Raw genomic sequence first — 55709 nt, forward strand, 5'->3', positions numbered from 1 at the left:
GCCGCTGACAACCACTGACGAACGGGACCGACCGCCATGGATATCGAACTGCTGTACTTCGACGGCTGCCCGAACTGGCAGCTCGCCCGCGACCGCCTCGCCGAGGCCCTGGCCGCAACCGGCAACGCCGGCACCCCGATCCGGCTGCGCCGTATCGAGACCCCGGAGGCTGCTGAGCGCGCCGCCTTCGCGGGCTCCCCGACGATCCGCATCGACGGGATCGACCCGTTCGGTCCCACCGAGGGTGTCGGGTTGACCTGCCGCGTCTACCGCACCGCCGACGGACCCGGCGGCGCCCCGAGCACCGCGGAGCTGATCGACGTGCTCCGCCGGGTCGAAGGTCGGCAGGGCTGAGCCGGTGTCGGGCTTGACCTTCGAGTCGACTCGAAGGTTTACCGTCGAGGAGTGAGCACGATGCTGATCTCCCAGTTCGCCGAACACACCGGTGTCCCGGCCACCACCTTGCGGTTCTACGAATCCGCAGGACTGGTCCCGGCGGGGCGCACCGACAGTGGATATCGCGTCTACGGAGATCGGGATGTCGACCGCGTTGCGTTCATCCAGGCGGCCAAGCACGTGGGACTCCCCTTGGGTGAGATCCGCGAACTACTGGCGGTGTGGGAGCACGATCCCTGCGCCGAGGTCCGTGCGCAGCTACGCCCGAAGATGGCCGCTCGCCTGGACGAGGCCGCCACCCGGACCGCGGAACTCGCCGCCTTCACCGACACGCTTCGGCATGCTCTTGCCCAGCTCGACGACCTGCCTGATCGCGCCGAGCCGTGCGATGCCGGCTGCGGATTCCTTGCGCCGCAGCCCCGCACCCAGGTCGTCGACCCTCCTTTCGCTGCGCCTGGCGCGGCGATCACCGTGCCGGCCGACCCGCCGATTGCCTGCTCCCTCGACGCCGCCGACCACGGGGAACGTGTGCACCGGTGGCAGCAGGTACTCGTCGACGTTGTCCGCGAACCCGGTCCGGCGGATGTGCGACTGCGCCTGCCCATCGACCGAGTCGGTGCACTCGCCGAACTCGCCGCCGCCGAGCAGCACTGCTGCCCGTTCTACGAATTCGACCTGCATCTGCGCGGTACCGAAGTGATCCTCGACGTGGGGGCACCGGCAGCGGCTGCAGAAATGGTGCGCGCGTTGTTCGGCGACGGCACGAGCGCCCCACCTGCTCGCTGACCACCGGTCCCACATCCCTGGCTTTCACAGCCGGTCCCCACTGCTGCCTCGCTCGACCCGCCTCGAAAGGCCTCTACCAGCGCATGTCCGCGACCCAGTGGCTCGAACGCCACCAGATCCTCGTCTACCTCGGTGCCCTGGTGACCGGCGCCGTCGTGGGACTGACCCTGCCGGATTCCTCGTCGGTGTTCGAAGCGAGCATCTACCCGCTGCTCGGGGCACTGCTCTACGCCACCTTCCTGCAGGTGCCGTTCACCACACTGGCCGAGGCCGTCCGCGACCGCCGGTTCCTCACCGCGGCCCTGGTTCTCAATTTCGTCGTCGTCCCGCTCGTCGTCGCCGCCCTGACGTTGGTGGTGACATTCCCGCAGGCCGTGCTGCTGGGCATCCTGCTGACCCTGCTCACGCCCTGCATCGACTACGTCATCGTGTTCTCCGGTCTCGCCGGAGGTGACAGCAGGCGACTGCTTGCCGCCTCACCGCTGCTGATGTTCGCCCAGATGGCGGCACTGCCGCTGCTGTTGTGGCTGTTCATGGGATCAGAGCTCACCGATATCGTCGACGTCGCACCGTTCCTCGAGGCGTTTCTCATCCTGATCGTCGCACCGCTCGCCCTGGCGTGGGTCACGCAGGCCCTGGCTGCACGGCGCCGTGTCGGTGTCGTGCTCACCACCGCGTTCACCGCGGCGATGGTTCCACTGATGGCCGGAACCCTGTTCGACGTCGTGGCTGGTCAGATCCCGAAAATTCGCGACGAACTCCACCACGTCGGCACGGTCATCCCCGTCTACGCCGCCTTCTTGATTCTCATGGCCGGACTCGGATTCATCGCGGCACGAGTGTTCCGGTTCGACGTCGGCCGCTCACGTGCGTTGATCTTCAGTGGTGCCACCCGCAATTCGCTCGTGGTACTTCCGCTCGCGCTCGCCTTACCGGCCGGCTATGCCCTGACCCCCGTCATCGTCGTCACGCAAACCCTGGTCGAGCTCGTCGGCATGGTCCTCTACGTCCGGCTCGTGCCACGCATGGTTCCCGACACACCGACAGCATCTCTGCCGTGAGGCATCGCTCGCACTGTCGATGATCAGGTCATCGACAGTGCGGGGACGCTGATGCGCGGGCGACGTTTGGAACGAGCTCGGCGATCAGCGCCTCGACCTGGGCCTTGATCTCGTCGCGGATCGGCCGCACCGCCTCGACCCCTTGCCCGGCCGGGTCCTCGAGCACCCAGTCCCGGTAGGACTTGCCCGGGAATGCCGGGCAGGTGTCGCCGCACCCCATGGTGATCACCACATCGGAGGCCTGCACTGCGTCGACGGTGAGGATCTTCGGATTCTGCGTGGAGATATCGATCCCCACCTCGGCCATCGCCTCGACCGCAGCGGGGTTGACCTGCGCGGCCGGAGCGGAGCCGGCGGAGCGGACCTCGATCCGATCCCCGGCCAGGGCGGTGAGGAACCCGGCGGCCATCTGGGAACGGCCGGCGTTGTGCACGCACACGAACAGCACCGACGGCGTGCGATCGGTGGCGGAGTGGGTGGTCATGAAGTGGAACGTCCTTTCGTAGAGGAAGGTCAGGCAGAGACAAGATCAGACAGAGACAGCGCCGAGCTCGGTCAGCAGGACACGGACCCGGGCATCGATGTCGTCGCGGATGCCGCGCACCGCCTCGAGCGACTCGTCTTCCGGGTCGAGCAGCGACCAATCGAGGTAGCGCTTGCCCGGATACACCGCGCAGGCGTCACCGCAGCCCATGGTGACCACCACGTCCGCGGCCGCCACCACATCATCAGTGAGCGGTTTGGGGTATTCGGCGCCGAGATCGAGCCCGATCTCGGCCATCGCCTCGACGACAACGGGATGGATCGACGATGCGGGCGCCGATCCGGCGGAGCGCACATGCACGCGTCCGACGCCGTGGTGGGCGAGCAACGCCGCCGCCATCTGGGAGCGGCCGCTGTTGCGCACGCACACGAACAGCACCTCCGGTACGTCCTTGGTGATCGCACCGTCGGCTTGTGCCAGCGCGGTGAGGCGTTCGCCGGCGAACCGGGTGGCCAGGGCGGTCAGGTGCGTGTGGATCTTGGCGGTGCGGCGCAGCGCAGCGTACGACTCGAACACCATCCGTTCCACGGTCTGCGGGGAGAACACCCCGGCGTACTTGTCGGCGAGGTGCTCGGCGGAACGCTGCAGCACCGCCTGAGGCATGAGCAGTTCCGGTTGTGCGGGGTGTGAAGACATCGGTCGCCTCCTGGCGTATCGACTTTTACTGCACAGCAGGGGTATTTGAACTCTTGAAACGCTTGCGCAGCGCCAACGAGACATAGATGAGGGCGACGAGGATCGGCACTTCGATCAGCGGACCGACGACACCGGCCAGAGCTTGACCCGAGGTGACACCGAAGGTGCCGATCGCCACGGCAATAGCGAGTTCGAAGTTGTTGCCCGCAGCGGTGAACGCCAAGGTGGTCGTGCGCTCGTAACCCAGACCGATCGCGGCGCCGAACAGGAACCCACCGCCCCACATGAGGACGAAATAGGCGAGCAGCGGCAACGCGATCCGCACGACGTCCCACGGCTGCGACGTGATCTGCTCGCCCTGGAGCGCGAACAGGAGCACGATCGTGAACAGCAACCCGTACAGCGCCCACGGTCCGATCTTCGGCAGGAATGTGTCTTCGTACCAGTCACGGCCCTTGGCCTTTTCACCGAAGTGCCGGGTCAGGAAACCGGCGACGAGCGGGATGCCGAGGAAGATCAACACCGATTTGGCGATCTGCCACGGGGAGACGTCGAAAGCGGTCTGCTCGAGTCCGAGCCATCCCGGCAGCACCGAGAGATAGAACCAGCCGAGGACGGCGAACATGATCACCTGGAACACCGAGTTGATCGCGACCAGCACCGCGGCGGCTTCGCGGTCGCCGCACGCGAGGTCGTTCCAGATGATGACCATCGCAATGCAGCGTGCGAGGCCGACGATGATCAGACCCGTACGGTACTCGGGCAGATCCGGCAGCAGCAACCACGCAAGGGCGAACATCAGCGCCGGGCCGAGTACCCAGTTCAGAATCAACGACGAGATCAGCAGTTTGCGGTCGCCGGTGACGGTGTCGAGACGGTCGTAGCGCACCTTCGCGAGCACCGGATACATCATGATCAGCAGACCGAGGGCGATCGGCAGCGAGATGTTGTCGATCTCGAGGACGCTCAGAGCGTCGCCGAGCCCGGGGATCATCCGGCCGAGCAGCAGGCCGACGACCATGGAGATGCCGATCCACACGGCCAGGAAGCGGTCGAGGGTCGACATTTTTCCTGCCACAGAACGGTTTTCGGTGGTGGTGGTCACGAAACGGTCTCCTGATGAGGTTCGGCCGGGGTGCACGCACAGGTCGATCCGGGTAGCACCCCCGATTCGGTGGCCAGCACTGCGGACAACTGCTCGAGCGCGGCAGGGATCACCCGGTAGTACACCCAGGTGCCGCGGCGTTCGCAGTCGAGCAGTCCGGCTTCGCGCAGCACCTTGAGGTGGTGCGAGATGGTGGGCTGGGACAGGTCGAAGGCGGGACTGATGTCGCACACGCAACTCTCGCCGCCCTGGTGGCTGGCGATCATGCTGAGCATGCGCAGGCGCACCGGATCGCCGAGGGCCTTGAACATGCGGGCCAGGTCGCCGGCCCAATCGGAGGTCAGGGGCTCACGCGAGAGTGGAGGGCAGCACAGCTCGGCCTCGCTCGACAGCTGATTCGACATGCGTCTATATTGACGTGGATCTATTCAGTCGTCAATCCGAGCGCCTCGGAAAGGACCATCCTCGTGCCCACTGCTTCGATGCTGTTCGTATGCGTGAAGAACGGCGGCAAATCCCAGATGGCCGCTGCCCTCATGCGCCGGGCCGCAGGCGACCGGATCGTCGTCCACTCCGCCGGCACCACGCCCGGATCGTCCCTCAACGCACTGTCGGTGCAGGTCCTCAAGGAAATCGGGGCTCACCTCGACGGTGAGTACCCCAAGCCGATCGATCCGCAATTACTGTCCGAGGTCGACCTTGTGGTCACCCTCGGCGATGAGGCTCACCTCGACGCGCCTGCCGGCGTGGTGGTGGAGAGCTGGGACATCGACGAGCCGTCCGAGCGCGGCGTCGACGGCATCGAGCGGATGCGTCTGGTCCGCGGCGACATCGCCACCCGCGTCGACGAACTCGCCACCCGGCTACTCGACGCGACCCGCTGAGCACCTACCCCAACCAGGAGCAGAACACCATGAGCACGATCGCAGTCTTCGAACCGGCCCTGTGCTGCAACACCGGCGTGTGCGGCGAGGACCTCGACCAGAACCTGGTCACCTTCACCGCCGACATGGCCGCGCTGACCGAGCAGGGCGCCACCATCACCCGCCACAACCTGGCCAACGACCCGCTCTCGTTCGCGCACAACGAGACCGTCACAACGTTCCTCGAACTCGCCGGATCGGACGGTCTTCCGCTCGTACTCGTCGACGACGTCACCGTAGCTACCGGGCGTTACCCGACCCGCACCGAGCTCGCCACGTGGGCCGACCTCGAGGTTCCCGCCGCAGCGCCGTCCGGGGTGACCATGCTCGGGCTCGCCGACGACAACGACTCGTGCTGCACACCGGACGAGTCCACCTGCTGCTGACCACCCAGATCCGCACCCGCCCGCCGATACCGTCCGACGAGGAGTACCTGCTTCCATGGCTACCGCCGACCCGACGTTTTTGACCGACCCGCCCCGGTTCGTGTTCTTCACCGGCAAAGGCGGGGTCGGCAAGACCTCCATTGCGTGCGCGTCGGCGCTGCGCCTGGCCCGAGCCGGCAAGAGGGTGCTGCTGGTCTCGACCGACCCGACCTCGAACGTCGGGCAGGTCTTCGGTCTGAGCATCGGCAACACCATCACCGAGGTCCCCGCGGCGCCGGGGCTCTCAGCGCTCGAGATCGACCCCGAGCAGGCCGCCGCCGCCTACCGTGAACGCATCGTCGGCCCCGTCCGCGGGTTGCTGCCCGACGCGGAGATCGCGTCGATCACCGAACAGTTGTCCGGCTCGTGCACCACCGAAGTGGCCTCGTTCGACGAATTCACCTCGCTGCTCGCCGATCCCGACGAGCGGGTCGCCGGGTTCGATCACGTGCTGTTCGACACCGCCCCCACCGGCCACACCATCCGGCTGCTGCAGCTGCCCGGCAACTGGACCGAATTCCTCGACAACGGTAAGGGCGACGCCTCCTGTCTCGGGCCACTCGCCGGGCTCGACAAGCAGAAAGCCATGTACGCCGGTGCGGTCGAGGCGCTGTCGGATCCCGAGCGCACCCGCCTGGTGCTCGTCGCCCGCGCCAACCGCGCCGCCCTCGCCGAAATCGCCCGTACCCACGACGAACTCACCGCGATCGGCATGACGAGACAGCATGTGGTCGTCAACGGCGTGCTGCCCACCCCCGTCGACGACACCGATCCGCTGGCGACTGCCGTGTACCACCGCGAACAGGCAGCGCTGGCCACCGTGCCCGATACGATCGCCGGCCTGCCCACCGATTTGATCGAACTCAAAGCGGTGAACATGGTCGGTCTCGATGCCGTGAGCAGCCTGTTCGACGCCGCTTCACCCCCGACCGCCGCGGCCGAGACCGACCTCGTCGCGATTGCCGAGATTGCCGAGGCACCGTTGGCGGATCTGATCGATGCGATCGAGGCCGACGGGCATGGTTTGGTGATGTGTATGGGCAAGGGCGGGGTCGGTAAGACCACCGTCGCCGCCGCGATCGCGGTCGCTCTGGTCCAGCGCGGTCATGACGTGCACCTGACCACCACCGACCCCGCCGCGCATCTGACCGAGACTCTCGCCGGGGAACTCGACCACCTCGAGGTCTCCCGCATCGACCCGCACGAGGCCAGTGAGACCTACCGCAACCGGGTCCTGGCCGCCAAGGGCGCCGGACTCGACGACGCCGGTCGCGCCACCCTCGCCGAAGACCTACTCTCCCCGTGCACCGAAGAAGTCGCAGTGTTCCAGGCGTTTTCCAAGGTCATCCACGAATCACGCCGCAAGTTCGTCGTCATCGACACCGCCCCCACCGGCCACACCCTGCTGCTGCTCGACGCGACCGGCTCGTATCACCGCGAGATCGCCCGGCAGATGGGCGACGGTGCGCAGTTCACCACCCCGCTGATGCGGCTGCAGGACCCGGCACAGACCAAGATTGTGCTGGTCACGCTCGCCGAGACCACCCCGGTGCTCGAGGCCGCCGGTCTGCAGGACGATCTGCGACGCGCCGGTATCGCACCGTGGGCGTGGGTGATCAACAACTCCCTGGCCGCAGCGGAGCCCACCGCACCGCTGCTCCGCCGGCGGGCCGTAGCCGAACTCGAGCAGATCGACAAGGTCCGGGGTGAGCTTGCCGACCGGTACGCGGTGATTCCGCTATCCACCACCGAACCCGTCGGAATCACCGCGGTGGGATCCTTGGCCGAACTGCGTCCGGAACCGTCGCCGGTGCAGTAGCTACCTGTAGAGGATTCAGCGGAACTTCTCCCGCGGAAGTCCGTCCACAGGTCTACCCAGAATCGGGAGCTACTCGCCGCTCGAGTATTGAAACTCGATGCTGCGACGATGTATCGGACATTATCGCCCACCCTGCCGCCTGAATACCCGTGGAGAAGAACTGTGCCGACTGTCCTTGCGTCCGACACCACCGATCTTGTGTCCGCGGTGGGTGCGGCTGTCGGTGGTGGTGCGACGGTCGTGGCCGCAGCGGCGGCGGTCGCCGCAGCTTTCGTGGCTGTTCGCACGTTGCGGGCGACGAAGCGTGACAGTCGGGACCGATCACGGCCGATGGTCGGTGCTGAATTGGTGATCGATCCTCAACTATCTGCTCGGACGGCGTCTCTGGTCGTACGCAACTTCGGACCCTCGGTGGCGTACAACGTCAAGGTCGAATTCGACCCACCACTGGCTGAGCAACCTACCCACAGCGGCCAGCCGAGCATCATCGCATTCCTCCTCAAGCGCTACGCCGACCCCATCCCCGCCTTCATGCCCGGTAACGAACTGTCCAACATCTATTTCATCGGCAAAGAGGACCCGGACGACCCCGACCGGTCCATCCGCAACGATGAACAGATCCCCGATCGAGTCACCGTGACCATCACCTACGGATCTGCCCCCAACGAGCGTGATACCTACAGCGACACGTTCGTGCTCGACATGAGCGTCCATAGGTGGGGAACATTCTCGACGCACTCGGACTCACTGCACTCCCTGCAGAAACGCTCAACACAGGCATTGGAGAAGATCGCCCCCGCGATGGCGCACCTCGCCACGGACATCGGACGGATCGAGGAGTACCTCAAGCCCGAAAAGATCCGAGCACAGCAGGCCGCCGAAAAGATCGAGGAATGTCGCCAGATGCGCGAATTGAGCCGCCAGATGCTCGGAGACCGTTCTCCGTACGCGGACGAGGATGGAGAAGAGCGGCATGCCACCAACCCGCTGAACTCGAACGCCTTACGGTCACCCGGTGACGACAGCGTCCCGGACGGAATCCGCTCGCTCCAGGACCTGCGGGCACTCGCTCGCACGATCCGCAGCTCGAGCCGGCCGGACCCGAAGGAAATCGCCGCTGCGACGACCGCAGACACGTCCGCTGCGACTCCATACACCGATCTGGGAGGCATCAACGACACCGACCCGGACCCGGCCGGGCGGCAGAAGCCATGAACCGCACCCGCGGCGAGGACGGGGCCACCGTGTTGGTGATCGCCGGACGCAGCATCGACATCGACACCGCGACCGCCACGGCCCACGGCTATCCGGCGGTGACCGTGGCCCGCTACGACCTGCCCGGACCCGGAGCACTCAAGGAGATCACCGCCGACGAGATCGCCCGCACCCACAAGGTGCGCTCCCGCATCAGCCACGCCCAACTCGACTGGTTCATCCGTACCGCCGTCGACGCCCCGTGGGCGGCGGCGCCGATCGAAGCACAACTGGTCGAGGCCGACCCGAACATCAGCGGCGAGCTCTACGACCGGGCCGAAGCCCTCTACGACCATTTCCGCACGGCCGCGCCCCGGCACGTGGGGGTAGCCAAGATCAGCAAGGTGCTCCACCTCAAACGCCCCGGATTGTTCCCCATCCTCGACTCGAAGGTCAGGTGGGTGAGGTCGAGGTGGAGGCGCCGCAGCAGCTGGGCGTTGAGCGCGTCGAGAGGGGATGCGATGGCAGAAGAGTCCACTCTGGGGTCTACCGTGAACAAGTGCGCCGTGTGATGTTTCTTCTCCGTCCGAGCTGGTTCATTCTGGCCGTGGTGGTAGTCGGTTTCGCGTATGGGTGCTTCACCCTGCTCGCCCCGTGGCAGCTGAGCAAGAACACGAGCACCGAGGATCGGAATGCGCGGATCTCGGCATCGATGGCGCAGGACCCGGTCCCTGTCGCCGAGCTGCTCGGCGGTGACAGTGCGACGATCGACGACGAGTGGAGGCGGGTCGTCGCGCAGGGCTCGTATCTGCCCGACTCTGATGTGCTCGTCCGGTTGCGCAGCGTCGAATCCCAACCCGCGTACGAAGTGCTCACGCCGTTTGCGCTGGGTAATGGTCGGACGATTCTCGTCAATCGAGGTTATGTGCGTCCGGTACGCGGTAGCGAGGTCCCCGCAATCCCCGCCGCACCGGGCGGAAATGTCTCGCTCGATGCTCGGATCCGCAAGTCCCAAGGCACAATGGACGGCAAGGAGCCCTTCACTGACGCGGGCTATCAGCAAGTGTATTTTATCGACGCGCCGCAGGTCGCGGCTGTGACGGGTCTCGAACTCGAAGACGTCTACCTACAACTCGATGCTCACCAGCCGGGCGGGCTCGGAGTCATCCCACTTCCCCAACTTGATGCGGGTCCGTATCTGTCGTACGGGCTGCAGTGGCTCGCGTTCGGGATCATGGCCCCAATGGGACTGGGGTATTTCGTGTGGGCGGAGTTGAAGGAACGCCGCAAGGTGAAGGCCACCCGAACCGACGACGAGACGCCGCTCTCCGCGAGCAAGAGTCTCGCCGCCCGGTACGGCCGACCGCGGTAACCGAGCCCAACGTTGTGCTCCGATTCGACAGTCCACGAGCTACGCGGGCAGCGACGGCCATCTTTGGACCGCGCACATTTCAGCATCAACGCCCAGCGGTTCCTCATGCATCGCGCAAAAGGTCCAGCACACAAAGTGCCGTGCCGGTTTCGGGATCTGCGCTGTAGAATGAGACGGAAAGTTTTCTTCCCTTCTGAGCGAAGGGAGAGTCAGGTCGCAGGACTCGTTCACCTCGGTTCGACGGTATGAGGGCAAGTCGAGTCCTGCGATTCTGGCCGCCACATGATTGCCCGGCCCTCAACATAATCCGTGTCCGCGCAGCACAACGTGCGGGTAGTCCCCCTGACTGGCCCCTTTCGAACTCGGACAGCAAGTAGTAGATGAGGAAGACGGTGCACTACCGGACTTGTTGTTCCGTCTGACTCAATCGCAGCGAGAGGCGCGGTGTCAGGTGGGTCGAGTGAGCATCGAAACCAGATCCTCCGGGACCTGCATCGGGGTCATCAGCCCCGCCGAAGTACGCCCGGTGTTGCCTTGAGGGTAGCGGCCCAGCGCCGAGCCGGGAGCGGCGAGCAGAATCCGCACGACCTGGCCCACAGCCTCGCGGCGATCACGCTGGCGCAGCGCCAAGGTGAACATGGCGAGGTGGTTGCGGGTGTGCGGCCACGGGTAGGGCTGGGACAAGATGTGGGCGCGTTCGAGGTGGCGCCAGCGCCTGACATCGTCGCTGCTATGTCGAGCGGCGGTCATCTCCGCGGTGTAGAGGGTGCGCAGCTGTTCGGGCATTCGACTCATGAGATGTGGTCCCTGTTGGAGGTTGCGAGAAGCAGGGCGCCGACGACGAGGACAACACCGCAGGTGATGTAGGTGTCGGCGAGGTTGAAGGTGGGCCACCACCCGGTGTGGAAATAATCGGTGACTTTGCCGTCAAGGAAGCGGTCGACGACGTTGGCGGTGGCGCCGGCGACGATCGCGGCCAGGCCGATGGTCTGGATCAGTGGACTGTCGAGTGCAGTGCGCCAGGCGAACACGCCGATCGTCACGGTGAGGGCAGCGGTGACGGCAAGAACGACGGTAGGGGGGAGCTGGTCACCGAGACTGAACGCGACCCCGGTGTTGTAGGCCAACCGTAGTTGCAACAACCCGAAATCGATTGCCCGCCCACCGGACAGCGCGTCGCGCGCCACCGGATCGAGGGCCAACGCGACCGCAGCCAGGGCACCCACCAGCACGACGAGAATACCTCGGCCACAACGCCGCCTGCCCACGGGCACTACGGACGACACGGAGTTGTCCTTATCTGTCATGACCGAGCTCCGGCGACCGGCACGGATGACTTTGTCGATTCTGTTGTCACGGTCAGGCTCCGGGCGCGTCCGGCGCGCACCCCGTTGGCGATCACAATGATCTCGGCGATCTCGTGGACCAGGACGACGGCGGCCAGCCCGAGTATCCCGAACAGGGCCAGGGGCATCAGGACGGTGATGATCGCGAGCGAGAGGCCGACGTTCTGCAACATGATCGTCCGGGAGCGTCGGGCGTGCTGCAGGGCTTGGGGTAGGTGCCGCAAGTCCTCACCCATCAGGGCGACATCGGCGGTTTCGATGGCGACGTCGGTGCCCATCGCGCCCATCGCGATCCCGAGGTCGGCGGTGGCCAGGGCCGGGGCGTCGTTGACGCCGTCGCCGACCATCGCCGTCGGCCGCGTACCGCGGAGAGTGTCGATGATGCGGGCCTTGTCCTCCGGACGCAGATCGGCGTGGACCTCGTCGATGCCGACGGCGGCGGCCAACGCTCGTGCGGTGCGCTCGTTGTCGCCGGTGAGCATCGCCACGGTGTAGCCGTCGCGGCGCAGCCCAGCGACGACGTCGCGGGCTTCGGGGCGCAGTTCGTCGCGCACCGCGACCGCGCCGATCAGGGCGCCGTCGCGTTCGATGAGCACCGCGGTGGCTCCGGCGTGCTGCATCCACTCGATATTCGCGGCCAGGGGGCCAGGATCGATCCAGCCGGGCCGGCCGAGCCGGGCGGGGATGCCGCCGACGTGTCCGATCAGTCCGGCCCCGGGGACCGCATCGACGTTCTCGGCCGGGGTGTAGTCGTCGACGGCGGCGAGGATCGCTGCGGCGAGGGGGTGTTCGCTGCGGGCCTCGAGGGCGGCGGCGACGTTCAGGACGTCGCCGCGGGTGGCGCCGCCGGTGGTGGCGACGTCGATGACCTCGGGGCGGTTGCGGGTCAGGGTGCCGGTCTTGTCCAGCGCGACGGTGCGGATCCGGCCCAACGCTTCGAGGGCGGCACCGCCCTTGACCAAGACACCGAGCTTGGAAGCGGCGCCGATCGCGGCGACCACCGTGACCGGGATCGCGATGGCCAGCGCGCACGGGGACGCGGCGACCAGCACCACCAGGGCGCGTTCGATCCACACCAGCGGATCGCCGAACACGCTGCCGATCGCGGCGATCAGCGCCGCGGCAACCATCACTCCCGGAACCAGGGGCTTGGCGATCTTGTCGGCCAGACGCTGGGCCTCGCCCTTGCGGGACTGCTCGGCCTCGACGATCCGCACGATCTTGGCCAGCGAGTTGTCTTGCGCACCGGCGGTGACCTCGACCTCGAGAACGCCGGTGCCGTTGATCGAGCCGGCGAACACCTCGGAGCCCGGTGCGGCCTCGACCGGGACGGATTCGCCGGTGATCGCGGAGGTGTCCAGGGCGGTGCGGCCGGTGCGGATGGTGCCGTCGGTGGCGAGCCGCTCCCCGGGTTTGACGATCATGATCTCCCCGAGCACCAACTCTGCGGGGGCGACGGTCTGTTCACGACCGCCACGCAGGACGGTGGCGGTGTCCGGCACCAGATTCAGCAGGGCGCGTAGGCCGCGGCGGGTGCGGGTGACCGCATATTCTTCGAGGCCCTCGCTGATGGCGAACAGAAAGGCGAGCATCGCGGCCTCGCCGACCTCGCCGAGCAGCACGGCGCCGACGGCGGCGATCGTCATCAGAGTGCCGACCCCGATCTTGCCGCGGGCCAGGCGTGTGAGCGTGGAGGGGACGAAGGTGTAGCCGGCGACGATCAGCGCCAGGGCTTCGAGGGTCAGCTTCACCGGGTGGGGGCCGTCGGTCCACCCCACGACCAGGGCGGCAACCAGCAGCAGCCCGGCGACGGCGGCCGCCCGAATCTCGGTGACCTGCCACCACTTGTCGGGCTCGTGCTCTTCCTCACCCTCGACGCGGGGTTCGTCGTGGCCGCAACCGCACGCGTCACTCACGACTTCTCCCCGGTGTCGGTGCTGTAGTTCGGGCACAGCGCGACGGCGTTGCCCGTCGCGGCCAAGAGGGTTTCGGCCGCGGCGAGCAGATCGAGCAGTTCCGGTCGGGTCAGCGAGTAGAACACCTGCCGGCCCTCGGGTCGGCCCTGCACCAGACCGCAGTCCCGCAGGCACGCCACATGCGCGGAAATCGTCGACTGCGCCAAGTCGAGCGCGCCGACCAGATCCGCCACGCGGGCTTCACCGCCGGCGAGCCGGCGCACGATGGCTAGGCGGGTGCCGTCGGAGAGGCTGTGGAACAACGCCACTGCCGAATCCACGGATTCGCGGGCGTGGCAACCCACATCATTGATCGTCATATGACGATAATAACCGGCACTCAACGATATGAATAGGTCGGGTCACCGGCGGGCATCCTCACAGCCCGAATGCATCACCCTCGGCGAGAATGAACACGCCGAGACCGATCAACACGATCGGAAACAGCACGTGTTCCCAGCGCTCGAGAACCTCGGCGATCGGCTTGCGGGTGGCGAGGTAGCGCGCCGCGATGACCAGAACTGCAACCAAGGCCAAAAAGACGATCGAGTAGGCCACCACCGCGGGGGCTCCGACAGTGACGAACACCGGGACGTAGACCCCGATGTTGTCGCCTCCATTGGCGAACGTAACCGCGGCGACCGTCCCTACCGCGACCTTCTTACCGGCGGTTTTCTGTTCGTCGTCCTCCCCTCGCCCCCGCCATGCCCGCCATGCGGCGTACGCACCCAGAAGCAGAGGGATCAGACCGAAGTAGGCGATCGCCTCCTCCGGCAAGAAGGTCGTCGCCCCCACTGCGACCAGAACGGAGGCGGCGAGGATGGCGCCGAATCCCAGATACTGTCCCACCAAAATCGCTGTGGTGGTGCCCCCAACCCCGGCTCCTCGAGCGAAGAACAGCGACAGCACGATGATGTCGTCGATATTGGTCACGAGAAACAGGCCGACCGCCTGCAGGACGGACGCGAGCAGATTCATGAGCACCTTTCGACCCGGCGCCCGAACCCGTCCGCTTACGAGCGATCCGGGAAGGCAGCAATGCTTCGGCGCACACCTATAATCGATTGAAGGGGATTATATCGGGTTTCGACGATGACAGAGTCGCCGCCCTGGTGGGATCGCCCTCGGCCACGCCGGCCCCCGGGACCTCGGGTGCCGCCCAACGCCTCAATCCATCAAGGTGCACATCAACGGCCCCGCAAGGACACATCAACGGCCCCGCAAGGACAGTGACGATGACGGCCCCGAGCAGGACGGTGACGCCGAGACGAACGAGCGGCGGAGGCGGGCTGACCAGCCGCGCGGCGCGGGCGGTGAGCCCACCGCCGCCGAGGATACCTTCCGGGGCCGGATGCCCACCCAAGGCGAGCAAACCGCCGAGGAGGGCCCGCCTTCCCTGTCCGCGGACCGACACGTCGTCGGCGCACATCTCGAACAGACGCCCGATCTCGGTGGCGCCGACCCGGAACAGGGAAACCCCGGGCAGTGCCGCTGCCACACTGTGGACGACATCGAGCACCAGCGAGTGGCGGCCGCCGAGGTGGGCTCGCTCGTGCGCGAGGACGGCGGCGAGCTGCCGGGGATCGAGCACCGCCAACGCGCCACGGGTGATCACCACCGATCTTTCGCGTCCGGCTATGCAGTACGCCACTCGTTCCTCGGAGTCGATCACCACTGCGTCGAGATCGGGGATGCGACGTCCGACCATCCGGGCCAGGTGGGCGTGCTCATGGGTGCGGGCTCGGCGGCGCTGCACACCCCGGCAGATCCGCCACGCCCTGACGACCCCCACGGCCGCTCCCCCGGACAATACGATTCCCGACAGCAGACGCATGTCTGCGCCGGAGTGCTCGCCGACGCTTGTCGAGAGCGCGCCGACACAGTCGACGATCCATCGAGCGGCGTCACCACCTCTGCCGAGCACGTCGACGAGGGCAATCGCCACGGCAGCGGTTGCGGCGACGGACACACCTGTGATTGCGCTCAGCCAGGCGGCCACGCCCAGGCGCGGGGCGATCCCGGCGGCGGTCAGCCGTGCCAGGACCACGGGACCGAACACCGCGACGGCGGCTGCGTAGAGCAGCAGGCAAAGGACGGGGATCACGCGGTGTCCTCGCCGCCGGACAGTCGACGCAGTGCTTGGCGCAGGCTCGCCGATTCCTCCGCGCTCATCTGCTCGACGAAGTGGGTCAAGACCAGATCGGTCTGTCCACCCGCGTCGAACACTTCGCGCATCAGCCGAGCCGTGTGTTGTTCCCGGCTCAGTGTCGGCCAGTAGGTGAATGCCTTGCCGGTGCGGACCCGTGCCAGCCACCCTTTGCGGTACAGGTTGTCCATCGTCGACATCACCGTGGTGTAGGCGATGTCGCGGTGCGCGGCGAGAGCGTCGAAGATCTGCCGGACCGTGGTGGTGCCCTCGCGCTCCCAGATCCGGTCCATCACCACGGCCTCGAGTTCACCGAACCCCTTCACCCGCACCGTTGCCTCCGCTTTCGTGTCTGCCGTTCTCCCAGGGTAAGGCGGGCCGGATGCGTCCGCGGCCGGTCACCGCCGTTGACTCTTCCGATCACCCGGATCGACCGTGCACCTGCTGAGCGCAACCGAGCGGATGGATGTGCCGGTGGCCGGCGGTGTCGAAGTGCACCAGGTCGGTGACCGGATCGAGCACCACGTCGGTCAGGACGGTGTGCAGGCCGATGTGGACTCCGGTCAGCAGTCCGAGCGCCACCGAGTCGTGATCGGCGATGCGCCGAACGGTGAATCGTCGACAGGGCAGGACGGCGGTCAGAAGATCGGGTCACGACTCGGCGCGGTCTTCGGTCGGGAGCGGGATGGGACTGCCGAACGGGTTCGACCGCGGATATCCCAGGACTCGGACGAGTCGGACCTCGAACAGTATGCCGACGACATGCTCGAGCCGGTCGGCCTCTCCCGGGAGTTCGATCCGCGGCAGGGACAACTCCGGTGCCCTGAAGGTCTTCACCAGGCAGTTCCGCCGCACCACGTTTCTCGCGTGTTGTCGGCCGTGGCCGGTCAACTCCGCTCGGTGCGCCGTGGGGCGGAGGATCAGATCGGCGGCCCCTGGCGTCGGTGCATGGTTGACACTGCTGACAGCCTCCAGCCCAGACGGGCTGCCCGCGCCGTGGTCGAGGTTTCTTCGCGGCGACCGCTCCGGCGGTAGAGGCTCGCAAGGTAGTCCTCCACCGCCTCGAGGTGGTGAACCCGCCACGGGCGCCGCAGCGGAGGTGAACCGGTCGTTTTCGGCGTGAACGCTTCCTTGCTGGACGAGTCCAGGACCAGCGTTCCCGTCTACATCTACTATCTACGTACGGAGATAGTAGATGCGTGAAAGTGGCGCATCGCGATCGAGGAGGAGGTGAAACATGCAGGAAATGATTGCGAATTTGCAGGCGCTGTGGGACTGCCACGTGATGATGCTCAGCGGCGCATGCCAGATGTGTGCGTCGATGATGTGCTGCTGATCCCGACCGGTCGTCCGATCGAAATACTATCTCGCGTAGTATTTCGGTCGGACGACAACGGAGAGGGGCCACATGTCTACCAGAGCTGCATGGTCGATCACGTGTCTATTCGTGATCGTCGCGTTCGTGGTGGCGCTGTGGCCCCAACGGGAGGACGACACCGTGACCCCAGCCGATTCCGGGCTACAGCCGACCGCGGTATCCGCCCGCCCCGCCCCGGCACGCAACGCTCTGCCCGACCCGGGCGCGACCCCGCCCTGCCCGACCGGCACGGGCATCGGGGCTGCAGGTCCCCTGGCGGAGGTGACGGTGCGGTGCCTGGGTTCGGACCGCCCCGTCGATCTCGGCGGCGCCCTGGCCGGGGAACCGGCCCTGCTCAACGTGTGGGCCTCGTGGTGCGGACCGTGCCGGGAAGAAATGCCCGTGCTCGATGCCTACGCCCGCGAGCCCGGCGCGGTGCGGGTGATCGGGATCAACGTGCAGGACACCGCGGGCTCCGCCGCGACGCTGATGACCGACCTGCGCATCGGCTACCCCTCGTTCGTCGACACCGACGACCGGGCACAGCAGGCACTGGCCGGCCCACCCGTGTTGCCGCTGACCTTCCTTCTGCAGCGCGACGGTTCGGTGGACCGGATCGCCGAGCCCGCGGTGTTCACAGGCCCGGACCAGGTCCGTGCCGCGGTGAACGGGCTGCTGCGATGACCGGCGTAAAGCCGACAGGCGGCCGGCCGTCTCGACTGCTGGGCCGAGTGGTCCTGGCCGTGGTGGTGCTGGTGGGGGTGAGCGGCTGCGGCACCGGCTCCGACGCCGTCGCCCAGGGTGGCACCTTCGATTTCGTCGCCCCCGGTGGACAGACCGACATTTTCTACGATCCGCCGGCCGACCGCGGCACCCTCGGCGCGCTCTCCGGCCCGGACCTGATGACCGACGGCGTCACCGTCGACCTGGCCGATTACGCCGACCAGGTGGTCGTGCTCAACCTGTGGGGACAGTGGTGCGCCCCGTGCCGCAGCGAAGCCGACGATCTCGAGCGCGCCTACGCAGCCACCCAGGATCTGGGAGTGCAGTTTCTCGGTATCAACGTCCGCGATCCCCAGCGCGACAAGGCCCAGGACTTCGTGATCGACAACAATGTGTCCTACCCATCGATCTACGACCCGCCGATGGCGACCTTGACCGCCCTCGGTGGCGCCTTTCCCACCAGCGTCATCCCGTCCACGCTCGTCCTCGACCGGCAGCATCGCGTCGCGGCGGTGTTCCTGCGGGCCCTGCTGACCGAGGACCTGCAACCGGTCATCGAACGCGTGGCGGCCGAACAGTGACCGTGACTGTGCTCGCGCAGGGAATCGGGGCGAGTTTCCAGACCGCGGCCGCGTCCGGGCCGCTGCTGTTGGCGGTGGGCGCCTGTCTGTTGGCCGGGTTGATCTCGTTCGCCTCTCCGTGCGTGGTGCCCTTGGTGCCCGGCTACCTGTCGTATCTGGCCGGCGTCTCCGGCGCCGAAGCACCGGCCCTGACCCCTGCCGGTGTAGGCACCGCCGGGGTACACACCACGGGCCGGTGGCGGGTCACCGGCGCCGCCGGCCTGTTCGTCGCCGGTTTCACCGTGGTGTTCGTGCTGGCCACCGCCTCGGTATTCGGGGTGATCGGGGCACTGCGGATCAACCAGGAACTGCTCCAACGCCTCGGCGGGGTGATCACCATCGTGATGGGCCTGGCCTTCATCGGCCTGATTCCGGCATTGCAGAAGGACACCCGTTTTGCGCCCCGGCGCATCTCCTCACTCGCCGGCGCCCCGCTGCTCGGTGGGGTCTTCGCGCTGGGGTGGACACCGTGCCTGGGCCCGACGTTGGCCGGGGTGCTGTCTGTGGCGGCCGGCACCGAAGGCACCACCGCCGCCCGCGGAGTGCTGTTGATCGTCGCGTACTGCCTGGGACTGGGACTGCCGTTCATCGCCTTGGCGTTCGGTTCGTCCTCGGCCCTGCGCGGTGTCGGATGGCTGCGCCGCCACTCTCGCACCATTCAAATCGTCGGCGGCGTGATGCTCCTCGCGGTCGGCATCGCTCTGCTGACCGGGGCATGGGAGTTGTTCATCGCGTGGATCCGGGATGAGTTCGTCACCAGCGTGGTGCTACCGATATGACCCTCACCGACCGGAATCCGGCACCACCGCTACCGAGTCCTCCTCCGTGGCGCCGCGCCCTCGCCCAGGCCCGGAACCTGTGGCGTCAGCTCACCTCGATGCGCACCGCCCTGGTGCTGCTGTTCCTGCTCGCGGTCGCCGCGATCCCCGGGGCGCTGCTCCCGCAACGCAACCTCAACGTCGGCAAGGTCGACGAGTACATCGCCGCCCGCCCGGTTCTCGGCCCGCTCCTGGACCGGCTCGAAATGTTCGACGTGTTCGCCAGCTTCTGGTTCACCGCCATCTACGCGCTGCTGATGATCTCGCTCATCGGATGTCTGCTCCCGCGCCTGCGCGAGCATCTGCGGGCGCTGCGCAGTGAGCCGGTCGCGGTACCGCGCAATCTGTCCCGGCTGCCGCACCACCACCAGGGAAAACTCGACACTCCCATCGACGACACTCTCGAGCAGGTACAGACCGTGCTGCGCCGGTGGCGAACGGTCACCCGCACCGGCGACGACGGGCACCGGTCGATCTCCGCCGAAAAGGGCTACCTGCGCGAGGCCGGCAACCTGGTCTTCCACTTCTCCCTGGTGGGGTTGTTGGTGGCGGTGGCCACCGGCCGGTTGTTCGGGTACGAGGGCGCGGTGATCGTCATCGCCGACGGCGGTCCCGGGTTCTGCAACACCTCCCCGGCGGTGTACGACTCGTTCCGAGCCGGCACCGCCACCGACGGCACCGGACTCGAGCCCTTCTGCGTCAGGGTCGAGGACTTTTCCGCCGACTACCTCGACAATGGCCAAGCGAAGATGTTCACCTCGAACATCTCCTACCAAAACGGAGAGGACTTGGGCACCGACCGCTGGCAGCAGCACCGACTGCGGGTCAACGAACCGCTGCGCCTGGGCAACGAACGGGTCTACCTCACCGGCCACGGCTACGCGCCCCGGTTCACCGTGACCTTCCCCGACGGACAATCGCGCACCGAAACATTGCAGTTCGCCCCCGAGGACGCCACCACGTTCCTCAGCAGCGGCGCCCTGCGTTTCGATCCGCCCGGCGGCACCTACCCGGATCCGGACGAGCGCCGCCGCAACCAGATCGCGCTCGAAGGGCTGTTCGCGCCCACCGCAGCGTTCGACGGCACCTTGCTGACCTCGGTGTTCCCCGACATGTTGGATCCGGCCGTGGCCATCGACATCTACAAGGGCGATACCGGCCTGGATACCGGCATTCCGCAGTCGATCTTCAAGCTGAACTCCGAAATGATCAATCAGGGCCGGTTGGTCAAACAGGACCGCGTCAACCTGAAGCCCGGCGAGTCCACGACCCTGGCCGACGGTACCGCGGTACGGTTCGACGGCGCCGAGGAATTCGCCTACCTGCAGGTCTCTCATGATCCCGCGCAGAACTGGGTGCTGGTCTTCGCAATCACCATGATGGGCGGACTTCTGGCCTCGCTGGTGATCAAGCGCCGCCGGATCTGGGTGCGGTTGCGCCCTGACGGCGCCGGCACCGCCCTCGAACTGGGGGGATTGGCCCGTACCGACCAGGCCGGGTGGGGTTCGGAGTTCACCGACATCTGTCAGCGCCTGCTACCCGATGTGCCCTCTGCTCCGAAGGAAGACCGATAGCGTATGCCGATTGACGACACCCTCGCCCGCTACTCCGACCTGAGCTTCGAAACAGCCTTCGCTATCTACTTACTGGCGCTGGTGCTGTTCATCGCCGAATTCGCGGCCGTGCGGGTGCGCCGTACCGCACCCATGCTCGCGGCCGCCACCACCTCTGCCACTTCTACCACCTCTGCGGTCCCCGCCGACAGGCCGGGCCGGGTCGCCGAGCCACCCCGGCGGGACCTTTCGGACCGGCTCGGCCGCATGGGCGTCAGCGTCCTCGTGATCGCCCTGATCTTGCACGTTGGTTCGATGGTGCTGCGCGGGCTGGCCACCGCGCGTTTCCCCTGGGGCAACATGTACGAGTTCGTCACCGTCACCTGCGCGGTGGGCGTACTTGCCGGGCTGATCGTGCTGCGCCGCCCGGCGCTGCGCGTGCTGTGGGCATTCGCGCTGATCCCGGTGCTGATCCTGCTGTTCGTCGCTGGCACCGTGCTCTACGCCGATGCCGCCCCGGTGGTGCCGGCGCTACAGTCTTTCTGGCTGCCGATCCACGTCTCGGTCGTGTCCGTCTCGAGCGGAGTTTTCCTCGTCTCCGGGGTGGCCAGCACGCTGTTTCTGCTGGCGTTGAACGCCGAAAAACGCCCGGATACCCGGCTGGCCCGACTCATGCAACGGCTCCCCGACGCCCGCGCCCTCGACCGTCTCGCCTACCGCACGACGATCTTTGCGTTCCCCTTGTTCGGTGCCGGGGTCGTCCTCGGCGCGATCTGGGCCGAAGCCGCTTGGGGCCGGTTCTGGGGCTGGGACCCGAAAGAAACCGTCTCGTTCATCGCATGGGTGATCTACGCCGCCTACCTGCACGCCCGGGCCACCGCCGGCTGGCGGGAAACCCGCGCGGCCTGGATCAACATTGCCGGGTTCGTATCTATGCTGTTCAACCTGTTCATCATCAACATGGTGGTCTCGGGGCTGCACTCCTATGCCGGACTGAACTGACACACCCTGGGCATGTGTACCTGTGTACAGGGGTCTGCGCGTCCGCCTCATAAGAGGGAACTCGTCGATGAGTGAGGGGGCCACCACCGTGGCGCTCCCTACCTCGGTGCGGCGCCGCGGACCGGAGTTGTCGGTGCCGGTGCGTAGTGCGGCATCGATTCTAGCCGGGCTGATGCTCTATGCCAGTTTCCCACCCCGCACGGGATGGTGGTTGGCCCCGCTCGCCATTGCCGTGCTCACCGCCGTACTGCACGGCCGACGCAGGCGCGCCGGCTTCGGCTACGGCTACCTGGCCGGGTTGGGGTTCTTTCTGCCCTTGCTGCCCTGGGTCGGTGTCTACGTCGGACCGGTGCCCTGGTTGGCGCTTGCAGCGATCGAGGCGCTCGCGGTCGGGATATTCGGCGCCCTGGCCGCGGCGCTCAGCCGCCGCCCGGCGGCCCCGGTATCGATTGCCGCCGCCTGGGTGGTCACCGAAGCAATACGCGCACGGATTCCGTTCGGAGGATTTCCGTGGGGACGGCTGGCCTTCGGGCAAGCCGAGGGGCCACTTCTGCAGCTGGCTTCCCTTGCTGGGCCTGCCGGTGTGGGCTTCGCCGTCGCGGTGATCGGCACCGCGGTGGTCACAACCGTGATCGCTGCGCGCGAGCGGCGGCCTGCGGTCGCGATGGGTTCGATGCTGCTGGCAGCGGTCGCATTTGCGGCGGCACCGCTCGTCGGGATGCGCGACTCCGCCCGCTTCCCGGCATCGACGGTCACGGTCGCGGCCGTGCAAGGCAACGTGCCGCGAATGGGGCTCGATTTCAACGCCCAGCGTCGGGCCGTGCTCGACAATCACGTCGCGGCGACCGAACGACTTGCCGTCGACGTGGCGTCGGGTCGCGCGCCCCGGCCGCAGCTGGTGGTGTGGCCGGAGAACTCCTCGGACATCGATCCGCTGCGTCAGGCCGATGCCCACGCCGAGCTCGATGAGGCCGCTGCCGCCATCGGCGTGCCCATCCTCGTCGGTGCCGTGCTCGACAACGGGGACGGCACCAGCGGTAACAGTGCGCTGGTGTGGGATCCGGTGACAGGTCCCGGGGCCCGGCACCTCAAGCGGCGCCTGGTGCCGTTCGGGGAATATCTGCCGCTGCGCCCGGTGATCGAGCGCCTGTGGCCGGCGGCCGCGCAGGCAGGCCGGTTCGTCCCCGGAGACGGTACCGGCCGGGTCGAGCTCAACGGCGTACCGGTGGGGGTGGCGACCTGTTACGAGGTTGCCTTCGACGATGCGGTTGCCGAGTCGGTGCGGGCAGGTGCCCAGTTGCTGGTGGTGCCCACCAACAACGCGACCTTCGGCCGCACCGAGATGACCTACCAGCAGCTGGCCATGTCTCGGCTACGGGCGGTAGAGCACGGGCGGTCCGTGGTGGTCGCGGCTACCAGCGGCGTCAGCGCTCTGATCACTCCCGACGGCGCGGTCACCGACCGCAGTGCGATGTTCACCGCCGATGTTCTCGTCGGTGAGCTGCCCCTGGGTACCCGACTGACCTGGGCGACCCGGCTCCGTTCGGGCCCTGAGGTGCTCGCCGCCGCGGCCGTGATGTGGATCCTGCTCATCGGTCGCCGGAAGGCCCACCCCCACCCAATTACTAAGACAGGTAGTTTTTAGCGCCTTCTTAGTATATCGTTTCGTTATCTTACCCGTCGCGGCAACGGCGGATCTACATCGAAAGAGCATGTCAGGAGCGTTATTGTGGGACGGCACCATGCATCAACCCGGAACCAAATCCGTTACCTTACCGATATAGAACCGGGTTCCGCGCCAGGATCCGAAGGACGCCGGGGGCGGCACCGGGCGCCGACGAACCGCGCCACGACCGGGGCATGTGCATCGTCGGTCGCGACCGGCGCACTGCTGATCGTGGGATCTCAGATTCTCGCTCCGGGCACCGCGGCTGCCCAGCCGACCTCGGGTGGTGTGCATGCCGCCGCGCCTGCACCGGTCCCGTTGCCAGCCGAACTCGCAGCACTGGCCGCTCTGCCGGAGGTCGAGGCGGCGCTCGACCAACTCGCCGCGGTTCCGGGTTTTCCCGCGGTAGTGTCCCCTGCCGCCACTGTTCCGGCCCTGCCGTCGAGCTCAGCGGTGCCGACAAACGCAGCCTCCTGGGCGACACCGACACTGCAGCCCCTCGCCGTCGCTCCGGTCTCGGGCACCTTGACCTCCGCGTTCGGACCGCGATGGGGTTCGTCCCACGCCGGTCTGGACATCGCCAACAGCATCGGCACCCCGGTCTATGCTGCCGCCTCGGGCACCGTGATCGACTCCGGCCCGGCCTCCGGGTTCGGTCTGTGGGTCCAGGTCCGGCACGATGACGGGTCCACCAGCACCTATGGCCACATCAACGAAACGCTGGTTGAGGTAGATCAGCGTGTGCAAGCCGGTGAGCAGATCGCCACCGTCGGCAATCGTGGTCAGTCCACCGGTCCGCACCTGCACTTCGAAACCACCGATCCGGCCGGTACGAAGGTAGATCCGACCCAGTGGCTGCAGCAACGGGGTGTACCCCCGACAGACCTGTCGCGGATGGCATAGCCGCCGCGTCGGCTCGGCGATGGCAGCCTCCGACGGCCCCCACGTGGAAAACTATGATTTATAGTATTTACGGTAGGGCGACGGCCTATCGGTGCCGAGGAAGGCAAACGCGGTGAACAGCTCAGACAAACCGAAGTCGCAGACGCCCCGAAAGCGACCGGGACCGCTCCTCCTAGCCGACTCGCACCGGGTGCCGTGGCCGATGATCGGCGCTGCCGTGGTGATCATCGCCCTGATCGGGGCCATCGCGTACAACCTCGTCCCGAAGATCTCCGAACGCACCGAGGCCCAGAAGTACGTGCCCAGTGCGGACAACCCCGATCCGTCTGCGGTGATCGACGGGGTGGAGAAGATCGACTACCCGGCCGGAACGCATGTGCAGGCACCGCAACGGGTGGCCTACGACCAGACTCCCCCGATGGGGGGCCCACACGATCAGTACTGGGCCACCTGTACCGGCACGGTTTATTCCGAACCGATCCGCAGCGAGAACGCGGTGCATTCGCTCGAACACGGCGCGGTGTGGATTACGTACGACCCGCAGAAGGTCACCGGGGACGAGGTGTCAACATTGGAGGCGAAGGTCGACGGCCAGCCCTACACCCTGATGTCGCCCTATCCGGGCTTGCCATCCCCGATCTCGGTGCAGTCCTGGGGCCACCGCCTCGCGCTCGATGACTCCGAAGACGATCGACTCGCCCAGTTCATCACTGCCTTGCGCCGAAACCCCAACACCCACCCCGAGGCAGGTGCCACCTGCTCCACCACTCCAGGCAGTTTCGATCCGAGCGCTCCGCCGCCGTTCGATGCGTCCGCGCCGGGGCCGGACGCCGTCCCCATGACCGTGGGCCAGCAGTCTGCCCCCGCCGCCCCGGCGACAGGCTCGAACCTCGGACCCGGCAATGGCTGAGTCCGACGACACTCCCGTCCTCACTGCCCCCGCCGCTCCCGCTGCCGGTGGATGGGCCAGGCTCGGCCGCACGCTCGCCGTGGGTGTGTTCGCGCTCGTCGTCGGTCTCTATCTGGGTATCGGTGCCTCGGGACTGAGAGGCGGTCATCCCGAGCCACCTGCACAGGACTCGGTCGAGGTTGGCTTCGCCCAGGACATGTCGGTGCACCACAGCCAGGCGGTAGAAATGTCGGCCATGGCGCTGACCAACGCGACCGACCCGGCGGTCCGCACCCTCGCCTACGACGTGCTCACCACCCAGCAGGGCCAATGGGGCACGATGCAGGGCTGGTTGGCCGTATGGGACCGACCGCTGCAGGCGGCCGGGGAACCGATGACCTGGATGCGCGCTACCGAGGACAGCGCCGGGACGGCGGCAGGTATGACCGAGCACGCGGCGATGCCGCCCGGATCGGCCATCCAAGGACCACGGATGCCCGGGATGGCCACCACCTCCGAACTCGACACGCTACGACGCACCACCGGCCCCGCATTCGACACCCTGTACCTGCAACTGCTGCTTCGGCACCATCAAGGCGGCCTGCCGATGGCACGCTACGCCGCGGCCAACGCCACCGAACAAGTGGTCACGACGCTGGCCCGACAGATCGCCGACACCCAGCAAGCCGAATCGACGACGATGCAGCAACTACTTACGGCCCACGGCGCCGCACCCTTACCGATGAACTGACCGGCGAAACTGCCAGGACCCGGACCGGCACCGTCCCGGGTCGGGCGCTCAGGAGCGATCATGAAACAGTCGTCGACCATGCGGGTGTCCCGCCTGGTGTTCCTCTACACCGCAGTCCGTCTGGCGGTGGTCGCCGGCTGCGCCGGCGCCGCGGTGGCCGGCGTCCACCTTCTCGGACTCGAGGTGTCGCTGACGTGGACGCTCCTTGTCGGTGTACTCGCCGGGATAGCAGTGTCGCTGGTAGCCCTGCATCGGCTGCGCACCCGGATCAACGACGAGATCCGCATCATCGATAACCAGCGAAAATACCCACCGAAACGGCCCCGGCCCTGATCCTCATCAATCCGATGTTTCGGAACGGACGCAGTCAAGGCCGCGCCGTCAGATAGATCAACACCAAATTGAGCGCCGTGATCGTGGCAGCAATAACCCACGCCACCATGGTGGTGAGCCGATGGTTGACGTCGATGCCCATCAGCGCCCGATCGCTGGTCAGACGCACCAGAGGGATCAACGCAAAAGGAATACCGAACGACAGCACCACCTGCGAGAGCACCAGGGCCCGGGTCGGATCCGTCCCGAGCGCGACCACCACCAACGCCGGCACCAGGGTGATCAAGCGCCGCGCCAGCAGCGGTATCCGTCTGCGCAGCAGCCCGTCCATGATCAAGGACCCAGCGTAGGCACCCACCGAGGTCGACGCGAACCCGGAGGCCAACAGGCCCAGCGCGAACAGCAGCGCTACCGTCGAGCCGAGTTCTAGGCCCAGCGCCGTGTGCGCCTCCTCGATCGAATCGACCCCCTCCCGGCCCTGCAACGTTGTCGCGGCCGTGAGCAACATGGCCAGATTCACCGTGCCCGCCACCACCATGGCCAGTCCGACATCCCAGCGTGTGACCCGCAGCAGCACGGCCCGTCGCGGACCGGGCTCGGGATGACCGTGACGATCCCGGACCAGTCCCGAGTGCAGGTACACCGCATGCGGCATCACGGTCGCACCGAGCATGGCCGCCGCGAGCAGCACCGATTCGGCACCGTCGAAGCGCGGCACGAGTCCTGCGGCCACGGCGTGGGCGGGGGGCGGGGCAACGAAAAGGCTGGTGACGAACCCGATCGCGATGACCAGCAACAGACCGGTGATGACCCGTTCGAAACCGCGCTGACCACGCGTGTCCTGCACCAGCAGCAAGAGCAACGAGACCGCTCCGGTGATCAACGCTCCCGTCAATAGCGGGAGATCGAACAGTAGGTTCAGGGCGATGGCGCCGCCGATGACCTCGGCCAGGTCGGTAGCCATGGCGACCAGTTCCGCCTGTCCCCAGTACGCCAAGCGCGCCGGTAGGGACATGCGCTCGCGGAGCACCTCGGGCAACGACCTGCCGGTGACCAGACCGAGTTTGGCGGACAGGTACTGCACCAGCGCGGCCATGACATTGGCCACCACGATGACCCACACCAGCAGATAACCGAACTGGGCCCCGGCACTGACGTTGGAGGCCACGTTGCCCGGATCGACGTAGGCGATAGAGGCGACGAATGCCGGTCCGAGAAGAGTCCCACGGCGCCACCGTTGCACTGGCCCGACATTGCGCGTCAGCGTCATCCGCCCTCCAAAAGGTTTCCCTGAATTAAAAGTCAGGGGAACCGAAATTTCAAGAAGTCGCGGTGTGCACAGAGTCCCGGCGAGGAGATGACTGCGGGCAGCACCTCCTCGCCGAGTCCGGTGTCAGCTCTTCCGGAAGGCGCGCATTGCCGCCCAGGTGCCCCCGGCGATGACCAGCACCCCCAGTACTGCGAACCCCAGCAGCAACGGAATCGACGAGCCTGAGGACTGTGAGTCCTCAGGGGCAACCTGCGCTTCGGTGGTCTCGGGCTCGGCTGCGCCCGACGAGGGGGACGCCTCCTGAGCCTCGGAGGTCGGTGTCTGCCCGGCCGCCGCGGTGACGGTGAAGGCGTAGGAACCGGTGATGGGATGGCCGTCGGCGGAGACGACCCGGTAGCCGACGGTATACTCCCCTGCGGTCAAGGGCTCCGGGATGGCCAGCCGCACCCGTTCTGCGTCGACAATCGCCTCGGAGCTTCCCCGTTGAGTGCCCGAACTGTCGGTAAGTGTCACGGTGGCGAAAGCGGTGTTGATGGGTTGGTTGAACTCGAGTTCGATTCCGTCCGGGGAACTTGCCACCGTGGCGTCGGCGGCGGGAGTCGAACCGATCAACATGCTGTGAGCTTGCGCGGGCGCGACGCCGAGGAGCAGCACCGCGGCGGCCGCGGCGAAGATCGTGATGAGTCTGGTCATGGGAACATACTTTCTCGGCTCCCTACCCCGGCGCAGCGTCCGGCGCGGTGGCCTGTCGAGAGAACGCAAAGGGTGCTGATCGGGGTCTACCCTAGCCCATCTACTATGTACCGTAGTTTTACGGTTGGTCGGTGACGCTACCGGCTCGCTCAGACACCGAGACGGACGAGAATATGAAACTGACGACCAATGTGAAAGTGTCCGCGGCTCTGGTCGCCCTGTTCGTGGTGTTGTTGTCGGTGTTGCTCTACACCAATAGGGCCGGGACGAACGCCGGGACGACTGGCCAAGAGGCGCCCGGCGCTGCCACGGCACCGGTGTGGACCCCAGATATCCGTACCTTGTCCACGGCCCCCGACGACAAGGTCCAACTCGTCGAATTCCTTGATTTCGAATGCGAGTCCTGCCGGGCCTTGTACCCGGTGATGGAACAAATCCGCAACGAGTACGTCGGGCGGATCGACTTTGGGATCCGCTACTTCCCCATTCCCAGCCACACCAACAGCCATCTGGCCGCACGGGTCGTCGAAGCCGCGGCCCGGCAAGGGCGTCTCGAGCCGATGTATCAGCTCATGTACGACACCCAGGCACAGTGGGGCGAGTCGAGCCAGTCCCAGGAAAAAGTATTCTGGGGTTTTGCCGAACAACTGGGCCTGGATATGGCCGCATTCGAGCGGGACGTCAACGATCCCACCGTCAGCGCGCGCGTGGACCGGGACTTCGACGACGGTCTTACCCTCGGTGTACAAGGCACACCCACCCTGTTCCTCAACGGCGTCGAGCTGCCCCCCATGCCCACCTACGAACAGCTACGGGCCCGGATCGACGCGGCGCTGGCCGAGTGAGCGCCCCGACGCGTCCGGCGGCGCCTGCCACCGACGAGGCGTCGGGTCGGGCGCTCGGCAGCACGGGGGTGGGCTGGATCCTCGTTGTCTGCGGCGCAGCGGGGCTACTAGCCTCGCTGGTACTCACCGTCGAAAAGTTCGCCGTGCTGGCCGATCCGGCCTATCGGCCCTCGTGCAGCATCAACCCGGTCATCAGCTGCGGGTCGATCATGACCTCGTGGCAAGCGGAACTGTTCGGCTTTCCTAATCCGTTGCTGGGCGTCATCGGTTTCACGGTCGTACTGACCACCGCCGTAGCGGTCCTGGCCGGGGCCGGCGTGCCCCGCTGGTATTGGAACGGCCTGTTCGCCGGCCTGACCGCGGCGGTCGCCTTCGTGCACTGGCTGATTTTCCAGAGCCTCTACCGGATCGAAGCGCTGTGCCCGTACTGCATGGTGGTGTGGCTGGTCAGCGTGCTCGGCTGGTGGTATTGCCTGCTGCACCTCGAGGCGGTGCAAAAGCATCGACCGTTGCGGTCATGGCAGCGGCTGCACCGGCTGCATGCAGTGGTCCCCACCGTCTGGACGCTGACTGTATCCGCCCTGGTAGCGCACGCCTTCTGGCCGTACTGGCAGACCCTGATCTGACAAAAGTTTCCGGGTAGCGGCAGCCTCCGCTCGCTCACGGCGCATCGAGCGATATTCTCCCCATCGCGAGGTACCTTTTGCGAGGCGCGCGGGAATGCTCGGACGACTACGTGCCGTCCTCGCGTGGTGGAGGAAGCCGGTGCAGGTACTGCTCGGGCAGCTCGGATTCGGCAGCCCGACGGGCAGCCTCGGCCTCGACCATCTGCGACGACCGCGCCCAAACCACCTTGATCCAGTGGTACGCCAGGACGGTCATCGCTCCCCACCCCAAAAACAAGCCGATGCCCGGGCCGGCCCCACCGGCGACGGGATCGAGGGTCTGCCGCGACCACACGGCAAGCACACCGAACACGATCGCCAGCGTGCACCCGGCGCTGGCAAACCAGGCCAGCACCCATCGTCGGGTCACCAGCGCCAGCATCGAGAGCACGATCCCGAACACCGCTGCCAGCACCAAAAAGATCCGCGAAGGAAGGGTGATGGTTTCGGCCTGTGCCACCGTAGAGCCGGCCAGCACCTGCCAGCCGTTGGCGCCACCGTTGTGCGGAAGTGAGAACGAGACCGCCACCACCACCACCACTGCAGCGACCACCACCGCACGCATCCCGGGATCGATCTGTCCGGCGACCCTCTTTTCGGCGGCCGCCAGCTCCTGTCGACGGTGGACCGGATCGGGGTAGACAGTCGACTCGTCGCCGGGCTGTACCTCGTCCGGATCACTACGGTCACCCGACTCGCTCATAACTCGACCTCCGCCCTGGGAAAATGTTCCGGTGACTGCGACCGTCCAAAGCGGAGCAGACCGGCCGGCCCTCGGATGGATCCAGCCCGATCCGTCCGAGGACCGACCGGCGCAGGTACCCGCACCCCTCGGACCAGGCACCAGCCCTCTACCCGGGATCGACCAGCACCTGTGCCTGGGGCTCGTCCCGCCACAACTGCGCAATGATCGCGCAATACGACCCCGCGGTAGCGGACCAGGTCGCGGAGGCATCGACTACCCCCAGCCCCCGGCCGATAACTCCGGCCGCGAGCAGCACCGCCCGATTGGCCAGTGCCGCGGCCGGACTGCCACGCTCGACGACGGTGCCGGCCAGGTCCGCCGCCACGTCGAAGAGCTCTGGCGGCGCGGCCGGTACCGACTCGGTTCCTAGGCCATGCTCGCGCAGGTGCGCACCGGCACGAAGATGCCGATCCACCTGCCCGAGAACATGTTCCAACGCACGCACATGTCGGCGCAACTTACCCGGCTTGCCGATGTGCGCGGCGGTGATCGGCGGCAGGCGACGTAACCGTTGAGGATCCGGAAGCCCTGCATGCTCGAGCGTCACGGCGGTCAGGTCTCGGATGAGCCAGTCGGCCAATGCCGCGGTGGCTCGGTCTGTTGCCGGCACGGTCACCACCGGCATGTTGGTCTTCAACGGTATTTTCCGATCTTTCGGCGCCGAGACGGCGAACGATTTATTCCTTCGTATCGGTGCGTGCCGAGGCCTCGCCGGTGCTCCGCGGTTCGGCAAGCTCACGCTTAGCGATTTCGGTGCTCCTGGGCGCACCACCGAAACCCACGTGTGCCTCGGCCCTCATGCGTTCGACCATGTGCGGGTAGTGCAGCTCGAACGCCGGCCGTTCGGAGCGGATCTGCGGCAGTTCGGTGAAGTTGTGTCGCGGCGGCGGGCAGGTAGTCGCCCATTCGAGCGAGTTGCCGTAGCCCCAGGGGTCGTCGACAGTGACGATCTGCCCGTAGCGGTAGCTCTTGAAGATGTTCCACACGAATGGCAACACCGAGGCACCGAGGACAAAAGATCCGATCGTCGAAATCGTGTTCAGGGTGGTGAATCCGTCCGAGGGCAGGTAGTCGGCGTACCGGCGGGGCATGCCTTCATTGCCCAGCCAGTGCTGGACGAGAAAGGTGGAATGGAAGCCCAGAAATGTCAACCAGAAATGCCACCTGCCTAGGCGCTCGTCGAGCATTCGACCGGTCATCTTCGGAAACCAGAAGTAGATACCCGCATAGGTCGCAAACACCACGGTGCCGAACACGACGTAGTGGAAGTGCGCCACCACGAAGTACGAATCGTGCAGCTGGAAGTCCATAGGAGGGGAGGCCAGGATCACGCCCGACAGGCCGCCGAAGAGGAAGGTGATCAAAAAACCCACGGAGAACAACATCGGTGATTCGAAAGTCAACTGCCCCTTCCACATGGTGCCGATCCAGTTGAAGAACTTCACACCGGTCGGGATGGCGATCAGGAAGGTCATGAACGAGAAGAACGGCAGCAGCACCGCGCCGGTGGCATACATGTGGTGCGCCCACACCGCGATCGACAGGGCCGCGATGCCGAGGGTGGCGTAGATCAGGCCGGTGTAACCGAAGATCGGCTTCCGGGAGAACACCGGGAAAATCTCGGAGACGATGCCGAAGAACGGCAGCGCGATGATGTAGACCTCGGGATGACCGAAGAACCAGAACATATGCTGCCAGAGCATCACTCCGCCGGTGGCGGGATCGAAGAGGTGACCGCCGAGTACCCGGTCGTATAGCAGCCCCATCAACGCTGCGGTCAGCAGCGGAAAGGCGATGAGGATCAGGATGGAGGTGACGAGAATGTTCCAAGTGAAGATCGACATCCGGAACATCGTCATGCCGGGGGCTCGCATACACACGATGGTGGTGATGAAGTTGACTGCGCCCAGGATGGTGCCCAGTCCTGAGATGGCCAGGCCCACGATCCATAGATTTGCGCCCATGCCGGGGGAGTGCACTTCCGTGCTTAAAGGCACATACGCGGTCCAGCCGAAGTCGGCGGCGCCGCCGGGGGTGATGAAGCCGCCGACTGCAACGAGGGATCCGAACAGATACAGCCAGTAGCTGAAGGCGTTCAGCCGGGGGAATGCGACATCGGGCGCGCCGATCTGCAGTGGAAGGATGTAGTTGGCAAAGCCGAACACCACAGGAGTGGCGTACATCAGCAGCATGATCGTGCCATGCATGGTGAACAGCTGATTGTACTGCTCATTCGAGAGGAACTGCAGACCCGGCGCGGCCAGTTCGCTGCGCATGATCAGGGCCATCAGGCCTCCGATCGCGAAGAACGCGAACGCGGTCACCAGGTACATCTGACCCAGTACTTTCGGGTCGGTCGTGGTGATCATTTTGTGGATGAACGCACCCTTGGGGCCGCGCCGCGCCGGCATGGGGCGGGTAGCGGCAGGCCAGGGTGGCGGGGCGAGAGCGGTCATGTGCTGTCCGATCCGAAGTTTCGCGCGAGCGCACGGTGATGAGACGCCCTCGAGCGTACCTAATTACTATGCTGCATAGTAATTAGGGTCGGTTCGGTCGCCCGTGCCGGATCATGCCTGAGCGAGGGTCAGGCACACGGCCGCGGAGGTCGCCGCCAGCCCGACCAGCGCGGTAGCGACAGGCATAGCCATCGACAACGCCGCAGCTGTGGCGTACGACACCTTCGGGCACCGCGTCCGCCAGCTCACACGCAGCTTGAGCAGTCGCAGCGAGATCTCGTTGCTCAACCCCAAGGTCCCGGCCGGCTGCGGCAATGTCGAAGCGGAGACCACGGTCAGCGCCGAGCACACCGTCGCCGTGCTGGTGGCGCGGGCAGCGTGCTGATCAGCGGTCAGTTCGACCAGGGTTTTGACCGCGGCCGGGGCGGCGGCGAACAACGGCACTGCCGGAAGCACCGCGGCCAAGATGTCACATGTGGTGACGATCAGGTGGTGACTGCCTCGCAGGTGTGCCCGCTCGTGGGCCAGGACAGCATCGCGTTCGGAACCGCTCAGACACTGCGAGAGCCCGTCGGTAGCCACCACGAATCCGGGTCGGCCGGCCACGCTGTAGGCCATTGGCATCGGGTGCGCCAGCCACATCACACCGTCGTCGCGGGAGTGGGCGACGATGGAGACCACATCACGGTGGTAGTCGAGTAGACGGGTTTGTTCTCTGGTGTACCGCCGACCCAGGATCACGGCTCGCACGGTTATGGTGAGCAGGGCCAGGGCTCCGGTAGCGGCCAGGGTTTCGGTGATCCACGGCTGCATCGCGTGGGAAACCGCGGACAGACACCGCACCACGGCCTCGACCGCGGTCTCGGCAGGCGCATGGTCGGGCCAGGCCAAGGTGACCACCGCGGAGGCGCCGAAGAACAAGGCCCCGGCTATGCTGCCCAGCCACGCCGCCAGCAGGACTCCGGGAGGCACGGAGGTGGCGGCGAGCGGACCGAGCATTCGCGGGGCCGCCATCGAGATCAGGGCGGCGCCGAGCAACAGGACCAGGGCCAATGTCATTGGTCGGCGGCCCGGCCCGTCCAGCCCCGGCGCAGGGCATCGTATTCGCGGTCGCTGACCGTCTTGGCGAAATGCAGCAGCACCGCGCTGGGGTCGGTGCTGCTGTCGAGCAGGGCGCGCAGTGCCTCGGAGGTGGCTTCCTCCCGGCTGCGTGAGGGCGAATAGTAGTAGGCGCGACTGCGTTTTTCTCGCTGCACCCAGCCCTTCTCATACAGATGGGTGACCACGGTCAAAATGGTGGTGTAGGCGAATTCCTTGCGATCGCGAAGCCGTTCGACCAGGCCATGGACCGACTGTGGCTCGTCGGTCGACCACAGTTCGTTCATCACCTCGGCTTCGAGACCCCCCAACCTGTGTATGGCTTCCCTCGCAGACATTCGCCGATTATCCCTTATCTATGTGCGTGCATCTGACGCGATCTGAACCCCTCGTGCGTTCAACCATGCCATGGGATCGGCCTTCTGGCCGTCCGGTCCCCACACTTCATAGTGCAGATGTGGCCCGGTCGATTGTCCCCGATTGCCCACGGTGGCGATCTGTTCCCCGGCTCGCACGCGCTGACCTGCAGAAACCAAGGCCTGATCGATGTGCCCGAACACCCCGATCGTGCCGTCGTCCTGCAGGATTCGTACCCACAGTCCGAAGCCGGAGGCGGGACCGGCCTCGAGTACCGTGCCATCGGTCACCGAGACGATCGGGGTGCCGATCGAGTTGGCGATGTCGAGCCCGTAGTGGCTCGTGCCCCAGCGGGGTCCGAAGTTCGACGTGAGCGTGCCACTGACAGGCATCAGCGTTTTCGGGCGGCGCGCCTCGGCCTCTTGCATGAGTCGGCGCTCCTCCCTGATCCGTGCCCGGTCGAGTTGATCCGCGAAGTCTGCCAGCATCGGCACCTGCACGGCCTGCAACACCTGGGGGGCCTGGGGCAGCACATCCGTAGGGGCTGAGGGTTGCGACGCGGCCTCGATCTCGTCGCTGACCGTGGGAGGGACCGAGGCGGCATGGGCGCTCGAGGTCGTTGCTGCCAGCAGCGCGCCTGCCGCTACCGACACGGCCAGCACGCGTCCGCTCGTTCCTGGGCTCGTTCGGCGATGCGCGCCTTTGCTTCGGATCGGCCTCGGGGCGAGGGCGTCCGCATGCTCGGCAAGGGCATCCCGATGCTCGATATCGAGACGTTCTGCCGGGTCCAGGACAGCCACTGTCGTCGGGAAAGCAGCGTCATCGCGACCTGCGTCGATGGGATCGGTCGGCTCGGGAACAGGCCACGCTGCAGTACTACAGTCAGAGCGGTGGGGAACGGCGAGTTGGGGCTCTGGTTTACGGTGTCGGGCCAAGATCGCATCCTCAAGAAGGCACCCGCTCGCGTGATAACGAAACGGTGACGGACACCGACACGTTACTACTATTCTGCATAGTTTCAATACCGGATCGTTACCCGGTCTCCGATTCGCGCTTGGGGTCGTGGCCGGAGGCGCCGGCGTCGGCTGCTGCCGAGGTACGAGAGTGTGGGTGCAGTCCGTTCAGCATCGCGTTGTACGCGGCCAGTTCGCGATCTCCCTCGCGGTCGACCTGGTCGTTCCGCTTCCGGGCACGCTGGTTTTCGATCGAACTCCATCGCACGAGCGCGAGCACGGTGGCCAGTAGCAGCGGTAGCTCGCCGACGGCCCACGCCAGGTTTCCACCGAGTCGCTGATTGGCAGCCAAGTCGTCGAACCAACCCAGTTGCAGTGAGGTATAGAACTCGGCGGCGATCACAAAATCCGCCATGATCAGGGCGACCAGAAAGAACGCGTAGCCGGCCAGCGCGACCGCCACTGCTCCCACGCGCGTCAACGGTCCCTGCGGCACGGGGACAGGATCGATCCCGACGGTGACCCAGAAGAAGACCAACCCCACCGCCAGCAACCACATATCGAGCACCATGCGTCCCGGGTAGGAGCCGCCGTCGTACAGTCCTCCGAGATACAACAGGTAGAAGGTGCCCACGAGCACCACCGCGGCCATCAGGGGATGGGTCACCCATCGCAGTGCGGTGCTGGCGAAAATCGCCCGCATCCAGTCGCGGGCTCCTGGAACTGCATCGCTGGGGCCGGAGCGAACCGCGCGGGCCGCCAAGGTGAGCGGAGCGCCCAGAACCAAGCACATGGGCACCACGATCGCCAGCGCTGCGGATGCGGGCAGGTGCACGCTGAACGCCGCCGGGGCGTAGCGCCCGACCCCGGAGGATGTCACCAGAAGCAACACTAGACAGCCGAGAAGCCAGGACACGGTGCGCCGGACCGGCCACGGCTGCCTCACTGCACGTAGCCTCCGCACTCCCAGCAGGTAGAGCGCTGCCAGCACGACCGCTGCGGTTCCCAGTAACAGATCGAACCGCCACTCCGTCAGCAACCTGCCCAGCGTCGGGGCACCATCGAACCCGTACCCCAAGACTTCGTCGACCAGGCTAGGTTCGCGACGTTCGCCCAATGGCGGCGGAGTACGGCCCAACGCCACCCCGAGTCCAATCGTGGCCGTCAGGACCGCAGATTCGATTACCGCCAAGCGTATGAACGTCCCCCGATTCGACGCGTCGGCGGCCAGAGCCGTGATCGCCACCGTCCGTTGGCGCCAGCCCAGCCACCCCACTACACCGAGTGCGACGACCTTGGCCAGGACCACAAGTCCGTACGGGCCGGACAGAAACTCCCGAAGCGGAACCCGCACCAGAGCATTAATTATTCCCGACACAGCCATCACCACGAATGCCACCGTCGCCAGCGCGGAGAACCGGCGTGTGGCGACATCGAGATGTCCGCCACCACGCACGGCGTGCAACACCAACGCTGCCAATCCCCCGGCCCACAGTCCGGCCGCCACCAGATGAAGTATCAGGCTGTTGGTGGCCAGATCATGCGATCCGCCCCCGGCGGAATGTCCCGTTAACGCGCGTGGCATCAGGCTCCCTACCGCCAGGACCAGTAACAGCGGTGTCCACCGGTGCTGCAGAACGAGGCGGCATCCCAGCCCCACCGCGGCAGCCAGACACGCGGTCCACAGCCAGGCGGTGGATGCCTCGATTTGCCCCACCGACTGCACGAACGGAACCGGATCGGCGAACACGGTGCTCAGTGGTTGGCCGGAGGTGTCCGACAACGACAGAGGAATCAGCACCAGCGCCGATCCTGCCCATAGCGCTGCAGCCGCGCCCGCAGTCCGCACTGCGCGGTAACCGTCGACATCGAGCAGCCCGGAACGTTGTGGTGGTACCAGCACCGCCGCCACCAGCAACGACCCGATCATCACCACCGCCGCCACTTCCCCTATCGCGGTGGCGGCCGGGAGTCCGTATCTCGTGAGCACTCCTGGATCCGGCAGTCCGAGCAACCGCAGAACCTCACTGCTCGACACGGCCGCCAGGGCGGCCGCCACCAGGGCCGCGCCTGCCGTCCAAGAGACCATCACGCCGACTGCAGCTCTACTGGTACCTGCCACGGAAAACCTCACCTCGTCCGTTGTTCGCCCGTTCCCGCCGGCCGAACCTGCAGGCGCGCGCCTCGCCGCCGAAATACTATGAAGGATAGTTGATCGTGCCGATCCAATTTTCGCGACCGCTCTATATATTCATGCGCATATGACTATATGATGTCGGTGTCTTGAGGAAGGAAAACGATGAGCCACGGACACGGACACGGCCTCTCGCCCGCCCAAGCCACCAGCGCCTCCGGCCGACACGTCCGACGGTTGTGGATCGCCGTGGCCCTGGGCCTGGTGACCTTTGTGCTCCAGGTCGTCGTCGGACTCTCCACCTCGTCGCTGGCCCTGCTCTCCGACTCCGCGCACGTGTTCACCGACGTGTTCGGCGTGTTGATGGCCGTCACCGCTATCACCGTCGCCCAGCGTGCCCGCACCCGACCGGACCGGACCTTCGGCCTGTACCGCACCGAAGTGTTCGCCGCCCTGCTCAACGCACTCCTGCTGTTCGGCGTCGCCCTCTGGATTCTCTACGAAGCCCTCCAACGACTGTCCGCCCCACCCGAAGTCCCCGGCCTGCCCGTCACCATCGTTGCCGTGGTCGGCCTCACCATCAACGTCATTTCGTTTCTCCTGTTGCGCGCCGGCGCCAAGGAGAGCATCAACGTCCGCGGGGCCTACCTCGAAGTCCTGGCCGACATGCTCGGTTCGGTCGGCGTGCTTATCAGCGGTGTGGTGACCATCGTGTTCGGCTGGCGGTACGCCGACCCGCTCATCGGTGTCGCCATCGGACTCTTCGTCCTGCCCCGGGCCTACAATCTCGGCCGACACGCGATCGGCATACTGCTCCAACAAGCCCCGAAGAGTATCGACATCACCGAGGTCAACGCCGCCCTTAATGCCCTTCCTGGAGTCCATGAATCCCACGACCTGCACGTCTGGACTCTTACCTCGGGCATGGAAGTGGCCTCTGCACATCTGGTCACCGAATCCGACGCGGACTCCACAGCCGTGCTCACAGCGGCACAAACCTTGTTGGCGGAACGCTTCGGCCTCGAACACGCCACCCTGCAGGTCGAACCCCACGACGGCGAGGGACGCTGTCGCGAACTCTCGTGGTGACCTCCACAGACCCACCAGGAGTCTCTGGGACGAACACGGCGCACGCTGCAGCTCCTTCGATCCTACGGTCACTGTCGCCGAGGCTGCGATGGCCAGTTCGAAGTTGTTGCCCGCGGCGGTGAACGCCAGGGTGGTGGTGCGCTCGTAGCCCAGACCGATCGCGGCGCCGAACAGGAACCCGCCGCCCCACATGAGGACAAAATAGGTGAGCAGAGGCAGAGCGATGCGCACGACGTCCCATGGCTGCGACGTGATCTGTTCGCCCTGGAGCGCGAATAGGAGCACGATCGTGAACAGCAACCCGTACAGCGTCCACGGCCCAGCCGGTCGACAGAGGCAGCACTCGCCAGTTCGACACGCTCTTCGGCAGCTAGACCTATTCCGAGGTCGCCGATCTGATCGCTGAGCCACTGCGCCTGCAGGCCGGGCTGCTGCCCGACGGCAAGGTCGCCGCCGTACGCGCGCTGCAGGCCGACGGAGCGAAAGTGGTCGTCGTCGGAGACGGCATCAACGACGCTCCCGCGCTGGCCGCTGCGCATGTCGGTATCGCCATGGGTGGCGCGGGATCGGATCTGACCTTGCAGACCGCCGACGCGGTCGTCGTCCGTGACGACCTCACCGCCATCCCTGCGGTGATCCACCTGGCCCGGAGGGCTCGACGCCTGGTCATCGCCAACCTCGTCATCGCCGCCTCGGTCATCGTGGTCCTGGTGACCTGGGACCTTGTCGGCACGCTGCCGCTGCCGCTGGGAGTGGCGGGTCATGAAGGCTCCACCATCCTCGTCGGTCTCAACGGACTGCGATTGCTGCGAGAGACCGAATGGCGCCGTGCTGTCCGCACAGACCGACACAGTTCCGCTGCGCACGTGTGACCTCGCCACCGTTAGTCATCTGGCCGAATCCACCTTCGACGCTCACCTGTCTCATCTGCTTCAGGTGGTCACCGATTTCGAAGAGCATGGCATCGGTTTTCCCTCGGTGACCGCATCGATACTGTGGTAACGAAGTGCTCCATCTCCGATGTCACAGAATGTACGTCTATGGAAGGCACCTGATGCTGCGCAAGTTCGTCGTCGTGACCGCTGTGACCGCCGCGCTCGGAGCGGGTTCGATGGGTACCGCTGCTGCGGACACCGCCCCACCCGTGCCTGCCCTCAACTTGTGCAAGTGGGAGCGCTTTACGCCGGAGTGCATTGCACTGTGGTTGGCGGGCGTGGCGACCGGCTCGGCGGGATCCGGTTCTGCCTTGTCCTGATCGACGGCGCTCGTTAACTGTGGCTCTGGCGCACTCCTGTGGAATGCGTCGGAGAGAATCAAGACCGACGACAACTGCACGAATGCACGGCATGCGTGCACGTCCAGCGGGCGACTCCATCAGACTCCCTTCACAGTCCCTCAAGCACCCCCATCAGGTCCTCGAGGAGCGCATCGGTGCGGGCTTCGATCTCGTCGAAGACGTCGGTGAGGTCTTCGAGGGTCTGGTGATCGCGGCGGCGGGCGGTGGTACCGCGGTCGTAGTAGCCGGCGTCGAGGTCGATCTCAGGCTCGACCCAAGCGTCGACATCGTCTTGCGGGGGAACGGGCAACACCTTCCGTACCGGAACACGTCCGGACAGGTGCGCCCGCACCAGCGCCGATACCGATTGCGGGGTCATCGTCTGCGCGTGCGGGAGGTGTCCCCAGCGGTCGATCGGACACAGCAACGGTTGCCGGGCCTGTTCCGCATCGAGCGGATCGGAGATGATCGCGGTCGGGTCGGTGAGGTGATGGCGCAATAGATGCGTGCCCGGGTACAGGTCGAGAAACGCCTGGATCTCCGCCCACCGCCGATACATCGCGGCAGCTGGGTTGTCTCCGGTCTCGGGATCCGGTCCGAGTCGGAACCTTTCGCCGGACTGGGTCGTGACCACCAGGGTGTTGCCGTCGAGGCGGAGGTCGCGGCGGCGCAATCGGGTGATGTCGACAAAGGTCATGCCGGTGGCGGCGAGGACCAGCAGCAGGGCGTCGCGGCGGCCGAACAGTCCGCTCGGCCAGCCGGTGATGGGCAACTCGGCCGCTCTCTGCACCAGCAGGCGTCCGAGCCGGTCGAGGCGCGAAGCACGGGTGGTGTCGAGGTGCCGGCGCACGGTCTCGGTGCGTCCCGGGGCGGGGTAGCCGTGCCCGGTGTGGACGGCGTTGATCGCCGATAAGCGGCGCCGCTGGGTCGCGACCGCGGCCGGGTGCTCGTGCAGGAACATGGCCAGGGTCGCGGGGCTAGCCGGAATCGGCGACCGGTCGGCGGCGGCGCACCAGTCGGCGAACAGCGCCCAGTCGTGCCGGTAGCGACTCGGGATGCGTAGGCCCAGCTCGGCATCATGAACATCGTTGCGGCGGATGTCTTCTCGTGCGGTGCTGGTCATCGCGGTCACAATCCGAGGTTGGTGACGGCGTTGCCGATGAGTGGGGCGTGTTCGCGGGCGTAGGTTTCGAGCATGGCCGGGGTGCTGTGCCCGGTCTGGCGCATGATCGCGTGCGCACTGGCACCGTTGCGGAAGGCCTGGGTGACGAACCCGGCTCGCAGCGAATGCCCACCGAGCTGTTGGACGATGTCGGGGTCGTAGCCGGCCTGCTCGGCGCGGCGGCGGATCGCTTTGTGCACTGCCGCTCCCGACAGGGCGGTGTCGGAGAGGTTGCCGTTCTTGCGGATCGACCGCAGCAACGGCGACGCCGGGACCATGCGCGGCCGGGACCCCCGGCACACGTGCGCCGCGAACGGCTCGGCGGTACGCAGCAGCCGGATGACGGCGGGGCGGCTGCCGTGGTCGAAGGCGGCGACGATCTGCGCCCACCGCATCCACGCACACGGTGGGCAACTCGCATGACTGTGCGTGAACGGCAACGCCCGGATACTCCCCCGCCCCTCCTGATCCGTCTTGGTCTTGCGGAGTTTGATGTGCAGTCCGTCGAGCCGATGCAAGGACACGTCGCGGCAGGTCAGGGCGACAAGTTCACTGCGGCGGAACGCGCCGGCGAAGCCGAGCAGCAGGATCGCACTGTCGCGGCGTTCGAGGACCTCGTCGGCCCAGTTGCCGCTGTCGGCCCGCGCACGCTCGACGATGGTGACGATGTCGGCGGTGAGCAGCGGCGCCCGGGGAGTGCGGGGCCGCTCGCCCGCCGTCGCGTAGTCGCGGCGGATCCCGGACAGGGTCGCGGCGACCAGCTCGTCGGCCCCGGGGGCGGGGTGTCCGGCGCGGCGGTGGTGGTAACCGATGCCGGCGACCCAGCGGGCCAACGTTGAGGGTGAGTAGGCCCGCTCCCCTGTCTCCGTGACGGTGGCGGCGGCGTCGTGGAGGTAGGCGGCGACGGTGAGCGGATGCGCCGGCAACGCGGCATGTCCTTCGCGCTGGCACCACGCGGTGAACCGGGCCCCGTCGGCGGCGTAGTTGCGGCGGGTCGACTCGGACCGCGACCGCGCCGCCGTCCCGGCCACCTTCGTGAGGGTCTCGGCCGGCAACACCGGCACGGCGGGGTCACCGGAGGTCGGGACAGGCACGGACACGTCGTCGGGGCGGCTCGTGAGCAGCTCGTCGGGCACGGAACGGGAGCCTACCGGCCAGCACCGACACTCTCGAGCAGGAAAACGCGCTCATCAGGGGTTTCGGGCGAGATGGTGCGCTAATGGTGATTACGAAGAAGATGGCCCGCCCCCGCCTGAGCCCTGGGAAGGAGCGTTGATTCTTCGACTCCTGCCAGACCAGGGAGACCTTCGGGCGATTGTCGGCGGCGTGATGGGGGACGACTCGGCTCGCCCGATGGTCGACCTAGTCGCGGAGGTCCAGCGGACCGATTCCGAAGGAAGACGGAGTTTGGTCAGAGAGTGGACCATGAACAGCATCAACGCCGAAGGGCCGATGCTTGTCGAAGCACTCCGCGACATCCTTCAAGAAGTGACCTCTGAGATTCCTATTCCTCCAAGCATCCGGTGGACCAGCAGCAGGGTGCGCTAGAAACCTGGCTGTCGATCTGCGCGCCCGCTGGACTGCGGACGTCGTCCCCGCATAGCGGCTCAGCTGCGCCGCAGGTAGTGCGCGTCCTCTCCCAGTGCGCGTTCGACTTCGGCGCGCAGGGTCGGCCGGCGCAGCAGTTGCGGGTCGGCGGCGAGCATCTGCTGGGCGTCGGCGCGGGCGGCGTGCATCAGCTCGGCGTCGGCGAGCAGGTCCGCCACGAGCAGCCCGGCGCGGTGCCCAGCCTGGGCGGTGCCGGCGAGTGCGCCGGGACCGCGGAGCTCGAGGTCGACGTTGGCGAGCTTGAAACCGTCTGTGGTGTCGCACATCGCGTCCATGCGGGCGCGGCCGATGTCGGACACCTCCCCGGTGAGGACGCAGAACCCGGGGTGCTTGCCGCGCCCGATACGGCCGCGGAGCTGATGGAGCTGCGCGAGACCGAAGTTGCCGGCGTCGAGGATGGTGATGGTGGTGGCATTCGGCACCGAAACCCCGACTTCGATCACGGTGGTCGCGACGAGGACGTCGAGTTCGCCGGTGGTGAAGGCGTGCATGATCTCTGCGCGGTCGGCTGGCTTCTGGCGGCCGGTGACCACCGCGATCCGCAGCCCGGCCAAGGCTCCGTCGGCAAGCGCTGTCGCTGTTTCCAGGGCGGCAGCGGACTGCGCTTCGGATTCCTGCCCGGCCTTCGTTTCCGGCTCAGCGACGAGCGGGCACACCACAAACGCTTGTCGGCCGCCGGTGATCTGGGCGCGGACGAAGCTCCAGTGCGCGTGGTTCGGGTCATCCAAGTCGACCACCGGTTCCCACCGGGTTTTGATCGGTGTTCGCCCTGGTGGGAGTTCGTCGAGGATGGAGATGTCGACGTCCCCGAACTGCGTCATCGCCGCGGTGCGTGGGATCGGCGTCGCGGTAGCACCGAGTTCGTCAGCGATCGCACCGCCAGGCCCCTTGGCGAGTAGCGCCGCACGCTGGTTCACCCCGAATCGGTGCTGCTCGTCGATCACAGCGAGGCCGAGGCTCTTGAACTGCACGTCGTCGGACAGCAGGCCGGTGGTGCCGACGGCAATGTGGATCTCCCCCGAGGCAAGGCCAGCGAGCGCCTCGCGTCGGGCTTTCGGCTTGTTCTTGCCTGGGACGAGGACTGCGCGCAGGCCGAGCTTGTCGCAGGTTTCGGCGATTTCTGCGTAGTGCTGCTGCACGAGCACGCCGATGGGTGCCATGAGGGCTGCCTGGTGGCCGCCTTCGACAGCCATCAACATCGCACCCAGGGCTACCTTGGTGTTATGTGTCGGCGTGAAATTGTCGGTCACGTACATGTGTGATGGATGATCGATCAGGATGCACTGCGCGGGTTTACGTCCCACATACTCGATCGCGCGGATCGCTCGGCGACGTTGTGCGTACTTTGTTCTCGATCGCACGCGATCGGCTTTTCGGCCAAGCCGGAACGGATTGATGTCGTTCGGAAGTGTCATGCCAAGTCGGTAGTACGTGCCTTCGTAATGGGATCCGTCGGCGCGGCGGTATCTCTTCTGGACCACTCTCTTCTTTGCGCGGCCGCCGAGCGAGTAGACCACCCAAGCGACGTCGTCGATAAGGCGTTCAGATGCCAGCGTAAGCGCGACTGATGATCCTTCCTGACCGATCTCCCCATCGGTATCCATGAGACCTTGAAGTAGGGCGATTCGAGCTGACACCGGGGCCTGCTTGTACGACTCTGGAACGAACTTGGTGCGCGACGAATGTCTCATCAGTTCGAGGAATCGCACAGCCAGCGCCACCCTATTTATTCCACGGGTTTTGCCTACGATCCGGTAGTAGATGCCGTGCTTCATACTTGAACTGTCGGCTGGGACGAGTTCGCAGCCGAGATGGTCCGCAGCCTCGCGTACGTAGTCGAGGAGCACTTTGTCGGCATTGGTGAATGTCACGGCACCATCAGAGAACCCTCCATCACCGAGGAGAAGGCCCATGAGATACGGGTCCAGCGGTCGGCCTTCACCCTGCAGGTCTACGGGGGTGATGACGGGTAGGTGCCATCGCGAGGCGCCGTTCTTTTCCGTGAGACTTCGTCGCAGTTCACTGGTGGTCAAAGTCTTCGTCGCGGTGTTTCGATGCCAACCGCTCGATGTGTTGACCACCCAAAGATGCTCGTCATCAGCTTCAACAGACGTACCGTCGCTAAACGTCAGACGGTAGATGTCACGATCTCCCTGCGGGTAGATACCTACGACAGGCGCAGTGGAGCCGCAAGGAGTCACTACAGTGTCTCCGATCTGCATGTTTCCCATCAGCTTGAACCCGTCCGGGGTCAGGACGCGTGCATCCAAGGGCTGTGCCTTACCCGAGCCGACGTCGCCCTGCAGGAGCCGTTTCATCGGCGACGGCGCCCGCAGATCCTCGGCGATCTCCTTGAGCACCCGGCTCTGGGCACCGGTCAACGGCCACGGCAGCGATTCGAGCCATGGCCGGGTCAGTCGGCCGGTCGGGGCGTGCACGACCGCCGGCTGCTGCCGGGCGGCATTGCGCTGCACACCCATTGCGAGCTGCATCCGCAGCAGTTCGTCGTAGGCGAGACGGTCCCTGCCCGAGGTGGCGTCGGCGGCGTTGTCCGGGACATGGACAGCGCGCAGCGCCTCGAGGCGGCCCGGCAACTGTCGGGCGGTGCGGATCTGTTCCGGGAGCGGATCGTCGAGTGCCGGCAGTCGACGCAGCGCGTCGAGGGCGGCGCGGTGCAGCGTCCACGTCGAGACCTGGTGTTTGTCGGATTGCGGGTACACCGGCACGAACGGGGCGGTGGCATCGCGCATTGGCGCGATCAGCGCACCGCCCATCTGGATGAACCCTTCCCATTCGGTGACGTCACCCCACATCAGCACGAGGTCGTCACGGCGGAAGCGCTGCGCCAGCCACGGCTGCTGGAATTGCATCGAGGTGACCCGGTAGCCGCCGGCGCCGATCTCGATGCGGGCGTACTTCTTGCCCCAGTCGGCTTTGGTGGACAGCACCTTGCCGACGGTGGCGACGTTCTTCATCCCGGGCCGCAGGGCTGACATGGGGGTGATCTCGGAGCGGTCGATGTAGCGCAGCGGCACCCGCATCATCAGGTCGTAGACCGTGGCGATGCCGGCGGCGGTGAGGCGTTCGAGTTCCTTGTCGCCGATGCCGGCGTCGTCGCGGATGCCGGCGAGATCGTCGAGGGGGACGCCGCGCAGTCCGTCGAGAGTGCCTTCGAACTCGAGTGGTGGCTTGTGGGAGGGCTGCCCGAGGACGGCTGCGGCCGACAGCGTCGGGATGGTGGGGATCTCTACGTCGGGGCGGGGGCGAGCGTTTCGGGTTGTGTGCTGCGGTTTCGGTGTCCCTCGATGCAGGGCCGGATCGGTGGCTGGCGCGGCAGGGCCGGCACCGAAACCACGCCGCGGCGCAGCGTGCTGTGGAGCGCGCAGTGCCGGATCCAGTGGGACACGCGGTGGGCCGGCGCCGAAGCCATGCCGCGGCGCGTGCTGCGTCGGGGGCTTCGCTTTCTGGGCGGTGGGACCGAGGAGCTGGGTGAGGTCGAACCCGAGGGCGCCGAGCTGGTCGGCGAAGGCCGGCAACTGAGCTCGAACGCGCTCGACGACGGCGGGGTGCCAGTGCGCCGACCGTGCGGCGGCCGACAGAATGGCTGTCGCCGAACCCGACTGGTGAAGCGCAATCACCGCGGCCCGCAATGTATCGACCTGCTCGACTGCGGTCACCTCACCTCACCCTTCCCTGCCCGACAACGGTGGACAGCTCGCATCTGCGCGCATCTTCCCTGTACACCCCGACAAACTCCGGCGTGCGCCGCGAGCGGCACGGTACCGGCCGGCTTCACCAGTGGAGCGGCAGCTGAAACACCACGTGCCTGCGGTCGATACCGTCGCTGCACACCACATGAGGACCCGGGGCCGCCGTCGGTGGCCCACCGCCTGCGCGGCCTTCCGCTGCGCCCGAGCCCCTGTAGGAGGGCCTCATGTTCGTTTCTGCTTCTGCTGCTTCGCAGTCGTTTCCGCCCGGCATCCGTGGCTGGGAGCACATGCCGTACGGCTACCGGCGCTGGAACGGCACCGTGTGGGCGCCTGCCTGGGTCGACCGGTACAACCAGCAGCTCGACCTCATCCGCCGTCTGTTCGAGGCCGGTTACGACGTCGAGCACCATGTCGAGGACTGGTACCGGATGCTCACCGAGTTCGACCTGCTCGGCAAGGAACTCGACGCGCGTGAACGCGTCGCTCGGTAGACGATGACGGCCCCGTCCCTCGCGCGAGGGACGGGGCCGGGGCCGGTGCTGACGTCGCTACTTCGCGGCCGCGTCGATGATCTCGGCGGGCAAACCGCATGTGTCGATCGAGTCGAGGCGTGGTTCGTCGATGTTCACAGTGGCAGGGGTGACTCCTGGTTGTGAACCGCGGTCGAGTTCGACGACGTCGAGGGTCGCCCGGATCTGTTCGGGCGTCAGACCGGCGCGGTGCTGGTCGAGGACGTACTCGGTGTAGGGCAGGCACGCCCACTGTTTGACGGCGCTGGGGACGGTGACAGCCGACTGCTCGGCGATCTGTGCAAAGACGACGCCCGCGAGCACCAGCAGAACGACGCCGGTGACCGCGGCGACGGCGGTGATGATCTGCGCGATGGTGCTCTTGGGACGGGTGGCTTCGGACATCAGTCCTCACTTTCGGTGTTGAGGGCAGGCAGATACGGCGGCTGCCCCGCCAGGTGCACGGGGCAGCCGCGGTAGAGGTGTCAGGCGATGTTGAGCCCGGCAGCGACGTAGTCGGTTGGGGTCGGTTCCCAGTCGTCCCTGAACTCGTCGACCGCGTCATCGAATTCGTCGTTCTCGATGAAGTCGCGGGTGCGGCGGTCGCAGTGAGGCTCGTGAAGCCGATCCCAGGTCCCGCACGTGCATTCGGGTCGAATCCTTCGCGGCATGGCGTGTCCTCCTCGCGTTGCAATCTCCGTGATGGCAATTGCAACGCTAGAAACACATCCGATATATGTTTCACCCGTTACGGCACGGGTGTTCCGCCATGAGCGGCTGCACCGACTCGTCTGACATACGGACAACTTTCGAACGGCACGCGGATTCTTCAAACGATCAGCCTCGCCGATGCGACCGTCGATCCCCGGAAATCCCATGCCATCCTCTCGTCATCACGTGACAGGCAGCATGAGGGCCGGCTTCTCCACCCTCCCCCAACTTGGTGCGGGCGGACAGGTTCCAGGTCGCACGACGACAGTGCGAACGACGGTGCGGTGCACCCGGTGGCTTTTCGCAGTCCTGGGAAGCCCTCCGAAGACCCCCATGGCCGAGACCGTTCACGACCCGGGTCACGTCGGATCGGAGGGGTCGACTTGTCGGTAGCCGGTGTGGACCGGGTGTAACCGGTCGACGTCGATGCTTACCACCCGATCAATCGGCACGCGGCCACCGGTGGCGCGGTCGGTGCCGTGGGTGATCCGGCAGATGGCCTGATGGTGGCCGTAGGTCTCCTCGATCGCCTCGATAGTGAAGTGCCGGATCGGATCCCGAGTCGGGCTGTTGTCGCACCACTGTTGACCAACGCGGATGACGGTGCCTCGCTTGTTGGCGACCTCGGTGAGGTTGGTCGGATCGTGCGGGTTCGTGGTCATGAGTTCGTCTCCAGTTCGGTTCGGTCGCCGGCACAAGCACCGGCGTGGATGGGTCGACGGTGGGTCAGCGGGTGCTGCGGACAACCGACGAGCTGAGAGGAAGGCGCACGGCCCGCCATCCCCGGTGCGGGCCGTGCGCGGTGGTCAGTCGATCGTGATGCCCTGTGCGGACCGGGTGATCACGATGCGGGTGTTGCGACCGAACTGCCCCTGGTATTCGTGCAGCTCGGAGAGGAAATCCCCATCGGCGAACGCCTCGAAGTACACGTGCTCGCTGTCGCCATCGGTGAAATCGACCTCCACCGTGGTCGAGGGGTAGAAGCCGTTTTCGAACTCCTCGCTGGTGATCTCAACCTTTCGAATCGTCTTGCCGGTCTGCTCCTCGAGCGCGCCAAGGACCCGCTCTTCGACAGTCTGGAATGGGTATCCGGCGGCCGGGACGAGCGCAGCTGCGATGTCCAGCTCAGCGGTGGAGTGGGCCCGCCTCCACGGCGCGCACTCTTCGCCAGGGCAAAGGGTCGCCAGCGCGGCGCTGACGACGCCGAGCACCTCGACAGGCAAGCCCTTTACCGCGCGCAGCGAACCGTCGGGTCCCGTGCAGGTGAAGTCCGTGAATGCGAACCACGAGTCGATCTCGTGCACCGTGACGGTGTGCGCATCCGGATTCACCGCGTGGGCAGCACACGCGAGAGCGCGGGCGGCGAGAGCGCGCTGCGCGGCCGCACGCTCGGCGATCTCCTCGCGGAGCGTGCGGTTGTAGCCGACGATGCGCTGCAGCAGCGGCTGGTCGAAGGTGACGGTCACGGTGGCCTCCCGGCGAATCGAAGTTGATGCCCTTGACCTTCCGATGCCACCGGTGGTCGTGTTGCAGTCCGCCGCAGACCATCAGGCCTGTGGGCTGCGGTGGGGGTGTGGACAGCCGAGCGGAGCAACGAATACGGGTCGGCCCGCCCCCTCCGGAAAGGGGACGGGCCGCCCCTGAGTTGGTATGCGGTTCAGGCGCCGAATGGAATCGGGGCCCGATCGTGGAAGACGCGCAGCAGGTTCGCGGCGTAGTGGATGTCCTCGGCCACCCGATGGTTTGCGGTGCCGTACTCGTCGACGAGCTTGAGGCGTTCGGCGGTGCGCCCGGCGTCGAGGATCGCTCCGGCTTCGCAGAACGACCGCGCGTCGATCATGCGGTACGAGAACATCGCCTCGACCTTCGGCAACCACCGGTCGAGGAACTCACGATCCATGCGGTGCGAGCACCCGCACAGCGGGGTGGATTCGTCTACTCCCCACCGGGCGAGGATGTCGACGATCTCGGATTCGTACCCCGACAGGTCCGTAGGGACGTTGTCGCCGAGGGTGACGAGTTCTTTTTTGAGGTCCGCGAACAGGCCGTTCTTGGTGTGCATCTGAGTGATGAAGTCGTAGGCCGGGTCGTTGCGGACCTGCTCGATCAGGGCTGCGGTGCCGGTGGTGACCGCGAGGATTTCGAACCGCTCGATCGGCTCGAGGTCTTCGGAGTACAGCGCGAAGCCGATCTCGAGGATCTCTTCTTCGGCGGCTTTGGTGCCGGTGGTTTCGAGGTCGACGAATACGAACCCATCCACGCTCATCTGGTTTCTCCCTCTTTTCTCGGATGGTGCGGCGGCGGACGCTACGTGAGTCGTTCACCGCCGCCGCACCGGTTTCGGCCGCCGCGGCGGCCGCAGTCTCTGTGGGTGATCGTCACCCCTCGGTGTGACACGCCTCCCGGGCCTGGGCGGCCTGCAGCATCTGTTGGGCGTAGGCGCGCCGTCGCTGGAGTTGGGTGTAGCGGGCCAGCCGTGTGTCCATCTGCTGCTGGGCCCTGCGGGTTCGCTTCGGGCCCAGCCCTGTGCCTCCCGCTGCAGCGCGGTCGGTGATGATGGGCTCGGCCAGCGTCTGCATCTCTGTGCTGAGCTTGTTCACGCGGTCCCGCCAGTACGACGCGGGACGGTACCGCCGTGGCTGTGTCCGGGGCTTGGGCGTCGTCTGCGGAAGCTGTACGTGCGCGATGTCCGCCTCCAGCACGAAGTTCGGCAACAGTGGCGTGGTGATCCGGGAGAGTTTGAGGTCTTTCGTCTCACTCGCGGCGCGGTGCTGATCCGCCCACGCTGTCTGCCGCGCGAGCAACACGTACTCGACGTACTGGTCGCCGGTCAGTGGGTCACCGTGCTCGGCGAGCGCCGCGGTCAGGAAGGCATCGGGCGCCTCGGTGGCCGTCATGGGTTCTCTCCTCGGGACATCTGGGAAGCTGTCGAGGAGGGACGGTATGGATCCGACGCTACGTGTGTTTCAGCCGCGAACAGTGCCGGCAGCGGTATCGGTGTGGTGATGCCATCATCAGGCTCGGTTCACTGCGTCGGCGCGAATCGGGGTCGACGTGTCCTGGATGCGATCGCGGCCGATCCCGCTCGGTCGGCATCTCTGAGGAGCTCGACCGGCTCTGAATACACCCTTGTTTCCGGCGACTACACGACCGTGCGGACCATTGCAGTCGAAGTGCCGCACACCCCTCCCACGAACGAGCCCTACAGCGACGGTGGACAGCCCGCGCCTATTCCTGGAAGGACCGGGCGCACCGAACGTCTACGAAGCGAGTCTGATGCTGGCACACGTTGCGCTCTCGTCCTCCTTTCTGCGTTGGCTCCTGCGTGACCTGCGATAATGCTCAGATGAGAATGAGAGCTACCCACCGAGTCGAGGGACGTCTGTCCGTCGAGGCGGCACCCGAGGTGTTCCTGGTCGACGGAGACGATCGATTGACGATGAGTGGAACTCTCTGGAAGGCGGACTACCGCATCGAGGAGTACGACGGTGACAACACTGTCGAGGTGAGCGACGAACAGCTCGTCGAAGCCCAGGAGAACAGCGCCCGGTGGGGTTCCGATAGTCGAGCAATTCGAGTCGTGATAACGAAGGCCCGATCGAGCGCAGACACTCCTTCACCTGAGCGTTGACCCCGTCGGGATGCGCCGTTGTCACGACAGGTCGGCGATGACCGGCTCAGCCACCTCGACTCCGGCGGTCGTGCCTGTCTCGATTACGCTGCAGTGCGCGCGACCTCGGTAGCGAGCGCGGTCAGGTCTCCGAGGTCAACCCAGGGCACCACCAGGTCACCATCGACGAGGACAGCACCGTCCCGGCCATCACCACAGCGCGCAAGCAACCGGCTCGGTCGCTCGCGGGCCGTACCGACGATCGGTTCGGACACCGCCTGCACCACCCCCGCCGGCAGCAGATCCCCCCGCCGCCGCGGTAGAACGGTCACCCCGAACCGCTCGGCCGCCGCGACGAATACGTCGACGTCGTCGGTCGCGGCGACGAGCAGCACCCGGTGCGCGGTGATTCCCACAGCCTGGCAGGGCACGGTGAGCTGTCCGGCCGCGTCGGCCACAACGACCCATACCGGGAGTGGTTCTGATTGGTGGGCAGCGTCGTTCATGGTGGGCACGGTACGAATCCGGTTGTCCGGTTCACCCTGCCCGGCCCGCCCGCCGGTCAGCACTGCGCACCCGGATATCCGTAGCGCTCGGCGAGCATGTGGATGACGTCCTCCCCTACCTGGCGACCTCCTGCGGCGCCACGTTCACGGTCGCGGCGAATGCACTCGTCGACCGGGGTCGGCACATCGACAACGACCACGGGAACGCCGAACGGGGCGAGGAACTCCTCCCATGCCGTGAGGTGCGCGGGGTCGAGCAGGGTGTCGTCGCATACAACCGAACAGCCCTGCCTGAGCGCGACTGCGGTCCGCGCTCGTTGGGTCGCGGTGATGGCCTCTTCCTGTTCCTCGGTGAGCCTTCCGGCTGCCGCGAACAGTTCGGCGCGGAGATCGTCACGGCTGATTCGAACCCGACGCTCTGGGTCCTGCTGCACCCACAGCCGTGCGAGGGAGCTCTTGCCCGAGCCAGGCAGCCCGCGGGTGAGGGCGACCCAGTTCTCGCTTCCCGCCGAGTCAGGCTGGATGCAGGCCAGGTTGGTCGGGAGGTCGAAGATCTGCACAGTCGGTCCTTTCGGTGGGAGCGGGATGTCCACCACCGTGCGTGGCGTGGTGTCGGGGTGTTTCACCACGACACCCACGTCCGCGGTAGTCACTTCGGCTGGTAGACGTCCCACTTCACGCCGCCGACCTCGGCCCACCTGTCAAGGAACGCCGAATCGTCCACGTCGAGGTCGATACGCGAGGCGGCCAGCTCGCCGCGCTCGATGAGTTCGCGGGCGTCCCTGCGCGCCCAGCCGGCGAGAATCGGCTCGGCGTCCTGTTCGGCGCCGACGACGGCGACGTGGTCGAGGTCGCTGTCATCTGGGTACTGCATCTGCACAAGCCAGACCCCTGTGATCGGGCCCCCCGTGTAGATGGTTTCGCCTGCATCACGGTGAACGAGCCCGGCGTCGTCGATCCGGTACCGCCACCGGTCGCTGTGCTCGTCCTCACATTCGATCTCGCCCACGAAGCCAGCATCGGCGAGCACCCGCAGGGTTTCCTCCATTCCTCGGAGCCGCCCCCACCCGGAAACGGAGAGCACGAACGTGTCGCCGTCCTTCTCGATTTCGTCCGTGCCGGTCGCCTCGTACATCGTCGACATCAGCGCCGACACGACGGTGTCGAAGGGCGTGTCGGACGCGTCGACCTCGTCGAGCTCGGGGATCTCCAGCAGCCGGTCGACGATCTCCTTGAACGTCGGCGCGGTCGACTGCTCTTCAGTGATGGTCAGTCGGGCGGATGAGTAGACATCGGTTCCCATAATTCGGTTCCTCACTGTCGGGGCCTATCGGGCGACGCAAGGTTCGCGAGCGGGGATCGCAGGTGTTGCAACGCTGCACCGTACGGCGCGAATCAACATCGCCGGCGGACAGCCGGCTTCATGGAGACGACGCGGGTCGACCCCCGGGGAGCGACTTCCCCGAGGGCCGACCGTCCGGTGACTACGCCGCGAGTTTCGGCGCGGACGACCACACCACGTCGACCGTCTCGTCGATCACGTACCCGAACCGGTCGCGCCGTGAGTACCGCTCCGCGGCCACCAGGAACTTGCCGCGGATGCCGTCACTGCGGCGGAGTGCGGTCACTCCGACCAGTCCTGCTGGGACGTCCTCGTGCCAGTCCCCCAACGCACTGTCGACAACGAACTGGTCGGCCGTGGCCGCTTCGAAGGTTTCCTTGTCCCGCAGGTACGACTCTCCCGGCTCGAGCGTGCGACCGAAGTACGCCTCCCAGTTCGTCGGGAACCAGTTGGCGACGACGGCGGCCAGGTCGTCTCGCCGACTGTCGGTGAATTCGAGGTCGTCGGCGAAGGCAAGTCCGACGAGTGCTGCCTCGCAGTCTTCCTCGAACCAACGTCGGCGCCCGAGCCGCAGGGCGGCAGGCATTTGCTTCAACCGTTCGGGGCTGATCCGCACGCCGCCGTGCCCGGATGTCCAGACGATGATGATGCCGTCGGCGAGAACGCGGCCGTCCTGCACGGCGCCCCACGGAGAGCTGGTCGGGATCCGATTGTCGGCGTTCACGTGTACCTCCAGAAGTGGTTGTCGGTGAGCTGATGCCATCGCACGATGCCGACCGCCGGCGGCAGATGTTGCAGAGGCCGGCGCGGTGTTGGGTCCTCCGATGATCGACATCCGTGCCCGGGCTGGACAGCTCCGCCGCACCGGGTTGGTTGTGGCCGCATCTCGCGTTCTCATGCCTGCCCGTCGCGGACAGCACCCGGGACCGCACGTGGAGTCCAGCGAGTGCCGGTGGACTCCACGTGCGGTCCGATCAGCTGACCAACCGCACCTTCTCACGCACCATGATCGGTGCGTCCTCCGGTCCGGCGATGTAATCAGTGATCCAAATCGGAACGTGCCTCTGCAGACTCGGGTACCACTGACGCCGCCAGTGGCCGCGGACCACCCACCGGTGTGTGTACCGACGATCACGACCACCCCCAGTGCGGAGCCGGAGCGGGAGCTGTACCGCAAGTAGGTAATTGTGGCGGTCCCCGATCGGCGAGGGCCGTTCTGCGTGCTGCGATGGGAGCTGCGGGCAGTGACCTCTTCCGCGTCGATGAGCCGCTGTTGCCGCAGCATGTGCACCAGTGACAGGAACACGGGGATCGCCCGGGGAGCTGCGTAATGGTCGTACTCGCCGCTCCCCCACTGCTGCTCCGGCAGCGCCTCGATTTCATCGGCGACCGGAACCGGTGCCGCGTCCGTCCCATCGGCAGACAGCCGGAACGATGCCGACGGCAACGGCGGTGAGACCGGTTCCGTCTCGTCGAGCAGGTATTCACCGACACCTGCAGCGGTAGCGATCGCCACGGTCGTGATGTCCTCGTGCGTCGTCCATACCAGCGCGAGAGCGCCGTCGGCCCGGTTCAGGTACGCCACACCGTCAGGGGACGGCAGGTCTACAGCAGTCACCGAATGCTCAACGACAGTCTCCTGCGCTCCGGCGAGGACCAGCGCGGTCGTCTCTTCGCTTGCGAAGTAGGCGTGGCGAGTTCTCGTCGCGAACACCACTGCGCTGTACGACTCCGCCATCCATTCCAAGATGCTTGCGGTCATCGCTGGGTCTTGCGGGTAGTCAGCGATCGCCATGCGGCGAGCATGCTCAAATGCGTCCTCGACCGCGATCTTGTGCTCGGCGGCAAACATCGCCGTCACTTCACCGGGCACCCCGGTGAGGTGCTCCCGGTACACCCCTTCGAGCACAGTCGCGAACTTCATACCGGGACGCGCCTTCTCCTCCAGTGCATCCATCAGCAACGGCATCTGAGAGGGCGTCAGTCGCCGCAGCGCCATCTCTGCTCGGCGCATCAGGCCACGGTCCACTCCCTGAGCGCGTGCACGGGTTGACCGTGAACGTCGGGGGCGTCGCTTGCTTGCCCCCGCAGAGTTCCTTCCGTCGAGACCCGAATGTCGGAGTGACGGTATGAATCCCAAGGTGATGGTGTTTCATCATGCGCCCACGCCTGTTCGACGAGGTTTCCGGCAGCGCTGACATCGTGCTGACGCCGTCACCCGAAGCGTGCGGTGACCGTCGCAGCGAGCTCGGCATAGGCGACCTTCGTCTCCGGCTGCAGCTGGCCGAAGTCGAACGCCGCACCTGCTGCCAAGAGCGGATCGTGCGGGATCCGCCGCACCGCCCGCACACGCCGCTTGAGATCAGCGTGGATCTTGTCGACGTCCACCGAGGTCGACTCGTGGATCCCGTTGATCACCGCCACCGCATCGCCGAGCAGCTTGGAACGCCGCATGTCGACCAGCTCATCGAGTGTCTCCAGCAGCGCGTAGAACCCGTCGATCTGGGCCGGCGTGACGACCACCAACTGCGTGGCACGGGCCAGGACCTCACGGGCCACATCGGACGTTGCGCTGGTGCCGCAGTCGGCGACGACCACGCGGTAGTCGGCGGTGAGGAAGTCGAGGATCTCGGCGTACACCGGACCG

Annotated in this window: 62 protein-coding genes and 1 pseudogene (2 of these 63 cut by a window edge); 26 read left to right on the top strand and 37 right to left on the bottom strand. The window is 66.4% G+C overall.

The features are described 5' to 3' along the window. The 4 genes from K3M35_RS19770 to K3M35_RS19785 all read left to right on the top strand — a co-directional run. A protein-coding gene (locus K3M35_RS19770; RefSeq protein ID WP_039586137.1) for a metalloregulator ArsR/SmtB family transcription factor crosses the window boundary here: on the top strand, positions 1-18 show its final stretch. The gene continues 870 nt to the left of window position 1, outside the view; 18 of the gene's 888 nt are visible here — the last part of the coding sequence; the start codon falls outside the window, past its left edge; the stop codon is at positions 16-18. A gap of 18 nt (positions 19-36) precedes the next feature. Then, the gene (locus K3M35_RS19775) at positions 37-354 is read left to right on the top strand and encodes a hypothetical protein (protein WP_006554203.1); all 318 of its coding nucleotides are present in this window, start codon (positions 37-39) and stop codon (positions 352-354) included. A 60-nt stretch (positions 355-414) separates the two neighbouring features. Then, positions 415-1182, top strand: a complete 768-nt coding sequence (locus K3M35_RS19780; protein ID WP_039586197.1) for a MerR family transcriptional regulator — start codon at positions 415-417, stop codon at positions 1180-1182. 83 nt (positions 1183-1265) lie between these two features. After that, positions 1266-2243 (top strand): arsenic resistance protein, encoded by a 978-nt coding sequence (locus tag K3M35_RS19785; RefSeq protein ID WP_138846011.1) that lies wholly within the window; start codon positions 1266-1268, stop codon positions 2241-2243. 28 nt (positions 2244-2271) lie between these two features. Here the strand turns inward: K3M35_RS19785 and K3M35_RS19790 are convergent, their stop codons facing one another. Genes K3M35_RS19790 through K3M35_RS19805 form a run of 4 tightly spaced genes read right to left on the bottom strand, consistent with a single transcriptional unit; the run spans position 2272 to position 4932 of the window. Continuing rightward, on the bottom strand, positions 2272-2727 hold the full coding sequence (locus K3M35_RS19790; protein WP_033098575.1) for an arsenate reductase ArsC: 456 nt from the start codon (positions 2725-2727) through the stop codon (positions 2272-2274). Positions 2728-2772: 45 nt separating this feature from the next. Then, the gene (locus tag K3M35_RS19795; RefSeq protein ID WP_006554200.1) at positions 2773-3423 is read right to left on the bottom strand and encodes an arsenate reductase ArsC; all 651 of its coding nucleotides are present in this window, start codon (positions 3421-3423) and stop codon (positions 2773-2775) included. Between the two features lie 25 nt (positions 3424-3448). Further along, positions 3449-4489: an ACR3 family arsenite efflux transporter gene (arsB, locus tag K3M35_RS19800; RefSeq protein WP_175428147.1), complete on the bottom strand. Its 1041-nt coding sequence runs from the start codon at positions 4487-4489 to the stop codon at positions 3449-3451. 35 nt (positions 4490-4524) lie between these two features. Continuing rightward, positions 4525-4932 carry a helix-turn-helix transcriptional regulator gene (locus K3M35_RS19805; RefSeq protein WP_039586132.1) on the bottom strand — a complete coding sequence of 136 codons (408 nt, stop codon included), beginning with the start codon at positions 4930-4932 and terminating at the stop codon, positions 4525-4527. Positions 4933-5010: 78 nt separating this feature from the next. Between K3M35_RS19805 and K3M35_RS19810 the strand changes: the two genes are divergently transcribed. The 6 genes from K3M35_RS19810 to K3M35_RS19835 all read left to right on the top strand — a co-directional run bounded on the left by K3M35_RS19810 (position 5011) and on the right by K3M35_RS19835 (position 10261). After that, positions 5011-5412, top strand: coding sequence for a low molecular weight phosphatase family protein (locus K3M35_RS19810; protein ID WP_259444285.1), 402 nt, complete (start codon positions 5011-5013; stop codon positions 5410-5412). A gap of 29 nt (positions 5413-5441) precedes the next feature. Then, positions 5442-5837, top strand: coding sequence for an arsenite efflux transporter metallochaperone ArsD (gene arsD / locus K3M35_RS19815; RefSeq protein WP_138846012.1), 396 nt, complete (start codon positions 5442-5444; stop codon positions 5835-5837). 55 nt (positions 5838-5892) lie between these two features. Continuing rightward, positions 5893-7695, top strand: a complete 1803-nt coding sequence (gene arsA / locus K3M35_RS19820; RefSeq protein ID WP_039586129.1) for an arsenical pump-driving ATPase — start codon at positions 5893-5895, stop codon at positions 7693-7695. 162 nt (positions 7696-7857) lie between these two features. Further along, positions 7858-8910: a hypothetical protein gene (locus K3M35_RS19825; RefSeq protein WP_138846013.1), complete on the top strand. Its 1053-nt coding sequence runs from the start codon at positions 7858-7860 to the stop codon at positions 8908-8910. Continuing rightward, positions 8907-9461, top strand: a complete 555-nt coding sequence (locus K3M35_RS19830; RefSeq protein WP_232333527.1) for a DUF6308 family protein — start codon at positions 8907-8909, stop codon at positions 9459-9461. Before K3M35_RS19825 ends, K3M35_RS19830 begins: the two co-directional genes overlap by 4 nt. Then, positions 9449-10261, top strand: coding sequence for an SURF1 family protein (locus K3M35_RS19835; protein WP_039586127.1), 813 nt, complete (start codon positions 9449-9451; stop codon positions 10259-10261). The genes K3M35_RS19830 and K3M35_RS19835 overlap by 13 nt, the downstream gene beginning before the upstream one ends. A 447-nt stretch (positions 10262-10708) precedes the next feature. Here the strand turns inward: K3M35_RS19835 and K3M35_RS19840 are convergent, their stop codons facing one another. The 9 genes from K3M35_RS19840 to K3M35_RS26715 form a co-directional block, all read right to left on the bottom strand. Next, complete coding sequence (locus K3M35_RS19840; protein WP_033098568.1) at positions 10709-11056, bottom strand: DUF3703 domain-containing protein; 348 nt, start codon at positions 11054-11056, stop codon at positions 10709-10711. Beyond that, entirely contained in the window at positions 11053-11493 is a 441-nt protein-coding gene (gene lspA, locus K3M35_RS19845) for a signal peptidase II (RefSeq protein WP_006554190.1), read from the bottom strand. The genes K3M35_RS19840 and lspA overlap by 4 nt, the downstream gene beginning before the upstream one ends. Positions 11494-11564: 71 nt before the next feature. Further along, positions 11565-13523 (bottom strand): cation-translocating P-type ATPase, encoded by a 1959-nt coding sequence (locus K3M35_RS19850; protein ID WP_064257679.1) that lies wholly within the window; start codon positions 13521-13523, stop codon positions 11565-11567. Continuing rightward, positions 13520-13882: a helix-turn-helix transcriptional regulator gene (locus K3M35_RS19855; RefSeq protein WP_081263498.1), complete on the bottom strand. Its 363-nt coding sequence runs from the start codon at positions 13880-13882 to the stop codon at positions 13520-13522. The genes K3M35_RS19850 and K3M35_RS19855 overlap by 4 nt, the downstream gene beginning before the upstream one ends. A gap of 58 nt (positions 13883-13940) precedes the next feature. Then, positions 13941-14540 (bottom strand): cadmium resistance transporter, encoded by a 600-nt coding sequence (locus K3M35_RS19860; RefSeq protein WP_039586125.1) that lies wholly within the window; start codon positions 14538-14540, stop codon positions 13941-13943. A 76-nt stretch (positions 14541-14616) separates the two neighbouring features. Beyond that, a complete protein-coding gene (locus K3M35_RS19865) occupies positions 14617-15666 on the bottom strand; it encodes a M56 family metallopeptidase (protein WP_138846014.1) in 1050 nt (349 codons plus the stop codon). Next, positions 15663-16040, bottom strand: a complete 378-nt coding sequence (locus K3M35_RS19870) for a BlaI/MecI/CopY family transcriptional regulator (RefSeq protein WP_033098566.1) — start codon at positions 16038-16040, stop codon at positions 15663-15665. Before K3M35_RS19870 ends, K3M35_RS19865 begins: the two co-directional genes overlap by 4 nt. A gap of 88 nt (positions 16041-16128) precedes the next feature. Continuing rightward, positions 16129-16290: a hypothetical protein gene (locus tag K3M35_RS19875; protein WP_153811628.1), complete on the bottom strand. Its 162-nt coding sequence runs from the start codon at positions 16288-16290 to the stop codon at positions 16129-16131. Between the two features lie 69 nt (positions 16291-16359). Next, entirely contained in the window at positions 16360-16791 is a 432-nt protein-coding gene (locus K3M35_RS26715) for a metal-dependent transcriptional regulator (protein WP_225623911.1), read from the bottom strand. A gap of 325 nt (positions 16792-17116) precedes the next feature. Here K3M35_RS26715 and K3M35_RS19885 point away from each other — a divergent pair, with 325 nt between their 5' ends. From K3M35_RS19885 to K3M35_RS19930, 10 genes are all read left to right on the top strand, one after another. Beyond that, the gene (locus K3M35_RS19885) at positions 17117-17749 is read left to right on the top strand and encodes a TlpA disulfide reductase family protein (protein ID WP_006554183.1); all 633 of its coding nucleotides are present in this window, start codon (positions 17117-17119) and stop codon (positions 17747-17749) included. Next, complete coding sequence (locus tag K3M35_RS19890) at positions 17746-18369, top strand: TlpA disulfide reductase family protein (protein WP_051121670.1); 624 nt, start codon at positions 17746-17748, stop codon at positions 18367-18369. The genes K3M35_RS19885 and K3M35_RS19890 overlap by 4 nt, the downstream gene beginning before the upstream one ends. A 2-nt stretch (positions 18370-18371) precedes the next feature. After that, entirely contained in the window at positions 18372-19187 is an 816-nt protein-coding gene (locus K3M35_RS19895; RefSeq protein WP_033098587.1) for a cytochrome c biogenesis CcdA family protein, read from the top strand. Then, entirely contained in the window at positions 19184-20800 is a 1617-nt protein-coding gene (locus K3M35_RS19900) for a cytochrome c biogenesis protein ResB (RefSeq protein ID WP_006554180.1), read from the top strand. The genes K3M35_RS19895 and K3M35_RS19900 overlap by 4 nt, the downstream gene beginning before the upstream one ends. A 3-nt stretch (positions 20801-20803) precedes the next feature. Beyond that, on the top strand, positions 20804-21781 hold the full coding sequence (ccsB, locus tag K3M35_RS19905; protein ID WP_039584325.1) for a c-type cytochrome biogenesis protein CcsB: 978 nt from the start codon (positions 20804-20806) through the stop codon (positions 21779-21781). A 67-nt stretch (positions 21782-21848) separates the two neighbouring features. Further along, positions 21849-23426, top strand: a complete 1578-nt coding sequence (gene lnt / locus K3M35_RS19910; protein ID WP_138846015.1) for an apolipoprotein N-acyltransferase — start codon at positions 21849-21851, stop codon at positions 23424-23426. An 84-nt stretch (positions 23427-23510) separates the two neighbouring features. Next, the gene (locus K3M35_RS19915; protein ID WP_033098564.1) at positions 23511-24350 is read left to right on the top strand and encodes a M23 family metallopeptidase; all 840 of its coding nucleotides are present in this window, start codon (positions 23511-23513) and stop codon (positions 24348-24350) included. A gap of 202 nt (positions 24351-24552) precedes the next feature. Further along, on the top strand, positions 24553-25260 hold the full coding sequence (locus K3M35_RS19920) for a DUF3105 domain-containing protein (RefSeq protein ID WP_033098563.1): 708 nt from the start codon (positions 24553-24555) through the stop codon (positions 25258-25260). After that, entirely contained in the window at positions 25253-25990 is a 738-nt protein-coding gene (locus K3M35_RS19925; protein WP_033098562.1) for a DUF305 domain-containing protein, read from the top strand. The genes K3M35_RS19920 and K3M35_RS19925 overlap by 8 nt, the downstream gene beginning before the upstream one ends. A gap of 60 nt (positions 25991-26050) precedes the next feature. After that, positions 26051-26323 carry a DUF4229 domain-containing protein gene (locus K3M35_RS19930; protein WP_006553277.1) on the top strand — a complete coding sequence of 91 codons (273 nt, stop codon included), beginning with the start codon at positions 26051-26053 and terminating at the stop codon, positions 26321-26323. Between the two features lie 34 nt (positions 26324-26357). Here the strand turns inward: K3M35_RS19930 and K3M35_RS19935 are convergent, their stop codons facing one another. Both K3M35_RS19935 and K3M35_RS19940 read right to left on the bottom strand, forming a co-directional pair. Continuing rightward, a complete protein-coding gene (locus tag K3M35_RS19935) occupies positions 26358-27593 on the bottom strand; it encodes an Nramp family divalent metal transporter (RefSeq protein WP_006553276.1) in 1236 nt (411 codons plus the stop codon). A gap of 123 nt (positions 27594-27716) precedes the next feature. After that, on the bottom strand, positions 27717-28286 hold the full coding sequence (locus K3M35_RS19940; RefSeq protein WP_006553275.1) for a copper resistance CopC family protein: 570 nt from the start codon (positions 28284-28286) through the stop codon (positions 27717-27719). A 173-nt stretch (positions 28287-28459) separates the two neighbouring features. On the opposite strand from K3M35_RS19940, the gene K3M35_RS19945 reads away from it, so the two are divergent. After that, positions 28460-29131, top strand: coding sequence for a thioredoxin domain-containing protein (locus K3M35_RS19945; RefSeq protein ID WP_006553274.1), 672 nt, complete (start codon positions 28460-28462; stop codon positions 29129-29131). Then, a complete protein-coding gene (locus tag K3M35_RS19950) occupies positions 29128-29757 on the top strand; it encodes a vitamin K epoxide reductase family protein (protein ID WP_039584336.1) in 630 nt (209 codons plus the stop codon). The genes K3M35_RS19945 and K3M35_RS19950 overlap by 4 nt, the downstream gene beginning before the upstream one ends. Before the next feature lie 106 nt (positions 29758-29863). Here the strand turns inward: K3M35_RS19950 and K3M35_RS19955 are convergent, their stop codons facing one another. From K3M35_RS19955 to K3M35_RS19985, 7 genes are all read right to left on the bottom strand, one after another. After that, positions 29864-30499, bottom strand: coding sequence for a hypothetical protein (locus K3M35_RS19955; protein WP_006553272.1), 636 nt, complete (start codon positions 30497-30499; stop codon positions 29864-29866). A 148-nt stretch (positions 30500-30647) separates the two neighbouring features. Further along, on the bottom strand, positions 30648-31178 hold the full coding sequence (locus K3M35_RS19960) for a hypothetical protein (RefSeq protein ID WP_138846016.1): 531 nt from the start codon (positions 31176-31178) through the stop codon (positions 30648-30650). Between the two features lie 40 nt (positions 31179-31218). After that, positions 31219-32997, bottom strand: coding sequence for a cytochrome c oxidase subunit I (gene ctaD, locus K3M35_RS19965; RefSeq protein ID WP_039958315.1), 1779 nt, complete (start codon positions 32995-32997; stop codon positions 31219-31221). 111 nt (positions 32998-33108) lie between these two features. Next, positions 33109-34056 carry a M56 family metallopeptidase gene (locus K3M35_RS19970; RefSeq protein WP_006553269.1) on the bottom strand — a complete coding sequence of 316 codons (948 nt, stop codon included), beginning with the start codon at positions 34054-34056 and terminating at the stop codon, positions 33109-33111. After that, positions 34053-34415, bottom strand: coding sequence for a BlaI/MecI/CopY family transcriptional regulator (locus tag K3M35_RS19975; protein WP_033098755.1), 363 nt, complete (start codon positions 34413-34415; stop codon positions 34053-34055). The genes K3M35_RS19970 and K3M35_RS19975 overlap by 4 nt, the downstream gene beginning before the upstream one ends. Before the next feature lie 36 nt (positions 34416-34451). Further along, positions 34452-35114 carry a M23 family metallopeptidase gene (locus K3M35_RS19980; protein WP_006553267.1) on the bottom strand — a complete coding sequence of 221 codons (663 nt, stop codon included), beginning with the start codon at positions 35112-35114 and terminating at the stop codon, positions 34452-34454. Between the two features lie 370 nt (positions 35115-35484). Beyond that, positions 35485-37494 (bottom strand): cytochrome c oxidase assembly protein, encoded by a 2010-nt coding sequence (locus tag K3M35_RS19985; RefSeq protein ID WP_138846090.1) that lies wholly within the window; start codon positions 37492-37494, stop codon positions 35485-35487. A 210-nt stretch (positions 37495-37704) separates the two neighbouring features. Between K3M35_RS19985 and K3M35_RS19990 the strand changes: the two genes are divergently transcribed. Continuing rightward, entirely contained in the window at positions 37705-38628 is a 924-nt protein-coding gene (locus K3M35_RS19990) for a cation diffusion facilitator family transporter (RefSeq protein WP_039584342.1), read from the top strand. Positions 38629-38634: 6 nt separating this feature from the next. Here the strand turns inward: K3M35_RS19990 and K3M35_RS26310 are convergent. After that, positions 38635-38949 (bottom strand): annotated as a pseudogene (locus K3M35_RS26310) (arsenic resistance protein); the annotation flags it as partial. A gap of 74 nt (positions 38950-39023) precedes the next feature. Between K3M35_RS26310 and K3M35_RS19995 the strand changes: the two are divergent. Next, the gene (locus K3M35_RS19995; RefSeq protein ID WP_081263501.1) at positions 39024-39500 is read left to right on the top strand and encodes an HAD-IC family P-type ATPase; all 477 of its coding nucleotides are present in this window, start codon (positions 39024-39026) and stop codon (positions 39498-39500) included. 182 nt (positions 39501-39682) lie between these two features. Next, positions 39683-39883 (top strand): hypothetical protein, encoded by a 201-nt coding sequence (locus K3M35_RS20000; protein WP_006553262.1) that lies wholly within the window; start codon positions 39683-39685, stop codon positions 39881-39883. Positions 39884-40013: 130 nt separating this feature from the next. On the opposite strand, the gene K3M35_RS20005 is transcribed toward K3M35_RS20000, so the two are convergent. The 3 genes from K3M35_RS20005 to K3M35_RS20015 form a co-directional block, all read right to left on the bottom strand. After that, complete coding sequence (locus K3M35_RS20005) at positions 40014-41027, bottom strand: hypothetical protein (protein ID WP_039584475.1); 1014 nt, start codon at positions 41025-41027, stop codon at positions 40014-40016. Positions 41028-41032: 5 nt separating this feature from the next. Next, positions 41033-42202 carry a tyrosine-type recombinase/integrase gene (locus tag K3M35_RS20010; RefSeq protein WP_138846019.1) on the bottom strand — a complete coding sequence of 390 codons (1170 nt, stop codon included), beginning with the start codon at positions 42200-42202 and terminating at the stop codon, positions 41033-41035. 471 nt (positions 42203-42673) lie between these two features. Beyond that, positions 42674-45709 (bottom strand): helicase-related protein, encoded by a 3036-nt coding sequence (locus tag K3M35_RS20015; protein ID WP_308257093.1) that lies wholly within the window; start codon positions 45707-45709, stop codon positions 42674-42676. Positions 45710-46608: 899 nt separating this feature from the next. Here K3M35_RS20015 and K3M35_RS20020 point away from each other — a divergent pair. After that, positions 46609-46875 carry a hypothetical protein gene (locus K3M35_RS20020; protein WP_138846021.1) on the top strand — a complete coding sequence of 89 codons (267 nt, stop codon included), beginning with the start codon at positions 46609-46611 and terminating at the stop codon, positions 46873-46875. A gap of 57 nt (positions 46876-46932) precedes the next feature. Here the strand turns inward: K3M35_RS20020 and K3M35_RS20025 are convergent, their stop codons facing one another. From K3M35_RS20025 to K3M35_RS20075, 11 genes are all read right to left on the bottom strand, one after another. After that, a complete protein-coding gene (locus K3M35_RS20025; protein WP_138846022.1) occupies positions 46933-47298 on the bottom strand; it encodes a hypothetical protein in 366 nt (121 codons plus the stop codon). An 80-nt stretch (positions 47299-47378) separates the two neighbouring features. Further along, complete coding sequence (locus K3M35_RS20030; RefSeq protein ID WP_138846023.1) at positions 47379-47564, bottom strand: hypothetical protein; 186 nt, start codon at positions 47562-47564, stop codon at positions 47379-47381. A 399-nt stretch (positions 47565-47963) separates the two neighbouring features. Continuing rightward, entirely contained in the window at positions 47964-48266 is a 303-nt protein-coding gene (locus K3M35_RS20035) for a hypothetical protein (protein ID WP_138846024.1), read from the bottom strand. 144 nt (positions 48267-48410) lie between these two features. Next, positions 48411-49070, bottom strand: a complete 660-nt coding sequence (locus tag K3M35_RS20040) for a hypothetical protein (RefSeq protein ID WP_138846025.1) — start codon at positions 49068-49070, stop codon at positions 48411-48413. 191 nt (positions 49071-49261) lie between these two features. Further along, entirely contained in the window at positions 49262-49870 is a 609-nt protein-coding gene (locus K3M35_RS20045; RefSeq protein ID WP_138846026.1) for an exonuclease domain-containing protein, read from the bottom strand. A gap of 112 nt (positions 49871-49982) precedes the next feature. Further along, positions 49983-50501, bottom strand: a complete 519-nt coding sequence (locus K3M35_RS20050; RefSeq protein ID WP_138846027.1) for a hypothetical protein — start codon at positions 50499-50501, stop codon at positions 49983-49985. A gap of 817 nt (positions 50502-51318) precedes the next feature. Next, on the bottom strand, positions 51319-51720 hold the full coding sequence (locus K3M35_RS20055) for a hypothetical protein (RefSeq protein ID WP_138846029.1): 402 nt from the start codon (positions 51718-51720) through the stop codon (positions 51319-51321). A 56-nt stretch (positions 51721-51776) separates the two neighbouring features. Further along, complete coding sequence (locus K3M35_RS20060) at positions 51777-52280, bottom strand: AAA family ATPase (protein ID WP_175428140.1); 504 nt, start codon at positions 52278-52280, stop codon at positions 51777-51779. A gap of 89 nt (positions 52281-52369) precedes the next feature. Beyond that, positions 52370-53023: a hypothetical protein gene (locus K3M35_RS20065; protein ID WP_138846031.1), complete on the bottom strand. Its 654-nt coding sequence runs from the start codon at positions 53021-53023 to the stop codon at positions 52370-52372. A 181-nt stretch (positions 53024-53204) separates the two neighbouring features. Further along, positions 53205-53786, bottom strand: coding sequence for a hypothetical protein (locus tag K3M35_RS20070; protein ID WP_138846032.1), 582 nt, complete (start codon positions 53784-53786; stop codon positions 53205-53207). 1490 nt (positions 53787-55276) lie between these two features. Then, positions 55277-55709, bottom strand: partial view of an AAA family ATPase gene (locus K3M35_RS20075; protein WP_138846033.1) — the end only. Its footprint extends 440 nt past the window's final position; the window shows 433 of its 873 coding nt (coding positions 441-873); the start codon falls outside the window, past its right edge; it ends in the stop codon at positions 55277-55279.

It is taken from the genome of Rhodococcus sp. DMU2021, from assembly GCF_019641445.1.
Classification (GTDB): domain Bacteria; phylum Actinomycetota; class Actinomycetes; order Mycobacteriales; family Mycobacteriaceae; genus Rhodococcus; species Rhodococcus pyridinivorans.

Excerpts from the sequence above, each read along its gene's own strand:
- K3M35_RS19775 (WP_006554203.1), top strand. The coding sequence starts at position 37 with ATGGATATCGAACTGCTGTACTTCGACGGCTGCCCGAACTGGCAGCTC.
- K3M35_RS19780 (WP_039586197.1), top strand. The coding sequence starts at position 415 with ATGCTGATCTCCCAGTTCGCCGAACACACCGGTGTCCCGGCCACCACC.
- K3M35_RS19785 (WP_138846011.1), top strand. The coding sequence starts at position 1,266 with ATGTCCGCGACCCAGTGGCTCGAACGCCACCAGATCCTCGTCTACCTC.
- K3M35_RS19790 (WP_033098575.1), bottom strand. The coding sequence starts at position 2,727 with ATGACCACCCACTCCGCCACCGATCGCACGCCGTCGGTGCTGTTCGTG.
- K3M35_RS19795 (WP_006554200.1), bottom strand. The coding sequence starts at position 3,423 with ATGTCTTCACACCCCGCACAACCGGAACTGCTCATGCCTCAGGCGGTG.
- arsB (WP_175428147.1), bottom strand. The coding sequence starts at position 4,489 with ATGTCGACCCTCGACCGCTTCCTGGCCGTGTGGATCGGCATCTCCATG.
- K3M35_RS19805 (WP_039586132.1), bottom strand. The coding sequence starts at position 4,932 with ATGTCGAATCAGCTGTCGAGCGAGGCCGAGCTGTGCTGCCCTCCACTC.
- K3M35_RS19810 (WP_259444285.1), top strand. The coding sequence starts at position 5,011 with ATGCTGTTCGTATGCGTGAAGAACGGCGGCAAATCCCAGATGGCCGCT.
- arsD (WP_138846012.1), top strand. The coding sequence starts at position 5,442 with ATGAGCACGATCGCAGTCTTCGAACCGGCCCTGTGCTGCAACACCGGC.
- arsA (WP_039586129.1), top strand. The coding sequence starts at position 5,893 with ATGGCTACCGCCGACCCGACGTTTTTGACCGACCCGCCCCGGTTCGTG.
- K3M35_RS19830 (WP_232333527.1), top strand. The coding sequence starts at position 8,907 with ATGAACCGCACCCGCGGCGAGGACGGGGCCACCGTGTTGGTGATCGCC.
- K3M35_RS19840 (WP_033098568.1), bottom strand. The coding sequence starts at position 11,056 with ATGAGTCGAATGCCCGAACAGCTGCGCACCCTCTACACCGCGGAGATG.
- K3M35_RS19855 (WP_081263498.1), bottom strand. The coding sequence starts at position 13,882 with ATGACGATCAATGATGTGGGTTGCCACGCCCGCGAATCCGTGGATTCG.
- K3M35_RS19860 (WP_039586125.1), bottom strand. The coding sequence starts at position 14,540 with ATGAATCTGCTCGCGTCCGTCCTGCAGGCGGTCGGCCTGTTTCTCGTG.
- K3M35_RS19885 (WP_006554183.1), top strand. The coding sequence starts at position 17,117 with ATGTCTACCAGAGCTGCATGGTCGATCACGTGTCTATTCGTGATCGTC.
- K3M35_RS19890 (WP_051121670.1), top strand. The coding sequence starts at position 17,746 with ATGACCGGCGTAAAGCCGACAGGCGGCCGGCCGTCTCGACTGCTGGGC.
- K3M35_RS19900 (WP_006554180.1), top strand. The coding sequence starts at position 19,184 with ATGACCCTCACCGACCGGAATCCGGCACCACCGCTACCGAGTCCTCCT.
- ccsB (WP_039584325.1), top strand. The coding sequence starts at position 20,804 with ATGCCGATTGACGACACCCTCGCCCGCTACTCCGACCTGAGCTTCGAA.
- lnt (WP_138846015.1), top strand. The coding sequence starts at position 21,849 with ATGAGTGAGGGGGCCACCACCGTGGCGCTCCCTACCTCGGTGCGGCGC.
- K3M35_RS19920 (WP_033098563.1), top strand. The coding sequence starts at position 24,553 with ATGATCGGCGCTGCCGTGGTGATCATCGCCCTGATCGGGGCCATCGCG.
- K3M35_RS19925 (WP_033098562.1), top strand. The coding sequence starts at position 25,253 with ATGGCTGAGTCCGACGACACTCCCGTCCTCACTGCCCCCGCCGCTCCC.
- K3M35_RS19930 (WP_006553277.1), top strand. The coding sequence starts at position 26,051 with ATGAAACAGTCGTCGACCATGCGGGTGTCCCGCCTGGTGTTCCTCTAC.
- K3M35_RS19935 (WP_006553276.1), bottom strand. The coding sequence starts at position 27,593 with ATGACGCTGACGCGCAATGTCGGGCCAGTGCAACGGTGGCGCCGTGGG.
- K3M35_RS19940 (WP_006553275.1), bottom strand. The coding sequence starts at position 28,286 with ATGACCAGACTCATCACGATCTTCGCCGCGGCCGCCGCGGTGCTGCTC.
- K3M35_RS19945 (WP_006553274.1), top strand. The coding sequence starts at position 28,460 with ATGAAACTGACGACCAATGTGAAAGTGTCCGCGGCTCTGGTCGCCCTG.
- K3M35_RS19955 (WP_006553272.1), bottom strand. The coding sequence starts at position 30,499 with ATGAGCGAGTCGGGTGACCGTAGTGATCCGGACGAGGTACAGCCCGGC.
- ctaD (WP_039958315.1), bottom strand. The coding sequence starts at position 32,997 with ATGACCGCTCTCGCCCCGCCACCCTGGCCTGCCGCTACCCGCCCCATG.
- K3M35_RS19970 (WP_006553269.1), bottom strand. The coding sequence starts at position 34,056 with ATGACATTGGCCCTGGTCCTGTTGCTCGGCGCCGCCCTGATCTCGATG.
- K3M35_RS19985 (WP_138846090.1), bottom strand. The coding sequence starts at position 37,494 with ATGGTCTCTTGGACGGCAGGCGCGGCCCTGGTGGCGGCCGCCCTGGCG.
- K3M35_RS19990 (WP_039584342.1), top strand. The coding sequence starts at position 37,705 with ATGAGCCACGGACACGGACACGGCCTCTCGCCCGCCCAAGCCACCAGC.
- K3M35_RS20000 (WP_006553262.1), top strand. The coding sequence starts at position 39,683 with ATGCTGCGCAAGTTCGTCGTCGTGACCGCTGTGACCGCCGCGCTCGGA.
- K3M35_RS20005 (WP_039584475.1), bottom strand. The coding sequence starts at position 41,027 with ATGACCAGCACCGCACGAGAAGACATCCGCCGCAACGATGTTCATGAT.
- K3M35_RS20020 (WP_138846021.1), top strand. The coding sequence starts at position 46,609 with ATGTTCGTTTCTGCTTCTGCTGCTTCGCAGTCGTTTCCGCCCGGCATC.
- K3M35_RS20025 (WP_138846022.1), bottom strand. The coding sequence starts at position 47,298 with ATGTCCGAAGCCACCCGTCCCAAGAGCACCATCGCGCAGATCATCACC.
- K3M35_RS20030 (WP_138846023.1), bottom strand. The coding sequence starts at position 47,564 with ATGCCGCGAAGGATTCGACCCGAATGCACGTGCGGGACCTGGGATCGG.
- K3M35_RS20035 (WP_138846024.1), bottom strand. The coding sequence starts at position 48,266 with ATGACCACGAACCCGCACGATCCGACCAACCTCACCGAGGTCGCCAAC.
- K3M35_RS20045 (WP_138846026.1), bottom strand. The coding sequence starts at position 49,870 with ATGAGCGTGGATGGGTTCGTATTCGTCGACCTCGAAACCACCGGCACC.
- K3M35_RS20050 (WP_138846027.1), bottom strand. The coding sequence starts at position 50,501 with ATGACGGCCACCGAGGCGCCCGATGCCTTCCTGACCGCGGCGCTCGCC.
- K3M35_RS20055 (WP_138846029.1), bottom strand. The coding sequence starts at position 51,720 with ATGAACGACGCTGCCCACCAATCAGAACCACTCCCGGTATGGGTCGTT.
- K3M35_RS20065 (WP_138846031.1), bottom strand. The coding sequence starts at position 53,023 with ATGGGAACCGATGTCTACTCATCCGCCCGACTGACCATCACTGAAGAG.